Annotated in this window: 43 protein-coding genes and 1 riboswitch; of the genes, 28 read left to right on the top strand and 15 right to left on the bottom strand. The window is 69.2% G+C overall.

Annotated elements, in window-relative coordinates:
- Positions 1 to 391 precede the first annotated feature (391 nt).
- Positions 392 to 2002: a chaperonin GroEL gene (gene groL / locus FN821_RS13295; RefSeq protein WP_131173039.1), complete on the bottom strand. Its 1611-nt coding sequence runs from the start codon at positions 2000 to 2002 to the stop codon at positions 392 to 394.
- Between the two features lie 13 nt (positions 2003 to 2015).
- A complete protein-coding gene (gene groES / locus FN821_RS13290; RefSeq protein ID WP_131173038.1) occupies positions 2016 to 2312 on the bottom strand; it encodes a co-chaperone GroES in 297 nt (98 codons plus the stop codon).
- 254 nt (positions 2313 to 2566) lie between these two features.
- Here groES and FN821_RS13285 point away from each other — a divergent pair, with 254 nt between their 5' ends.
- A complete protein-coding gene (locus FN821_RS13285) occupies positions 2567 to 3637 on the top strand; it encodes an LCP family protein (RefSeq protein WP_131173037.1) in 1071 nt (356 codons plus the stop codon).
- Here the strand turns inward: FN821_RS13285 and FN821_RS13280 are convergent.
- The gene (locus tag FN821_RS13280) at positions 3610 to 4809 is read right to left on the bottom strand and encodes a THUMP-like domain-containing protein (RefSeq protein ID WP_131173036.1); all 1200 of its coding nucleotides are present in this window, start codon (positions 4807 to 4809) and stop codon (positions 3610 to 3612) included. The genes FN821_RS13285 and FN821_RS13280 overlap by 28 nt on opposite strands.
- An 83-nt stretch (positions 4810 to 4892) precedes the next feature.
- Here FN821_RS13280 and FN821_RS13275 point away from each other — a divergent pair, with 83 nt between their 5' ends.
- The 13 genes from FN821_RS13275 to FN821_RS13215 all read left to right on the top strand — a co-directional run bounded on the left by FN821_RS13275 (position 4893) and on the right by FN821_RS13215 (position 18556).
- Positions 4893 to 5162 carry a hypothetical protein gene (locus tag FN821_RS13275; RefSeq protein WP_131173035.1) on the top strand — a complete coding sequence of 90 codons (270 nt, stop codon included), beginning with the start codon at positions 4893 to 4895 and terminating at the stop codon, positions 5160 to 5162.
- A gap of 204 nt (positions 5163 to 5366) precedes the next feature.
- On the top strand, positions 5367 to 6362 hold the full coding sequence (locus tag FN821_RS13270; RefSeq protein ID WP_131173034.1) for a glycosyltransferase family 2 protein: 996 nt from the start codon (positions 5367 to 5369) through the stop codon (positions 6360 to 6362).
- Between the two features lie 55 nt (positions 6363 to 6417).
- Positions 6418 to 7662: a lipopolysaccharide biosynthesis protein gene (locus FN821_RS13265; protein WP_131173033.1), complete on the top strand. Its 1245-nt coding sequence runs from the start codon at positions 6418 to 6420 to the stop codon at positions 7660 to 7662.
- Positions 7602 to 9614, top strand: coding sequence for a YveK family protein (locus tag FN821_RS13260; protein ID WP_221929124.1), 2013 nt, complete (start codon positions 7602 to 7604; stop codon positions 9612 to 9614). Before FN821_RS13265 ends, FN821_RS13260 begins: the two co-directional genes overlap by 61 nt.
- A gap of 38 nt (positions 9615 to 9652) precedes the next feature.
- Complete coding sequence (locus FN821_RS13255; RefSeq protein ID WP_131173031.1) at positions 9653 to 10930, top strand: glycosyltransferase family 4 protein; 1278 nt, start codon at positions 9653 to 9655, stop codon at positions 10928 to 10930.
- Positions 10927 to 11967 carry a polysaccharide biosynthesis protein gene (locus FN821_RS13250; protein WP_131173030.1) on the top strand — a complete coding sequence of 347 codons (1041 nt, stop codon included), beginning with the start codon at positions 10927 to 10929 and terminating at the stop codon, positions 11965 to 11967. The genes FN821_RS13255 and FN821_RS13250 overlap by 4 nt, the downstream gene beginning before the upstream one ends.
- Positions 11964 to 13091, top strand: coding sequence for a polysaccharide biosynthesis C-terminal domain-containing protein (locus FN821_RS13245; RefSeq protein ID WP_131173029.1), 1128 nt, complete (start codon positions 11964 to 11966; stop codon positions 13089 to 13091). Before FN821_RS13250 ends, FN821_RS13245 begins: the two co-directional genes overlap by 4 nt.
- The gene (gene wecB, locus FN821_RS13240) at positions 13088 to 14215 is read left to right on the top strand and encodes a non-hydrolyzing UDP-N-acetylglucosamine 2-epimerase (protein WP_206662126.1); all 1128 of its coding nucleotides are present in this window, start codon (positions 13088 to 13090) and stop codon (positions 14213 to 14215) included. The genes FN821_RS13245 and wecB overlap by 4 nt, the downstream gene beginning before the upstream one ends.
- A 4-nt stretch (positions 14216 to 14219) precedes the next feature.
- Positions 14220 to 15374, top strand: coding sequence for a DegT/DnrJ/EryC1/StrS family aminotransferase (locus FN821_RS13235; RefSeq protein ID WP_131173028.1), 1155 nt, complete (start codon positions 14220 to 14222; stop codon positions 15372 to 15374).
- Complete coding sequence (locus FN821_RS13230; protein WP_131173027.1) at positions 15371 to 15979, top strand: sugar transferase; 609 nt, start codon at positions 15371 to 15373, stop codon at positions 15977 to 15979. Before FN821_RS13235 ends, FN821_RS13230 begins: the two co-directional genes overlap by 4 nt.
- Positions 15976 to 16938, top strand: a complete 963-nt coding sequence (locus FN821_RS13225; RefSeq protein ID WP_131173026.1) for an ATP-grasp domain-containing protein — start codon at positions 15976 to 15978, stop codon at positions 16936 to 16938. The genes FN821_RS13230 and FN821_RS13225 overlap by 4 nt, the downstream gene beginning before the upstream one ends.
- The gene (locus FN821_RS13220; protein ID WP_165489375.1) at positions 16935 to 17609 is read left to right on the top strand and encodes an HAD family hydrolase; all 675 of its coding nucleotides are present in this window, start codon (positions 16935 to 16937) and stop codon (positions 17607 to 17609) included. The genes FN821_RS13225 and FN821_RS13220 overlap by 4 nt, the downstream gene beginning before the upstream one ends.
- Before the next feature lie 59 nt (positions 17610 to 17668).
- Complete coding sequence (locus FN821_RS13215; RefSeq protein ID WP_131173024.1) at positions 17669 to 18556, top strand: aminodeoxychorismate lyase; 888 nt, start codon at positions 17669 to 17671, stop codon at positions 18554 to 18556.
- A 13-nt stretch (positions 18557 to 18569) separates the two neighbouring features.
- Here FN821_RS13215 and FN821_RS13210 read toward each other — a convergent pair whose 3' ends face one another.
- The 7 genes from FN821_RS13210 to FN821_RS13180 all read right to left on the bottom strand — a co-directional run bounded on the left by FN821_RS13210 (position 18570) and on the right by FN821_RS13180 (position 24693).
- Positions 18570 to 19055 carry an NUDIX hydrolase gene (locus FN821_RS13210; RefSeq protein ID WP_131173023.1) on the bottom strand — a complete coding sequence of 162 codons (486 nt, stop codon included), beginning with the start codon at positions 19053 to 19055 and terminating at the stop codon, positions 18570 to 18572.
- Complete coding sequence (locus tag FN821_RS13205) at positions 19055 to 19993, bottom strand: DMT family transporter (RefSeq protein WP_206662125.1); 939 nt, start codon at positions 19991 to 19993, stop codon at positions 19055 to 19057. The genes FN821_RS13210 and FN821_RS13205 overlap by 1 nt, the downstream gene beginning before the upstream one ends.
- Positions 19993 to 21036 (bottom strand): tRNA (adenosine(37)-N6)-threonylcarbamoyltransferase complex transferase subunit TsaD, encoded by a 1044-nt coding sequence (gene tsaD / locus FN821_RS13200; protein ID WP_131173022.1) that lies wholly within the window; start codon positions 21034 to 21036, stop codon positions 19993 to 19995. The genes FN821_RS13205 and tsaD overlap by 1 nt, the downstream gene beginning before the upstream one ends.
- A complete protein-coding gene (locus FN821_RS13195; RefSeq protein ID WP_131173021.1) occupies positions 21033 to 21485 on the bottom strand; it encodes a GNAT family N-acetyltransferase in 453 nt (150 codons plus the stop codon). The genes tsaD and FN821_RS13195 overlap by 4 nt, the downstream gene beginning before the upstream one ends.
- Positions 21482 to 22120: a tRNA (adenosine(37)-N6)-threonylcarbamoyltransferase complex dimerization subunit type 1 TsaB gene (gene tsaB / locus FN821_RS13190; protein WP_131173020.1), complete on the bottom strand. Its 639-nt coding sequence runs from the start codon at positions 22118 to 22120 to the stop codon at positions 21482 to 21484. The genes FN821_RS13195 and tsaB overlap by 4 nt, the downstream gene beginning before the upstream one ends.
- Positions 22117 to 23169: a tRNA (adenosine(37)-N6)-threonylcarbamoyltransferase complex ATPase subunit type 1 TsaE gene (gene tsaE, locus FN821_RS14795; protein ID WP_131173019.1), complete on the bottom strand. Its 1053-nt coding sequence runs from the start codon at positions 23167 to 23169 to the stop codon at positions 22117 to 22119. Before tsaE ends, tsaB begins: the two co-directional genes overlap by 4 nt.
- A 111-nt stretch (positions 23170 to 23280) precedes the next feature.
- The gene (locus FN821_RS13180) at positions 23281 to 24693 is read right to left on the bottom strand and encodes an NAD(P)H-hydrate epimerase (protein WP_131173018.1); all 1413 of its coding nucleotides are present in this window, start codon (positions 24691 to 24693) and stop codon (positions 23281 to 23283) included.
- Positions 24694 to 24756: 63 nt separating this feature from the next.
- On the opposite strand from FN821_RS13180, the gene FN821_RS13175 reads away from it, so the two are divergent.
- Positions 24757 to 25719: an NADPH:quinone reductase gene (locus FN821_RS13175; protein WP_131173017.1), complete on the top strand. Its 963-nt coding sequence runs from the start codon at positions 24757 to 24759 to the stop codon at positions 25717 to 25719.
- Positions 25720 to 25782: 63 nt separating this feature from the next.
- On the opposite strand, the gene FN821_RS13170 is transcribed toward FN821_RS13175, so the two are convergent.
- Positions 25783 to 26139, bottom strand: a complete 357-nt coding sequence (locus FN821_RS13170) for a holo-ACP synthase (protein WP_131173016.1) — start codon at positions 26137 to 26139, stop codon at positions 25783 to 25785.
- Positions 26136 to 27980 carry a glutamine--fructose-6-phosphate transaminase (isomerizing) gene (glmS, locus tag FN821_RS13165; protein WP_131173015.1) on the bottom strand — a complete coding sequence of 615 codons (1845 nt, stop codon included), beginning with the start codon at positions 27978 to 27980 and terminating at the stop codon, positions 26136 to 26138. The genes FN821_RS13170 and glmS overlap by 4 nt, the downstream gene beginning before the upstream one ends.
- An 84-nt stretch (positions 27981 to 28064) precedes the next feature.
- Here glmS and coaA point away from each other — a divergent pair, with 84 nt between their 5' ends.
- On the top strand, positions 28065 to 29024 hold the full coding sequence (gene coaA / locus FN821_RS13160) for a type I pantothenate kinase (protein WP_131173014.1): 960 nt from the start codon (positions 28065 to 28067) through the stop codon (positions 29022 to 29024).
- 686 nt (positions 29025 to 29710) lie between these two features.
- Here the strand turns inward: coaA and rpsI are convergent.
- Both rpsI and rplM read right to left on the bottom strand, forming a co-directional pair.
- The gene (gene rpsI / locus FN821_RS13150) at positions 29711 to 30235 is read right to left on the bottom strand and encodes a 30S ribosomal protein S9 (protein WP_131173013.1); all 525 of its coding nucleotides are present in this window, start codon (positions 30233 to 30235) and stop codon (positions 29711 to 29713) included.
- 12 nt (positions 30236 to 30247) lie between these two features.
- Complete coding sequence (gene rplM, locus FN821_RS13145) at positions 30248 to 30691, bottom strand: 50S ribosomal protein L13 (RefSeq protein ID WP_131173012.1); 444 nt, start codon at positions 30689 to 30691, stop codon at positions 30248 to 30250.
- Between the two features lie 257 nt (positions 30692 to 30948).
- On the opposite strand from rplM, the gene FN821_RS13140 reads away from it, so the two are divergent.
- Entirely contained in the window at positions 30949 to 33048 is a 2100-nt protein-coding gene (locus FN821_RS13140) for an elongation factor G-like protein EF-G2 (RefSeq protein WP_165489374.1), read from the top strand.
- Between the two features lie 210 nt (positions 33049 to 33258).
- Here the strand turns inward: FN821_RS13140 and FN821_RS13135 are convergent, their stop codons facing one another.
- Complete coding sequence (locus FN821_RS13135; protein ID WP_131173011.1) at positions 33259 to 33870, bottom strand: MarC family protein; 612 nt, start codon at positions 33868 to 33870, stop codon at positions 33259 to 33261.
- A 172-nt stretch (positions 33871 to 34042) separates the two neighbouring features.
- Between FN821_RS13135 and trmB the strand changes: the two genes are divergently transcribed.
- The 11 genes from trmB to FN821_RS13080 all read left to right on the top strand — a co-directional run bounded on the left by trmB (position 34043) and on the right by FN821_RS13080 (position 44341).
- Positions 34043 to 34759, top strand: coding sequence for a tRNA (guanosine(46)-N7)-methyltransferase TrmB (gene trmB, locus FN821_RS13130; RefSeq protein WP_180319767.1), 717 nt, complete (start codon positions 34043 to 34045; stop codon positions 34757 to 34759).
- Positions 34756 to 35592: a tRNA pseudouridine(38-40) synthase TruA gene (gene truA / locus FN821_RS13125; protein ID WP_131173010.1), complete on the top strand. Its 837-nt coding sequence runs from the start codon at positions 34756 to 34758 to the stop codon at positions 35590 to 35592. The genes trmB and truA overlap by 4 nt, the downstream gene beginning before the upstream one ends.
- Positions 35589 to 36191 carry a class I SAM-dependent methyltransferase gene (locus FN821_RS13120; RefSeq protein WP_131173009.1) on the top strand — a complete coding sequence of 201 codons (603 nt, stop codon included), beginning with the start codon at positions 35589 to 35591 and terminating at the stop codon, positions 36189 to 36191. Before truA ends, FN821_RS13120 begins: the two co-directional genes overlap by 4 nt.
- 110 nt (positions 36192 to 36301) lie before the next feature.
- On the top strand, positions 36302 to 36652 hold the full coding sequence (locus tag FN821_RS13115; RefSeq protein WP_131173008.1) for a hypothetical protein: 351 nt from the start codon (positions 36302 to 36304) through the stop codon (positions 36650 to 36652).
- Positions 36653 to 36873: 221 nt separating this feature from the next.
- A riboswitch (cobalamin riboswitch) is annotated at positions 36874 to 37004 on the top strand.
- A gap of 78 nt (positions 37005 to 37082) precedes the next feature.
- A complete protein-coding gene (locus FN821_RS13110) occupies positions 37083 to 38132 on the top strand; it encodes a prenyltransferase/squalene oxidase repeat-containing protein (protein WP_131173007.1) in 1050 nt (349 codons plus the stop codon).
- A gap of 2 nt (positions 38133 to 38134) precedes the next feature.
- Positions 38135 to 38998 (top strand): hypothetical protein, encoded by an 864-nt coding sequence (locus FN821_RS13105; protein ID WP_131173006.1) that lies wholly within the window; start codon positions 38135 to 38137, stop codon positions 38996 to 38998.
- Positions 38995 to 40101, top strand: coding sequence for an energy-coupling factor transporter transmembrane component T (locus FN821_RS13100; RefSeq protein WP_165489373.1), 1107 nt, complete (start codon positions 38995 to 38997; stop codon positions 40099 to 40101). The genes FN821_RS13105 and FN821_RS13100 overlap by 4 nt, the downstream gene beginning before the upstream one ends.
- Positions 40098 to 41675, top strand: a complete 1578-nt coding sequence (locus FN821_RS13095; protein WP_131173004.1) for an ABC transporter ATP-binding protein — start codon at positions 40098 to 40100, stop codon at positions 41673 to 41675. The genes FN821_RS13100 and FN821_RS13095 overlap by 4 nt, the downstream gene beginning before the upstream one ends.
- Entirely contained in the window at positions 41672 to 42493 is an 822-nt protein-coding gene (locus FN821_RS13090; RefSeq protein WP_131173003.1) for an ECF transporter S component, read from the top strand. Before FN821_RS13095 ends, FN821_RS13090 begins: the two co-directional genes overlap by 4 nt.
- A 51-nt stretch (positions 42494 to 42544) precedes the next feature.
- Positions 42545 to 43663 (top strand): prenyltransferase/squalene oxidase repeat-containing protein, encoded by a 1119-nt coding sequence (locus FN821_RS13085; RefSeq protein WP_131173002.1) that lies wholly within the window; start codon positions 42545 to 42547, stop codon positions 43661 to 43663.
- Between the two features lie 63 nt (positions 43664 to 43726).
- Positions 43727 to 44341 carry a superoxide dismutase gene (locus FN821_RS13080; RefSeq protein WP_131173001.1) on the top strand — a complete coding sequence of 205 codons (615 nt, stop codon included), beginning with the start codon at positions 43727 to 43729 and terminating at the stop codon, positions 44339 to 44341.
- Positions 44342 to 44641: the final 300 nt, after the last annotated feature.

Below are 44641 nucleotides of genomic sequence, written 5' to 3'. Positions count from 1 at the left end.
CTGCGGGTGTTGCCATGGCGCTGGTCATGGGATCCGATTCTCCTGTCCCCGCCCCAGCCAAGTTCCGATCAACTCGGGCGTCTCACACGAGTCTGTCGGATAGGGCGGTGCCGACCAAGGCCAGCACGGCCGCGATCAACGTGGCCATCCCGGGATCGATCCCGAGGATCTGGCGCCGGGGCTCCTTGGGGGTGCTGCTTTCGGTCAGTGCTCCTCCGTCGGGAGAGATGACTGTCAGCGTAACCAAACAGCATCGGCCTCGGAAGGCCCGGGTTGACTCAGCTCGACCCCCTTGACCCCACCTGGCGCGGTGACAGGCTCGGTTCCGACAGGCTGGACAACGAAGGACGGGGCCCCCGTGGGGACCCCGTCCTGGTGTGTTGCCCTCCGGTCAGTGGCTGTGGCCGTGACCGTGGTCGTCGCCGGACTCCTCCGGCTTCTCCACCACCAGGGTCTCGGTGGTGAGCAGCAGAGCGGCGATGGACGCCGCGTTCGCCAGCGCCGAGCGCGTGACCTTGACCGGGTCGATGACGCCGGCCTGGACCAGGTCCTCGTAGACACCGGTGGCGGCGTTGTAGCCCAGGCCCACCGGCAGCTCCTTGACCTTGGACACGATCACGTAGCCCGGCTCGCCGCCGTTCTCCGCGATCCAGCGCAGCGGCTCGGCCACAGCCTTCGCCACGATCTGGACGCCCGCCTTCTCGTCACCCGTCTTGCCGAGGTGATCGGCCAGCACGGACGCCGCGTGGACGAGAGCCGAGCCGCCACCGGCGACGATGCCCTCCTCGATCGCGGCGCGCGTCGCGGAGACGGCGTCCTCGATGCGGTGCTTCTTCTCCTTGAGCTCGACCTCGGTGGCGGCGCCGACCTTGATGACGCAGACGCCACCGGCCAGCTTCGCGACCCGCTCCTGGAGCTTCTCGCGATCCCAGTCGGAGTCGGTGCGGGAGATCTCGGCAGCCAGCTGGGCAACGCGATCCTTGACAGCCTGGGCGTCGCCCGCGCCGTCCACGATCGTGGTGTTGTCCTTGGTGACGACGACGCGCTTGGCGCGGCCGAGCACGTCCAGGCCGACCTGGTCGAGCTTGAGGCCGACGTCCGAGCTGACGACGGTGCCGCCGGTGAGGATCGCCATGTCCTCGAGCATCGCCTTGCGGCGGTCGCCGAAGGCCGGGGCCTTGATGGCGACCGAGCCGAACGTGCCGCGGATCTTGTTGACGACCAGGGTCGACAGGGCCTCGCCGTCCACGTCCTCGGCGATGATGACGAGCTGACCCGACACCCCGATGACCTTCTCGAGCAGCGGAAGCAGCTCGTTCATCGAGGAGATCTTGCCCGAGTTGAGCAGGATGTACGGGTTCTCGAGGATTGCCTCCTGACGATCGGCGTCCGTCACGAAGTAACCGGAGATGTAGCCCTTGTCGAACTGCATGCCCTCGGTGAACTCGAGCTCGGTGCCCATCGTGTTGGACTCGTCAACGGTGATGACGCCGTCCTTGCCGACCTTGTCGAACGCGTCGGCGATGAGGGCGCCGATCTCGGCGTCGCGCGAGGAAATGGTCGCAACGGACGCCATGTCGGACGTCGTCTCGACCGGCTTCGCGTTCTCCTTGAGGCGCGCCTCGACGGCGGCCACGGCCGCCTCGATGCCGCGCTTCAGGCCGACCGGGTTCGCCCCGGACGCCACCGCGCGCAGGCCCTCGTGGACCAGCGCCTGAGCCAAGACCGTTGCCGTCGTGGTGCCGTCGCCGGCCACGTCGTTGGTCTTGGTGGCGACCTCCTTGGCCAGCTGGGCGCCGAGGTTCTCGTACGGATCGGAGAGCTCGACCTCCTTGGCGACGGTCACGCCGTCGTTGGTGATGGTCGGAGCGCCCCACTTCTTGTCGAGGACGACGTAGCGACCCTTGGGGCCGAGCGTCACCTTCACGGTGTTGGCGAGGGCGTCGACGCCGCGCTCGAGAGAGCGACGTGCCTCCTCGTCAAACTGAAGGATCTTTGCCATGTGTCTTGGTTCCTTACTTGACGACGACGGCGAGGATGTCGCGGGCGTTCAGGAGCAGGTACTCCTCGCCGCCGTACTTGACCTCGGTGCCGCCGTACTTGGAGAAGATGACGATGTCGCCCTCGTGGACGTCCATCGGGACGCGGGCGCCCTTGTCGTCGATGCGGCCGGGGCCGGCTGCGACGACCTTGCCCTCCTGGGGCTTCTCCTTGGCGGTGTCGGGGATGACCAGACCGGAGGCGGTGGTCTGCTCAGCCTCGAGGGGCTGGACGAGGACGCGGTCCTCAAGCGGCTTGATGGTGACGGCCACTGATGTGCCCTTCCTATTCGGGTGCGGACGCCGACGGCGTCCAGGTGGACTACGAAGATGCGTCGCCCAGGCGTCGTCGCGGGTGCCGCCATGGGTTGGCACACTCGTTGGTTGAGTGCTAACTGCGAGGTTATACCCGGGCTAGCACTCGGGCAACTCGAGTGCTAAGGCGTGTCCGGACGCCTCGGGCGGTCGCCGGCGTCCCCTCTTCGGATGGCTTGGGGGCACGGACGCCGACGGCTAGCCTGACGGTCATGGAGACCGGACCCGGACCATCCCCCACGGCCCCCCGCAGGACCGCCAAGCGCGAGGAGCGGCGCCGCGCTCGCCGGGCCCTCGCGGTGCTCGGCCTGCTGCTCGGCCTCATCTTCGCCGGCGTGATCGCGTCGGTCGGCTTCGTGGTCTATAGCGCCCAGAAGGCCCTGGACAAGGCGACCGACGGCAAGGGCGGGTCGGTCATTCAGGTGATGTTCCCCGGACCGGCGCAGCCGGCCCAGTCCTCACGCACGAGCATCCTCATCGCTGGCAACTCCTACGACGACCCCGGGCACCCCGGCGGCGACCTCACCGACGGCATCCTGATCGCCACCTTCGACTCGGTCACGAACAAGACGGGCCTCGTGAGCGTCCCGCGTGACCTCTGGGTCACGCACAACGGCAAAAACATGAAGATCAACGCCGTGTACGTGTCCGCGGGCCGCGGCCAGGCCGGCCTGAACGCGCTCGGCCAGGTCGTCGAGACGGTCACCGGGCTGCACATCGACCAGCACGTCTTGGTCGGCGTGACCGCCTTCAAGGGCATGGTGGACGCCGTTGGCGGAATCGACATCACCATCAACAGCCCCGACCCTCGCGGCATCCGCGACCCGAACGGACTCTTCCTCCCGAACGGGCTCCAGCACCTGGACGGCAAGACGGCGCTGACGCTGGCCCGGGCGCGTAACGACCCGATCCCCGGCAAGGAGGCCTACGGGCTGCCCGACTCCGACTACAGCCGTCAGCAGAGCCAGCGGCTGATCCTGTTGGGCATCATCGCCAAGATCAAGTCGACGCCGACCCTGGCCAACCCCCTAACGGTCACAACGCTGTTCGAGAAGCTCTCCGACAGCATGAAGACCGACCTGACGGCGAGTCAGATCAGGCCGCTCTACGACCAGCTGGTCAAGTCGGGCAACCCGGTGACGTTCACCATTCGGGGCCCGCGCAACGCCAGCCTGCTCACCGACTACAACTCCAACGGCGCCGGCGATGCGCTGGTGCCGAAGGCGGGGATCTTCGACTACACGGCCATCCAGAGCTACGTGACCACGATGCTGGCCGGCTGATCGGCGTCCGGACGACACCTGCTGACGACGAGCGCGACCGCACCGGACGCCGTCGGCGTCAGCACCAGGGTGGCGGCGTTCGGGCCTTGGGGGCGTAGGCGCTTCCGGAGCTCTGCCGGGTCGGCGTCCACCCCCCGCTTCTTGATCTCGAGGACGCCGACGCGCCGCTCCCGGACCCAGGCGCGCAACCGCTTCTCGGAGTAGGGCAGCACCTCGTCGACCCGGAATGCCTCCGCCCACGGCGTCCGAACCAGCCGGGACGCCGACAGGTACGCCACCCCGTCGTGGATGCGCCAGCCGCCGATCAGCTCGGCGACCGCCGGCACCAGGCCGGCCCTGATGACCGCCCCGTTCGGCTCGTACAGGTACTCGCCCAGTTCGCCGACCTCCGGGGCGATGAGGGCCTCCTCGCGGCTCAGTTCGAGACCATCCACGACGGCGCGCCGCCGTCCGGCGACCGTGCCCGGTCCCGCCCAGAGGGCGACCTCCACGACCGTCCCGTGATCGGAGATCCACTCCGCTTCGACCCCGTCGGGGATGAGCGCGTGCGGCAGGCCGGGTCCGAGCTTGAGGCAGGCGACGCGCGACCCGTCCAGGAGCGACTCCACGAAGCCCCAACTGGGCGTGAAGTCGTCCACCCGCCACGTCCGCCCGGACGCCGTGCGGCGTGCGGGGTCGCAGAAGACCGCGGTTCCGGGAGTCAGCAGGCTCGGCGCCAGTTGTTCTGCGTCCCCGCAGTGAATCCGGACGCCGTCGCCCACGTTGGCTTGGGCGAAGATCGCGGTCACCTCGTCCAGTTCGACGCCGCTGACCTGAAGCCCGGCCCGCGACAACGCCACGGCGTCCGCGCCGCAGCCGCAGCCCAAGTCGACGACCGCCGTCGCGCCCAAGGCGACAAATCGGTCCGCGCGACGCCGGGAGACAGCGGGCCGAGTGGCCTGTTCCAGGCCCTGTGGCGTCCAAAACCACCCCGACAACTCCGCGCCGAACTTGCGAGCAGCGCGGCGCCGCAACGTCTCGTGCTCGAGGACTGCGGCGGCCCTGTCGGGGCTGACGTATGCGCGCATCCGGGTGGCAGCAGCCAGCGAGCCCGGATCCGCCTCTGAGCTGGCCAGGCGTCTGGCCGGGGACGCCTCCTCAGAGACGAGCCAGGATGCGACAGTGAGCTCCACTCCTGCCTCCTTCCTCCCGTACTCTGCGCGCCCGGGACCCCTGCCTACGAGGAGTTCATCGGGTGATCCCTATGCTGAGACCCATGCGCATCGTCTCCCGCGTCGGAACCATCATCGGCCTCCTCGTCCTGATCGTCGGCATCGGCGTCCTCGGCTACGGCACGTTCCAGATCTGGCAGCAGTACTTGGCCATCTCGGCCGACCGCAGCAAGGAGTTCGTGAACCCCCTGCCCACCTCTCTACTGGGCACGCTCGTCATCGCGGTCGGCGCCTTCCTCTTCGGCCTCAGCCTGCACCGGGGCGTCCCCAAGCCGGACGTCAAGAAGCCTGACGGAACCACGATCATCCGCTAGGTCCACCTTCTGCCGAAGGACGGTCCGTGGGAGGAGGCGGCGGTGCTGGCGAACACCCCGCCGCCCAGCCAATGGGACGATCCGCTCGGACGCAAACCTCCTTGCGGGACGCCCAACGCGTAGCCGCCACCGTCGCGAACCGTGGTCGCTCTCCGCGACGGTAGACTCGGCCAACGCATCCCTCGGAGCAACAAGGAATCGAACATGCCCTCTGCCAGCGTCATCATTCCCACTCACAACAGGCGACCTGGGCTGACCAAGATGCTCGACGACCTACTCCACCAGGAAGGGTTACCAGCGCCGATTGAAGTGTTCGTGGTTGACTCGCCTGTTGCCGAGGACGTCTCTGACGTGGTCGAAGACTTCCGCAAGTTGGGCCTTGACGTAACGTACTTGCTGACGGAGAACAATCTGGCGGGCAAGCGGAATCGTGGCGCCGAGGCCTCAACGGCCGATGTGCTGATATTCGCTGACGACGATATGCGGCTACCGAACGACTGGGTGGCCAACCACCTCTCTGCGCAGCGGGAGTATGCGGACACGTGGGTCTCCGGGGCAGTGGCGTTTCCCGCCGATTGGATCGCGAGCAGCAACTACTACCGCTACAAGAACACCCGGCACCTCAATCCTGACACCGCCCCGCACGACTGCGATGTCACTGGCAATCACGTGGTGGTCATGAACATGTCCATGCCCAAGAGCCTCTACCTCGCCACGGGCGGGTCGTGCGAGGACTTCACCCGCTACGGCGGGGAGGATGTCGAGTTCGGGTTCCGATTCAAGAGGAGTGGTGGGCGACTGCGGTACGTCGCACGAGCGTTGGCCTACCACCATGAGGACCGATTGGATGTCGTGGTCTTCGCCCGCAAGCTGTACGTGGCCGCCTACACCGCCGGACGAAGCGTCCTGGACAAGGCTCCCGAGGCGGCGACCGTCCCGACCCTCCGCTGGACCGAGCCTGGGTACGCGCAGACCTGGACGGATCGCGGGATGCATTCCCTGCTCGTCTTGCTCTCGCATCCGGCACTCGTCGGCCGCCTCGCGCAGTGGCTCAGAAAGCACGATGAGAATCCCCGTCTGTACCTGCCCTTGGCCTACAAGGCCCTGACGCTCCTCGCCACTCATCTCGGAGTCCGCGACCGGGTCGCTGGACGATCCGACCGAGCGAGGGATGTCTTCCCCAGCTATGTCGGCAGCTAACACGCCTGGGCGTCTCCTGGCGCTGAGGGGGATCGGTGCCCGGGTCATCGCTTTGATGGCGAGCGTTCTGCTGATGTGGATCGCGTCAAGGCTGCTCACGCGTGTTGACTCGAAATCCGATATCGGGGCTTGGAGTGTCATCTTCACGGCTCTGTACGCCATCGCAACCGTGGCCCGGCTGGGCGCAGAGAACCTTGCTCTCAAGCTGACCTCTGCTGACGCGCGGCTCGGCAGGCCGTTGGCGCGACCGAGCATCCTGGTCACGATTGGTGCTGGGCTTCTTGGTGCGATCGTCTTGTTCTGGGTCACCTACACCAGGGACGCCTTGAGCCTCCTCCCGATTCGGGCGGGGTTATCGGTGGCCGTCGGCCTGTCTGTCGTTCCGCTCAACCTGGCCATCCTGGGCGGTGCGTGGCTGAGGTCCTTGGGTCACATTGCGATGGGGGCTCTCCTCGAGTTGGGCACGACCCCGATGGCAACGATCGCTGGCGTGGCGCTGCTGAGCCTGCGCGGGGAAGTCTCGCTGACCGCCTTCCTCGCGATCTTCTGCACAGCACTGTGGCTCAATGCAGCCGCGACTCTGGGCTGGGGTCTGCTGGAGTTGCACCGAGCCTCCGGTCGGCTCACACCCACCCCGATCCGACGGTATCTCGCGGACCATGGCCGAAGCCTCACGGCGTACATGCTCACAGCTCTGGGCTTCTATCTCTTCAACTACCTACCGGTGCTCGTTTTCGGCTTCGTCCATGACGACTCCGGCGCAGCGGACTTCCGCAACTCCCTGACCCTCGCCACGTTCGTCGGGCTCCTGCCTGCCATGCAAACCAGCTATCTCACGCCGACGTTCGCGAAGCTGTTTCAGCTCGGTCTGCTGGTGGATCTGAATGCCACCGTGCGCACTGCGACACGAAACGCGACACTCCTCGGTGCTCTCGTGGCCTTGCCTTTACTCATCATTCCCGGCCAGATCCTGCTTCTAGTCTTCGGCCCCTCTTATGTGCACGCAGCGACGATTCTGCGCATCCTCGCGAGTGCCATGCTTGTTCAGGCCGCTCTCGGACCGATCTATGCGCTCATGACGACGACTGGCCTAGAGAAGGAGGCGAGCCGGGCGATTCTCGTCCTGCTTCCCGCGGGTGCCGTGCTGATGATGGTCGCCACACGAGTAAGCGCAGACCTGGTCACTCTCGCTGCGACGGTGGCCCCCACCGGTTTCGCAGTGGTTGGTTGCCTGGCTCTGTGGCGGCATGGGATATCATCGAGTGTCTTCCCCACCCCCCGGCCCAAGGATGCAGCATGACCTCAGCGCGTGTCGCTGCTGCCCCGACCGTGTCGGGTGACTCTTGGAGAAACGCTGTTGGCTTTGCGATCGTCTTTGTCGTCGTCAACCTCCACACCCTTCGCAACTGGAACCAGCCCATCTACTTGGGAATCTATGGGCTGGTCGCTTTGTGGGTGGGGTGGCTGTATTTGCGCGCACCCAAGGCCCCCCGCCTCGCAGACAGAGGAGCCTTCTTCTGGATTTGGGTTGGGGTTGCGTTACTGGGGACTGCCTCCTCTCTAGCCACAATCTCCGCTAGCGGGGCTGCCTACGGAACGCTGCGCTTCCTGTTCGCCCTGCCCGTGTGGTGCGCCCTGGTGGTCTTCACCGACAGCCTCAACGACCTACGCCGCCATCTCGTGACGGTGGTGACCTTCTTCCTCGTAGCGTCGTGGACCCTGCCCCTCCAGTTCGTCATCGGACCGGTGTCCTGGTTCCCGGCCGCCTCTATCCGGGGTGACGAGGTGCGCTATGCCTCGCTCGTTGGGAGCCTCACGTCCATCGGCGTCGTCGTGGGCTGCTACCTGCTCCTCACCCTGCTCGTCCGCTCGCACTGGAAATGGGCCCTGATCGGACTCATCGCGGTCCCTGCCGCGCTCTCACTGTCCAAGGCAGCCATCGCGAACATTGCGATCGCCTCCTTGATCATCTTGTGGTTCCACCGCCGGCATCGCGCGGCCGTTCTAGGCACCCTGGTCGGCTTGCCCCTGGTCGGAGGCGTCGTCTACATGGCGGTTCCAGCCCTGGCGAGACGAGTCGAGACTGTTCTCGGCAGCTTCGGGGTGCAGACCGAAGTCGGCTCGCAGAACTACGACGTCTCGCTGGGTCAGTCCGTGTTGGATCGCCTGACCGAACTCCCGGGAAACACGTGGGCAGCCATGCAGAACTTCGGCAACCCATTAGTATACCTTACCGGCGGCGGGTACGGAATGGGCGACACCGCGCTCGTGACCGAGTCGGACGCGATCACCATCATGGCCCACAACCAGTTGATCGAGTCCATGGCCGTGTTCGGGTTGTTCGGTGGGACGGTTCAGTGGGCCATTCTTCTGCTCGCGGCGCTGCTGCTCTACCTCGCCTGGCGGTCAACGCAACACCCGCTCTTCGCCGTTGTGGGTGCGTCTTTCGTGCTGTTGCTCGGCAACGGCCTCCAGGCCAACGGGATGCTCTACCAGCCTTCCGGCGCATCGCTGGTCTATCTGTCTCTCTTCGTGGCGCTGTCCACGAAAGTCCGCGAGTCGCTTCCGGCGCCGGACGCCTCGCTCTTGAAACCCAGAAAGGGATTCGCCGTGGAACTCAAGTCATTCGTTGACGTCATCCTGCGCCGTTGGGTCACCGTCTTGTTGACCGGCCTGGTCGCCTTCGGAGCCGCCTTCGGGCTTGGCTCCATGGGCGCCAACCAGAACACGACGGCCGTGCCCGTCAAGGCATACAGCCGCGTCGTGTTCCTCCCGCACGGCGCCGACTCGGTTGCCCTGTCCGCCTCGGCGGACTTCATCAAGGGGCAGATGGGCTACTGGACTCAGTTGGCACAGACTCAAGAGGTGGTGGCTCAGGCACTGAAGTCGTCCGGCACCACGTGGGACAAAGACCGGACCGACAAGGCGAAGAAGCTCGAGATCGTTGCCGACTCGGTGTTGGAGTTGTCGGCAACGGACATCGATCGGCAGGGCGCGGAGAGCTTCGTCAACGCGTGGGTCAAGGCCACGACCGACGCCATCAAGGCCAAGGGACTTCAGTCCAACGCGGCCAACCTGGTCACCATCGAGCCGATCTTTCCAGCTACCTCTGACACTCCCACTCCCACTGCCAAGGCGGGGCGCTCGCTGACGTTGCCTCTAGCCGTCATCGTCGGCCTCGTCACAGCGGTAATCGGCGGCCTCGTTCACGAGGCGTTCTCGAGGCGACGCATCAAGCGCTCCGCCGCGTAGCCCGCCGGGCAGCTGCCCAGCGACGTTAGGATTCAACAGTGAACCACAAGCCGGTGGCCGTGTGCTACATCACCCAGTGGTACCCGCCGGAACCTGTTGGGCCCTCCCACTGGATTCCAGAAAAGTTGGCGACCGCAGGTCTCGAGGTCCGGGTGCTGACCGGCATCCCTAACTGGCCGACCGGCGAGGTCGCGGCTGGCTACCAGGCATGGAAGCCGATGAGGGAACTGGTCAACGGGCTCCGTGTCCGTCGAACGCCTCTCTACCCCAGCCATGACTCGTCCGCCGTCCGTCGCTTTCTGAACTACGCCTCGTGGGCGCTGTCCGCAACTTTCTTCGGACTCAACGACCTGAGGCGATCGGACATCGCGATCGTGCACTCGTCCCCCGCGACGGCAGCCTTGCCCGCGATGGCCGCACGTCTCCTGTTCAAGCGCCCCTATGTGCTGATGATCCAGGACCTGTGGCCCGATTCGATCTACTCGTCCGGCTTCCTGGCGTCGAAGCGGGCACGACGGGTCCTGGACGCCACGGTGGGGCGCTTCGTCGCTCGGTCCTATGCGTGGGCCGCCCACATCACGGTGCTGTCCCCGTCGATGAAGGCCCTGCTGATCACGAGGGGCGTCCCTGCGGACAAGATCACGCTCGTATACAACTGGATCGATGAGAACGCCCTGGCGCCCGCCCCTGCCGACCCCGAACTCCGGGAATCCCTGGGAATCTCACCCGACGACTTCGTCGCGATGTACGCCGGGGCTCACGGCCCTGCTCAAGGGCTCGACGTGCTCTTGGACGCCATGGCTCTGGTACCGACGGACAGCAGAATCCACCTCGTGATGGTAGGCGACGGGATCGACGCTCCGCGCCTGAAGGCGCGCGCGACGGCCCTGGGACTGGACAACAAGGTGCACTTCGTCGGACGGGTGCCCCAGGACAGAATGCCGTCGATGATGGCGGCCGCGGACATCCAAGTCGCCTGCCTGAAGGACACGGAGCTATTCAGGGTCAACATGCCGAGCAAGATCCAGACCGTCCTGGCTCTCGGTCAGCCCTTGCTCGCCGTCATGGCGGGCGACCCGGCCCACGTCGTGGACGCGGCTGGCGCTGGCTGGAGCGCTGATCCCAACGACGCAGCCTCTGTCAGCGCCGCACTGCAAAGCGCGTCCAAGCAGGACTCGGCTACGATGGCCGCGATGGGCGACGCTGGCCGGCAGGCTTATTTTGACCAGATGGCGAGCCGCGTTGGAGCCAAACTTCTCAGCGACGTGATCACACGATCGCTCTCCGAAGAAGCGCACGAGGGAGAGACTCAATGAATCCGAGCGATCGCGCCAGCGTCGTCGCCGGCAAGACCATCGCGATCACGGGCGGGACGGGCTCGTTCGGCTCGACCATGGCGCGCCACCTCCTTGCCAACGGCGCAGCTCAGGTGAACATCTTCAGCCGAGACGAGGCCAAGCAGGACGCCATGCGTCGCACGTTGAACGACGAGCGGCTCCGGTTCTACCTCGGCGACGTCCGTGACCCCCACAGCATCGAGGCGCCCCTGACGGGAGCCGACTACGTCTTCCATGCTGCGGCGCTCAAGCAGGTGCCGTCGTGCGAGTTCTTCCCACGGCAGGCGGTCCTCACGAACGTTGACGGCTCAAACAACGTCATCCAGGCTGCGGCTCGCGCCGGCGTCCAGTCGCTGGTGGTGCTGTCCACCGACAAGGCCGTGTACCCCGTGAATGCGATGGGCATGTCCAAGGGACTGATGGAGAAGACCGCCCAGGCCTTCGCCCGCAACAATCCCGACTCGGGGCTGACAGTCTCCATCACGCGGTACGGCAACGTGATGTACTCGCGCGGCTCGGTCATCCCCCTGTTCCTTCAGCAGATCGACTCCGGACGCCCGCTCACCGTCACAGAGCCGCTCATGACGCGGTTCCTGATGAGCCTGGACGAGTCCGTGGACCTGGTGTGGCACGCGTTCACCCACGCCCAGCCCGGCGATCTCTTCGTAAAGAAGGCCCCGGCCTGCACCGTCGAGACTCTGGCGCGCGCCGTGGCGAAGCTGTGCGACATCGAGGATCCGACGATCCAGCGCATCGGCATGCGCCACGGCGAGAAGATGCACGAGACATTGCTGAGCGCCGAAGAGATGGTCAAGGCCGTCGACCAGGGCGATTACTTCCGGGTTCCGCTGGACGCGCGCGGCCTGCAGTACGAGGTCTACGTCGAAGAGGGTGACGCCGGCATTCCGCGCGACACGGACTACAACTCGGCCAACACCCACCAGCTGGACCTGCAGGAGACGGTGGCCACGCTCATGCGGCTTCCCGAGATCCGCGCACGGGTGGGGGCCGCATGAGGCTCGCCATCACCGGTGCGGACGGCTTCCTGGGCTGGCACCTCCGCATCCGTTTAGCCGCGTTGCGCCCGGACGACTCTGTTGCGGCGATCGGCCTGGACGACTGGCCCCGCCTCGCCGAACTGGTCGCGGGCGCTGACGTCGTCCTGCACCTGGCCGGCATCAACCGGGCGGCGGACGCCGAACTGGAAGACGGCAACGTCTCTCTCGCTCGCGAGGTGGCAACTGCGGCTGCGGCGTCCGGCTCGGTCAAACGCGTCGTCTACGCGAACTCAGTCCAGGCCGGCAACGGCACCCCGTACGGGACCGGCAAGCTGGCGGCGGCCGAGCTGCTGACCTCGACCCTCGCCGAGCACGGCATTTCTGTCGTGGATGTGCGTCTGCCGAATCTCTTCGGCGAGCACGGACGCCCGAACTACAACTCCTTCGTCGCGACCTTCGTCGACAAGGTGATTGCGGGCGAATCACCCGAGATCCAGGATCGGCCGATCTCGCTCCTGCATGCGCAGGGGGCGGCGCAGGCCATTCTGGACGCGGCAGCCGGTGACCCCGGCGTCGTGTTCCCCGAGGGGCATCAGACCTCCGTCGTGGAGGTCTGGAACCTGCTGCAGGGGTTCCACCGCCTCTACGTGCCGTCCGGCGACCTCCCCGATTTGGCGGAGCCCTTCACGCGCGACCTGTTCAACACGTACCGCGCGGCCCTGTTCCCGGCTCACTACCCGGTTCGTCTCCAGCCCCGCTCCGACGATCGCGGACGCCTCGTCGAGACGGTCCGCTGCCACGGCTCCGGCGGTCAGACGTTCGTTTCCACGACCCATCCCGGCATCACCCGCGGCGAGCACTACCACCTGCACAAGGTGGAGCGCTTCGTCGTCCTCGACGGCTCGGCCGAGATCGCGCTGCGGAAGATGTTCACCGACGAGGTCGTGGCCTTCAACGTCACGGGCGATGAGCCGGTGGCCGTCGACATGCCCGTCGGCTGGACCCACAACATCACTGCGACCGGGGACCGCACGATCACGACCCAGTTCTGGACCGACAGCCTCTTCGACCCCGAAGCTCCGGATACCTATTGGACGAAGGTGCGTCCCGCCAACGAAGCTGCCTCGGAGGGCCAGAAGTGACCAAAGTCATGACCGTCGTGGGCACCAGGCCCGAGATCATCCGCCTGGCCTGCGTCATCCAGCGTTTGGACGACAGCGTCGACCACGTGCTCGTGCACACCGGACAGAACTACGACTACACGTTGAACGAGGTGTTCTTCAGTGACCTCGGGCTGCGGGCGCCCGATCACTACCTCGGCGTGGACACCTCGAGCCTCGGAGCCGTGCTCGGAGGCGTCCTGATCGGCACCGAGCGTGTGCTCCGCGAGGTCAAGCCGGACGCCCTCCTGGTGCTGGGCGACACCAACTCGTGCATCGCCGCCGTCATGGCGAAGCGCATGCGGATCCCGGTGTACCACATGGAGGCGGGCAACCGTTGTTTCGACGAGAACGTCCCCGAGGAGACGAACCGTCGCCTGGTGGACCACGTTGCCGACTTCAATCTCGTCTACACCGAGCACGCACGGCGGAACCTCCTCGGAGAGGGCCTGCACCCGCGGCGCATCCTCAAGACGGGCTCGCCCATGCGCGAAGTCCTGATGCAGTACCTCCCCCAGATCGAGGCCTCGGATGTTCTGGACCGACTGGAACTCTCGCCGCGCGGCTACTTTCTCGTGTCCGCGCACCGCGAGGAGAACGTCGACTCGCCCGAGCGACTGGGCGCGCTCCTCGATTGCCTGGAGGCCGTCCAGACAACCTTCAATCTGCCCGTGATCGTGTCGACGCACCCGCGCACCCGCAAGCGCCTCGACGCCCTCGGTCGTTCCGTCGAAGGCGTGTCCTTCCACGAGCCACTCGGCTTCCATGACTACAACAAGCTGCAGATGAACGCCGCGTGTTGCCTCTCGGACTCCGGGACCATCTCCGAGGAGTCGACGATCCTCAACTTCCCGGCCATCACGCTCCGCGATTCGATCGAGAGGCCCGAGGCGTTGGACACGGGCGGCATCGTCATGACCGGACTCGATCCGGCCAACGTGGTGGAGGCGGTCCGGCTCGCGATGTCCCAGTTCACCGAGGGCCCGAAGGAGATCCCGGCGGACTACCTCATCGACAACTGCTCGCAGCGCGCGGTCAACTTCATCGTGTCGACGGCAAAGCGGCACGCTCAGTGGTCCGGGCTGCGTATCCCTAGCGAAGGATGAACGAATGACCCACGATCGCATCCACATGTCCCTGGCGGACATCACCGAGATCGAAGAGAACGCGGTTCTGGACGCCATGCGCTCCGGCTGGGTCGCCCCCCTCGGCCCCAACGTGGATCGGTTCGAGGCCGAGCTGGCCGCCCGCAACGACCGCGCCCACTGTGTGGTGCTGTCGTCCGGAACGGCCGCTCTACACCTCGGCCTGCTCTGCCTGGGGATCGGTGCCGGTCAGCGTGTCGTGACGTCGTCGTTGACCTTCGCCGCGACGGCGAACGCCGTGAACTACACGGGTGCCCAGCCGGTCTTCGTGGACAGCGACGAGTCCGGATCGATCAATCCAGACCTGGTCGCCGAGGCCATCGCCTCCGAGAAGCGCGCTGGCCACGACGTGTCCTGCCTTCTTCCGGTCGACCTGCTCGGGAAGGTGGTCGATCAGGAGGCGCTGGCACACATCGCTGAGGAGCAGGGCATCCCCGTCCTCGCGGACGCCGCCGAGTCCCTCGGCGCCCGGCGCCATGGTCTGCCCTCGGGCAAGTTCGGAGTCGCGGCGGCCATCTCGTTCAACGGGAACAAGATCATGACCACCTCGGGTGGTGGTGCGCTCCTGACCGATGACAAGGCCCTGGCCGACCGCGCCCGCTATCTCGCGACCCAGGCGCGCCAGCCGGTCATCTGGTACGAGCACGTGGACATCGGCTACAACTACCGGCTTTCGAACGTCCTCGCTGGCCTCGGCCTTGCCCAGCTGTCCAGGCTCGACGCGATGATCGAGCGGCGCCGCATGATTCGCGGCCTGTACCGCGAGCTCTTCGCCGACGTGCCCGGAGTGAAGCTGTTCGGTCAACCGGACGAGAGCGCGGACGCGACGACCCGCGACAACTTCTGGCTCACGTCGATCCTGGTCGATCCCGCCGAAGCCGGGTGGGCGTCCGCGGATCTGATGAATCACCTCGCCGGTCAGAGCATCGAGTCGCGGCCGATCTGGAAGCCCATGCACCTGCAGCCGGTCTTCGCGGACGCCCCCCGCTATGTGGACGGCACCTCGGAGCGACTGTTCAACACGGGACTGTCGCTGCCCAGTGGCTCGAGCCTGACCGAGTCCCAGCTCGATCGCGTCATGGAGTCCATCCGGACCTTCATCCAGGAGCGCGTCCGGTGAACCAGAGGAGGTCGGACGCCGTCAAGCGGTGCCTTGACGTCGCCGTCGCTGGCGTCGGACTGGTCGTGAGCCTCCCGCTGCAGGTGGGGGTGGCCGCCGTGGTGCGGAGCAAGCTCGGCTCCCCCGTCTTGTTCAAGCAGCAGCGACCCGGCCTGCATGGCGAGCCGTTCACGCTGTTGAAGTTCCGCACGATGCGGGAGCCGGACGCCACGCACGTCACCGACGAGGAACGGCTGGGACGCGTCGGCAAGATCCTGCGTGCGACGTCCCTTGATGAGCTGCCGAGCCTGATCAACGTCCTGCGCGGCGATATGTCCCTGGTGGGTCCGAGGCCGTTGCTGATGTCCTACCTGCCCCTGTACTCCCCCGAGCAGGCGCGCCGCCACGAGGTTCGCCCGGGCATCACCGGCCTGGCCCAAGTGAGTGGCCGCAATGCCATCAGCTGGGAGGAGAAGTTCGCCCGCGACGTGGAGTACGTGGACAGCCGCTCCCTCGCCCTCGACCTGCGGATCCTGGCCGCGACGCTGGCCAAAGTGATCAAGCGGGACGGGATCAGTGCACAAGGCTCGGCCACCATGCCGGCCTTTGAGGGAACGCCTTCGTGAACGTACTGCTGACGAGCGCGGGGCGGCGTGTATCGCTGCTTCGCCTCTTCCAGCTGGCCGCCGAGGCGTCCGGTGGACGCGTGTTCGTCTCCGACATCGACCCGGGAGCTCCAACGCTCCAGTTCGCTCCTATCCTGCGGCTTCCACCGGTGACCGCCGACGGCTACGGTCCGGCCCTGCTCGCCGCGGCGTCCGAACACCGCATCGACCTGGTCGTCCCGACGATCGATCCGGAGTTGCCGGTCCTGGCACTCCTGGCGGACGATCTCGCGGCGGTCGGCACCCGGGCGGTGATCTCGACGCCGGACTTCGTCGCGACCTGCTCCGACAAGTGGCTGTTCCACGCCGCGTTCGCGGCCGAAGGCGTCCGGACGCCTCGCTCCTGGCTGCCGGCCGAGCTGCCGGACGACCTGCCGCGGAGACTCTTCGTGAAGCCACGACGCGGGAGCGCCAGCAAGGGGATCAGCGCCTTGACGGTCGAGGACGCGAGGGCCGGAAACCTGCCCCCCAATGCTGAAGATCCCATCATTCAGGAGTTCGTCGGAGGCACCGAGCTGACCATCGACGCTTTCCTGAGTCGGGACGGTCGACCGCTGCACGCCGTGCCGCGCGAACGTCGCTACACGATCGGTGGCGAGTCCGTTCAGGGGGTCACGGTCGCGTACGAGCCGCTCAGGGGCTGGCTGGAGTCGGTGCTCGCCACCTGTGGCCGACTGGGCGCTCGGGGCCCGATCACGCTCCAGGCATTCCTGACCCCCGACGGACCGGTCTTGTTCGAGGTCAACCCGCGTCTCGGCGGTGGTTTCCCCCTCGCGGACGCCGCCGGCGGACACTACCCGGCGTGGCTGGTGGACGAGGCGTCCGGGGTGGACCTGCCGAGCAGACTCGGCGACTACCAGGTCGGCCTCTACATGACCCGCTACCACTCAGAACTCTTCGTCACCGAACTTCCGTGGTGAGCTTCCGCTGGCCGGTCGTCGTCTGGGATCTGGACGACACGCTGATCCTGGAGCGTGACTACGTCCGCAGCGGGTTCGAAGCGGTGGCTGGACGTCTCGAAGCGTATGGCGCCGACCCACAGGTGGCGTTCTCTACCCTCTGGGACGGCTTCCTGGCCGGCACGCGGGGAGACGCCTTCGACAGGCTGCTCACCAGCCTTGGGCTGGCGGGGGCGGTGCCCATCGAGACGCTCGTCGAGTGGTATCGCTCACACCAGCCCAAGATCCGCATCGAAGACGGCCTGCTGCGACTCCTGGGCGAACTCAGGCGCGCGGGGATCAGCCAGGCCGTCATCACAGATGGCGCCTTGACCGGACAACGGGCCAAGGCCGCGGCCGTGGGCCTGGCCGACCTGGTCGACCACATCGTCTTCACCGACGTCTGGGGGCGCGGCTTCTGGAAGCCCCACCCGAGGGCGTTCGCGGAAGTCGAAGAGAGGTTTGGCGTCCAACCAGAGGACTGCATCTACATCGGAGACAACCCAGCCAAGGACTTCCTGGCCCCACTGGCGCGCGGCTGGGACGCGGTCAGGCTCGTCCGGGACGGTCAGCTGCACGCCGCCGTTGCTTCGCCCGGGGTGCAGAGCGTCAAAGACGCGGGGGCGTTGGCGCGGTTCCTCCAACTGCCTTAACTCGTCCGCGGCCGGTCGGCTGTGCCGGCGGCCCGCGACCGTGCATAACAATGGTCGGCATGTCCGACCTCACGCTGTGCCTGATCGACCGTCCGACTGCCCCGCCGGGTGAGTCGGTGAGCATCGTGGACGCCGATCCGCTGCAGGCCACGGTGCTCGCCACAGACTTCGGGGTGAACCGGGGCGACGGCATCTTCGAGGTCGCCGGCTGCGTCGACGGCCGAGTGCACGCACTGGACGCCCACCTGCGCCGCTTCGCGCGATCGGCGTCCATGCTCGATCTGCCGAAGCCGAACTCGGACGCCTACGCCGAGGCCGTCCGGCGCGCGATCGCACCCCTGTGCGCACAGCGCCCGGGCCAGGAGGTTCTCGTCAAGTTCGTCCTGACCCGCGGCCAGGAGATGGGCGGGACGGGTGGTCCTGCGGGCTGGGCGATCGCCTACCCGTGCCCGGACTTCGCCCACGATCGTTCGGGCATCGACGTCGTGACCCTGGACCGCGGCGTCCGCTCAGACATCATGCGCACCACGCCGTGGCTGCTCGGCGGCGCGAAGACCCTGTCGTACGCCGCCAACAAGGCGGCGCTGCGCGAGGCCAAGCGGCGCGGCGCCGACGATGTGCTGTTCGTCAGCACGGACGGTCACGCGCTGGAAGGACCGTCCTCCTCCCTGATCGCGCGGATCAACGGCGTCCTGGTGACGCCGCATCCCGACGAGGGCGTCCTGGCTGGTACCACTCAGGCCGACGTGTTCGCCTACGCCGAGGAAGTGGGTTTCCGGACCGAGACCCGCCCCGTGCTCACCGACGAACTAGCTGCGGCCGATGCGCTGTGGCTCACCTCGTCCGGACGCCTCTGCGCTCCGGTCAAGTCGCTCGACGGGCGTCCCATGGCGGTCGACGCCGCCCTCACCGCCGAGTGGAACGACCACCTGCTCGCGCGGAGCTGAGCCGGCGGCGTCCCTACGGAAGGATCGTCACCGACCAACCGCACGGACGGCCGTCCGCGTAGGGCATGACCCCGTGGAACTGACCCACCGACTCGTCGAAGACGAGCGGGAGCCAGGTGTAATCGCCCTCCCACAAGGGCAAACTCATCACGTCAGAGCGGGGCACCCAGTGCAGGGTGCCCTCGGCGTTGGCGTCCGGGACAATGCCGGTGAAGGCGTCCACGACGAAGATGAAGCCGAGCCAGTCCTCGCCGCCCGGTCCGAAGCCGGGCCAGTTGATCGTGCCGCGCAGGCGCAGCGACGTGGCCTCGATGGACGCCTCCTCGCGCAGTTCGCGGCGCATGCCGGCGACGATGTCTTCGCCCGGTTCCAGCTTGCCGCCGAGGCCGTTGAACTTGCCGAGGTGCTGATCGTCGGCACGCGCGGACCGGTGCACCATCAACACGTCGTCGCCGCGGAGGACGTACGCCAGGGTGCCGAGGATGGGCTGGTACGGCATCACAGCTCCAGCGCGGTCGACGGTGGCTCGGGAACGGGGATCGCGGGTCCGTGTGGCTGCCCGCGGCGCGGCAGCTGTGACACAACGATCCCGACCAGCATCAGCGCAGCACCGACGTAGCCAACCCCTGACATGCGCTCGCCCAGCAAGAGCGCGCCACCGATCGCGCCGAACACGGACTCGAGGCTCATGATCAGCGCGGCGTGCGACTCGAGGGCGTCCCGCTGCGCGAGCACCTGCAGGGTGTAGCCGAGCCCGACGCTCGCGACACCGGCGTACAGGATCGGGATGATCGCGGTGCCGAGGTCGGCGAAAGGACGCGCCTCGGTCGCGAACGCGAACGGCACTCCGTACAGGCTCATCGCGACGAACTGGGCGACGGCCAGCCGCAGCGGATCGATCCGCCGGGCGAAGTACCCGATGCTGAGGATGTGCGCCGTCCAGAACAGCGTGCTGACGAGGCACAGCAGGTCGCCAGGGTTCATCTGAGCGATGCCGCCGGTCATGGTCAGGAGGTAGAGGCCGGCGACCGCGACGAGTGCCCCGATCCAGATGTTGAGGGTGGCTCGGTGGCCCAGCAGGATGCCGACGAGGGGCACCAGCACCACGTAAAGGCCGGTCACGAATGCCGCGTTCCCGGCGGTCGTGTCGGCCAGGGCGATCTGCTGGAAGGACGCTCCCCCGAACAGGAAGACCCCACACAGTGCGCCCGGACCCAGGACCGACCGCCAGCGGCGGCGTCCCACGGCCCGATCGACGCCTGAGCGACGATCCACCCAGGCGATCAGCGGCAGCAGCGACACCGCGCCCAACAGGAAGCGGCTCGAGTTGAACGAGAAGGCACCCACGTGCGCCCCCATGACCTGGAACGCGAACGCAAAGCCCCAAATCGCCGAGCCACACAGCAGCATCACATTGGCTCGGGCGCGACGGGTCACTAGGCCAGGACCTTCGAGATCGGCATGCCGGAGTCCGCGCCGATATCGGACGCCGACGGCGGCAGCCCGGCCGTCACGACCTCCGAGCCGAGGATGGCGATCATGGCGCCGTTGTCGGTGCACAGTCCGGGCCTGGGACGCCTCAGCGCGACTCCCCGCGCGGCGAGTCGCTCCTCGAGCAGGGTGCGCAGGCGCGAGTTCGCCGCGACGCCCCCGCCGATGACGAACTGCTTCAAGCCGTAGTGGTCGCACATGTCGACGGCCTTGGCGGTCAGGACGTCGGCGACGGCCTCCTGGAAGGACGCGCAGACGTCGTCGATCGGTACCTCGCGTCCCTCCAGCCGCGCCGTCTCGACCCAGCGGGCCACGGCGGTCTTCAGCCCCGAGAACGAGAAGTCGAAGCGGTGCTTGGCCAGGTCGTGTCGTGCGGTGAGCCCGCGCGGGAAGGCGATCGCCTTCGGGTCGCCGGATGCCGCCGCCTTGTCGACGATCGGACCGCCCGGGTAGCCGAGCCCGAGCAGCCGCGCGACCTTGTCGTACGCCTCCCCAGCCGCGTCGTCGATGGTCGTGCCGACCTCGGTGATCGAGGAGGTGAGGTCGTCGACCTTGAGTAGGTTGGTGTGTCCGCCGGACACGAGCAAGGCGCCGCAGGGCATGTCCAAGGGGCCGTGTTCCAAGATGTCGACAGCCACGTGGCCCACCAGGTGATTGACCCCGTACAGCGGCTTGTTGAGGGACGCGGCTAGGGCTTTCGCGGACGCGAGCCCGATCACCAACGCCCCCATCAGGCCCGGCCCGGCGGTCACGGCGATGGCGTCGATCTCGGTGAGGTCGACGTCGGCCTTGGCCAGCGCGCGCTCCAGCGCGGGGACCATCGCCTGCAGGTGCGCCCTCGACGCCACCTCCGGCACGACGCCGCCCCAACGCGCATGCTGGTCGACCGACGAGGCGACCTCGTTGGCCAACAGCTCTCGTCCGCGAACGATGCCCACGCCCGTCTCGTCGCAGGACGACTCGATCCCCAAGATCAGCGGACCCGTCATGCCCCACTCCTTGTCTTAGCCAGCTCGAGCGCCATCACCAGCGCGTGCAGCCCTGTTCCGTAGTAGTCGTCGCGCCTTGCCAGCGTCCGGAAACCCAGCCCCTCGTAGGCATGCAGCGCAGGCGCGTTGGTCTCGTCGACCTCCAGGACCATCTCGGTGGCGCCGTGCCCGCTCGCCCACTCGATGCCCCCCTGCACCAACTGGCGTCCGACCCCCTGCCGGCGGCGCTCGGCGGCCACGATCACGCGGTGCAGGTCGGCCGTGTCTGCGACGAGTTGGAAGGTCGCGACGCCGATGACGGACGCGTCGCGGGCCACCAGGACGCACCGATCCGCCCCCAGCAGTTCGCTGCGCCAGGCGTCCGCGCTCCAGTGGCCGTGGTCGAAGCCCTCGGCTTCCAGGGCCATGATCGCGTCCAGGTCGTCGAGCGTGGCCGCGTCGATGATCATGGCCGCTTCCGGATCGAGACCCGTGGCTGCGGGATCGTCGTCTTCTTCGCGGTCGGCAGTTCGGCGTCCGGACGCCTCAGGTACAGCGGCTCCAGCCCCGCGTCCGGCATCTCGGACGCCGTCGCCGCGAAGACGCCGGCGTCCAGGATCGTCGGCCCGCTGGTGGGCCGGACCAGCTCGGCGCCTGGGCCGGCCAACGGCAGGTCGGGCACCTCGGACGGGGCCGTCACGAACGGACCTTCCACCCGGACGCCTCCCGCGTACACCGCCCAGTACACCTCGCGGCGGCGGGCGTCCGAGACGGCGACGAAGCGCTCGGGCGCGTCCGACCAGGCCGCGGCGACGGCGTCCAGGCTGCAAACGCCCTTGACCGGACGCCGCAGCACCAGCCCCAGCGTGGTCGCGGTGACGACGCCGACGCGCAGTCCGGTGAAGGGACCGGGACCGACGCCGGCGACGATCGCGTCCACATCGCCGAGCGCCAGGCCGACCGAGGCAAGCGTCGACTCGACCAGCGGCATGAGCTGTTCGGCGTGCGCGCGGGGGTTCTCGACCGACCCGGACGCCAGCACGACGCCGTCGCGCGCGATGCCCACCCGGACGTCGGTCGAGGTGTCGACGGCGAGCGTGATCACGACGCCTCCACGGGGGTCAAGGCGGCCGCGAGCGGGGCGTCCTGCCAGCGTTCTCCGACGGGCGTGAAGAAGACCCACCGGGTCTCGTCGGACGGGTCGAGCCCACGGACGATCTGGATGTCGAGGTGGCCGGGCGAGAGGGCCTCCGAGACACCGGCTCCCCACTCGATGAGCGTGACCGAGTCCGCCAGCGATTCTTCGAGGTCGAGGTCCTCGAGTTCGGCGAAGCCGCCAAGGCGGTACGCGTCCGCGTGGACGAGCGCCGGGCCGTCGACCAGCGACTTGTGGACGCGGGCCAGCACGAACGTGGGCGAGGTGATCGGGCCCTCGACGCCGAGGCCCTCGCCGATGCCCTGGGTGAGGGTGGTCTTGCCGGCACCGAGGTCCCCGGACGCGACGATCAGGTCGCCGGGGGCCAGCACGGACGCCAGCGCGCGGCCGAGCGTGCGCATCGCGTCGGCGTCCGGCGCGACGGCCAGGACGGGTACGGGACGCCGCAGGAACCAGCTGTTCTCGAAGCTGGACGCAAAGACGAACTCGTGCCGCTCCCACCAGTGCCGGATCTCGGGGAACTCGCGCCGCACGAACAGGCACGCCGACGTCACACCGCGCATGGCGAGCAGGTTCATGGTGACGCCGACCATCAACGAGGCGATGCCGAGGCCCTGGGTGGCGGGGTCGGTGGAGACGCGCTCTAGCAGAGCCGCCGCGGGCTCGCCGGGGGGCAACTGCGAGTTCGAGTAGTCGATCATGATCGTGCCGACGATGCGTCCGTCGAGGACCGCGACCACAGCCTCACCCTCGGAGACGGTGGCCGCGATCGTCTCGGCCGATTCGAGCAGCGCGGTGGGCGGAGGCTCCACCGGACGCCGCGCGCGGAAGGCGGCGTGGACCACGTCCACGATGCCGGGGGCGTCCGCCTCGACGGCCAGCCGCAGCGTGAGGACGCGGCCGTCCGACAGCGTGGCCTCGGCCAGCTGTTCGATGGGGGTCTCGTCTTCGAGTCGGTCACGCTGGGCGTGGGACATGCTCACCTCTGCGGTCGACAACCCGCGAAGCCTACCAATCGGCCACGGAGCCCTCGAAATCGAGCGCTGGCCCCTGGACCGCAGTCGCGTCCGTGCGTGGCCTATGACCGTGCTGTCATGCGCGGGTGACCCCTATCGATCCAGGCCCGGGGAACGCAGCATGGGGATGACGTCCGCGACGTGCCGGACCAGGTCCTGCGGCGGACGCGGACCCGGGAAGTTCCGCGCCGCGATCGCCTGCAGGGACGCCCCCAACAGCGCCGCCTCGCCCGCGGGGCGTCCGGCCGCGAGCATCGCCGCGCAGAGCCCCGCCAAGGTGTCCCCCGACCCGGCCTGGGCGGTCCAGGCGGGGCCACCGACGGCCAGGGTGACCCGTCCGGACGGCTCCGCCACGTACTGGCTCGCCCCCTTCAACAGCACCACCGCCCCCGTCTCGGACGCCGCCCGCCGCGCATGCCCGGCGGGGTCAGCCTCGACCGCCGACCGCTCCACGCTGAGCAGCCGCGCGAGCTCTCCCGCGTGGGGCGTCAGCAGCACGTGGCCGCCGAGCGTCGCGTCCCCCAGCGCGAACAGCGCGTCGGCGTCCACGACCGTCGGCAGCCCCTCGCCCAGGCACCAGGCGACGATCGCGGAGGCGTCCGGCCGCGATCCCCAGCCGCTGCCCACGAGCCACGCCTGGACCCGTCCGGCCGCGGTCACCACATTGGGCAGCGCGGCGACCACGGCATCGCGGGCGGCACCGAGGTAGCGCACCATGCCCGCTCCCCCGTAGACGGCACCCATCGTCGCAAGCACCGCCGCGCCGGGGTAGGTCGCCGAGCCGGTGTCGACGCCGACGACGCCGCGGGCGTACTTGTCGGAATCCGGCCCCGGCCAGGGGTAATGCGCCGCCACATCGGCCGCAGACCAGGTCCAGAGCTCCGGCTCGCCGAGGTCGAGGCCGATGTCGACCACGACGACGCGTCCGCAGCGCGACGCCGCCGGCTGCAACACCTGGCACGCCTTGCGTCCGCCGAAGGTCACGGTGACGTCCGCAGCGAAACTGGGGAGCGCGACGCACGAGTCGCCCTCGAGACCGGACGGCAGGTCGACGGCGATCACGGGGGTCTGAGTGTCCGCGCACGCCTGGGCGAACACGGCCGCTGCGCCGCGGAGCCCGCCCCGGCCCCCGATGCCGAGGACGCCGTCCACGACCAGGTCGGCGTCCACCAGCGCCTCCAGCGCGCTCATCGCGTCCACTTCACGGCCGCCAGCGGCGACGAACGCCGCCCAGCCCTCCTCGTGAACCGCGTCGGCCGTCCGCCAGGCGTCCACCCGGACGCCCCTGCGCAGCAGCCGCACGCCGGCCCAGAGTGCGTCTCCGCCGTTGTTCCCGGACCCGACGGCCAGCAGCACCCGGCGTCCGCGCGGACGATCGCCCAGCTCATCGAGCACCACCGAAGCCAGCGCGGACGCCGCCCGCTGCATCAACTCGCCGGACGCCAGCAGGTCGCCCGTGGCCTCTTCGGCCCGTCGAATCTCGGCCACCGTGAACACCGAATCCATGGGCTCACTCTAAGGTGGGAGGTAACCGTGACAGGGCCCGCGTCACGATCGAAGGAGACCACCATGAAGGCTGTTCAGGCGAGCGCGTTCGGCGATTCGAGCGTGCTGTCCCTGGTCGAGCTCCCGTCGTCCGAGCCCGGCCCGGGCGAGATCCGCGTCCGCGTCCACGCCGCAGGGGTGAACCCGGTCGAGGTCTACATCCGCAACGGCGGCTACGCGGCCTACGATCCGGGCCTGCCCTACGTGCCCGGCTTCGACGCCGCGGGCGTCGTGGACGCCGTCGGCGCCGGCGTCGACTGCGCGGTCGGCGACCGGGTCTTCGTCGCCTCCCGCGACACGGGCACCTACGCCGAGTACGTCGTGGCGGACGCCTCGTCGGTCTGGCCGCTGCCGGCCGGCGTCTCGTTCGCCCAGGGCGCCTCCCTCGGCATCCCCGGACTGGCGGCGCACCGCGCCCTGTTCGAGCGCGGCGGGCTCAAGGCGGGCGAGCAGGTGCTGGTGCACGGGGCGTCCGGCGCGGTCGGCTACCTGGCGGTCCAGCTGGCGCGCGCGGCGGGGGCGTCCGTCATCGGAACGGCCGGCAGCGACGAGGGCCTGGCGGCCGTTCGTGACCTCGGGGTCCCGGTCGTCGACCACCGCGCACCCGACCAGTACGACCAGATCAAGGCCCTCACCGGCGGGCACGGCGTCGACCTGATCGTCGAGATGCTCGCCAACGAGAACCTCGTCGACGACTTCACCTGCCTGGCGACGTTCGGACGCATCGTCGTCGTCGGCAACCGCGGCGCCCTCGAGTTCAACCCCCGCCTGGTCATGGGCAAGGACGCCGACATCCGCGGCGTCGCGAACTGGAACGCCTCACCGGCCGCGCGGGCGACCGCGCTGGGTGACCTGGCCGCCAAGCTGGCGGACGGCTCGCTGGTCCCCCGCGTCGGACGCGAGTTCCCGCTCGCCGAGGCCGCCGCGGCCCAGGACTACGTCATGACGTCCAAGGCGCTCGGCAAGGTCGTGCTGACCATCGGCTGACGCGCGCTCGCGGCGTCCGGTCGACCGTCGAAGACCCAGACCGGACGCCTCGGCCGGTCGTCCTCATCGCTCGCCGGCCTCGCAGATCACCATGGCCACGGCGACCCCAGCGTCGTGGCTGATCGAGACGTGCGTCCGCGTGACACCCAGTTCGGACGCTCGCGCCGCGACCGTTCCGCTGAGCACGAGCGCGGGGCGACCGTCGGCGTCCGAGGTGACGACGCAGTCGGTCCAGACCAGGCCGGACGGCGCTCCGAGGGCCTTGGCGAGGGCTTCCTTCGCGGCGAAGCGTCCTGCGAGTGTCTCCGGACGCCCATCCTGCTCGGCCGGCGTCAGCAGGCGATCCAGGACGCCGGGGCGTCCGGACGCCGCCGCGAACCGCTCCAGGGAGCAGACGTCGACGCCGATGCCGACGATCACTCGACCGTGACCGACTTGGCCAGGTTGCGCGGCTGATCGACGTCGTGGCCCAGCCGGGTCGCGACCTCGCAGGCGAAGATCTGCAGCGGCACGATGGCCAGCAGGGGCTGCAGCAGCGTGGACGCCTTCGGCAGCCAGATCACCTCGTCGGCGTACGGCTCGACCTCGGTGTCGCCCTCTTCGACCAGGACGATCGTCTGCGCGCCACGGGCCCGCACCTCCTGGATGTTGGAGATCACCTTGTCGTGCAGCTGATCGCGCCCGTGGGGCGGGACGACGACGAAGATCGGGATGCCCGGCTCGACCAGCGCGATCGGGCCGTGCTTGAGCTCGCCCGCCGGGAAGCCCTCCGCGTGCAGGTACGCGATCTCCTTCAGCTTGAGCGCACCCTCGAGGGCGATCGGGTAGCCGACGTGGCGACCGAGGAACAGCACGGACCGCTTGTCCGACAGCCGCGTCGCCAACGCGTGGAACTGATCGGTGTTGTCGAGCACCCGCTGAATCTTCTCCGGCATCGACTCCAACTCGGTCATCACGGCGGCGATCTCGTCGCCGAACTTCGTGCCCCGGACCTGCGCCAGGTAGAGCCCCAGCAGGTACGCGGCTGCGATCTGGGTCGTGAAGCCCTTCGTGGACGCCACCCCGATCTCGGGTCCGGCGTGGGTGTAGATGACGGCGTCCGACTCGCGCGGGATCGTCGCGCCGTTGGTGTTGCAGATCGCGATGACCTTGGCACCCTGCTCGCGGGCGTGCCGGACGGCCATCAGCGTGTCGGCCGTCTCGCCTGACTGCGAGATCGTCACCAGCAGCGTCTCAGAGGTGATGATCGGGTCGCGGTAGCGGAACTCGGACGCGATCTCGACCTCGCACGGGATGCGGCACCAGTGCTCGATCGCGTACTTGGCGACCAGGCCCGAGTAGAACGCCGTGCCACAAGCCACGATGATGATCTTGTTGATGCGCTTGAGCTCGGAGTCGGCGATGCGCACCTCGTCCAGGGTCAGCTCACGAGCCTCGTTGTAGCGGCCCAGCAGCGTGTCGAGCACGGCCTTGGGCTGCTCGTAGATCTCCTTGCGCATGAACCAGTCGTAGCCGGCCTTCTCGGCGGCCGAGAGGTCCCAGTCGACGTGGAACGGCTTGCCGGCGACGACCGTGCCGGCGAAGTCCGTGACCGTGTAGCCGTCGCTGGTGACCTCGACGACCTCGTCCTGGCCCATCTCCACGGCGTCCCGGGTGAACTCGATGAAGGCGGCCACGTCGGACGCCACGAACATTTCGCCGTCGCCGACGCCCACCACGAGCGGCGAGTTGCGGCGCGCGGCGACGATCCGGTCGGGGCTGGCGGTATCGATGGCGACCAGGGTGAACGCGCCCTCAAGGCGTCGGCAGATCGTCCGCATGGCGTCGGCCAGGCCGGCGCCCGCGGCAACTTCGAGGCCCAGCAACTGGGCCGCAGCCTCGCTGTCGGTCTCGGAGGCAAACACCGCACCCTTGGCGATCGCCTCGGCGCGCAGAGACGCGAAGTTCTCGATGATGCCGTTGTGGACCAGCGCGACGCGTCCGTTGGTGGACACGTGCGGGTGAGCGTTGGCGTCGTTCGGGGCGCCGTGGGTTGCCCAACGCGTGTGCCCGATTCCGACGTGGGACTCGGGGATCGGATCGATCTCCAACTCGGTCTCGAGGTTGACGAGCTTGCCCGCCTTCTTCCGCAGGGCGATCCCCCCAGCCTCCAACACGGCGATGCCCGCCGAGTCGTAGCCTCGATACTCCATCCGCCGCAGGCCGTCGATAACGACTGACTCTGCGCTCCGGGGTCCGACGTAGCCGATGATTCCGCACATGCCGGTCAGCCTATCGGTCGAGGCCGACAGCCCGTGATGTGGCTCGGCCGCGCGGCGATCCTCGGCGCGGCTAGGATCGCCGCCATGGCAGAACCGCTCCGGGCGAGCGACCCGTACGGTCCCTACGTCAGCCGGACGCGCGGCGAGTGGGCGCGCCTGTCCCAGTCGCTGCCGGTTCAGGTCACCGAGGAGATGGTCCGCGCGGCCAGGTCCAGCCAGGACACCATCGATGTCGACCAGGTGCTGCAGGTCTACGCGCCGCTGACCGAGTTGATCAGCCTGTACGTCCGCCACACCGGCGACCTCTACTCGACCACCCACGACTTCCTCGACCTTCAGGAACAGCGGACGCCGTTCGTCATCGGCGTCGCCGGCTCGGTTTCGGTGGGCAAGTCCACGACATCGCGGCTGCTGAAGGAGCTGCTGGCCCAGACGCCGGGCCATCCGCACGTCGACCTGGTGACCACCGACGGCTTCCTCTACCCGAACGCCGTCCTCGAGGAGCGCGGGCTGATGTCCCGCAAGGGCTTCCCTGAGTCGTACGACCGGGCCGCTCTGCTGCGGTTCGTCATGGACGTCAAGTCGGGGGCGGCCGAGGTCACCGCGCCTGTCTACAGCCACCTGATCTACGACATCGTCCCGGACGAGCACGTGGTGGTCCGGCGTCCCCAGATCCTCATTGTCGAGGGACTGAACGTCCTGCAGCCACCGCGGCGCCGCCGCGACGGCGTCCTGCCGCTGGCCGTCTCGGACTTCTTCGACTTCTCCGTCTACGTGGACGCCTCCGTCGCGAACCTGCGCACCTGGTACATCGAGCGCTTCATGACCCTGCGCCGGACGGCCTTCGCGGACCCGGACTCCTTTTTCCGCCGGTTTGCCGAGCTCGACGACGCCGAAGCGGTCGCCACCGCCGGCAACATCTGGGACATGATCAACGGCCCCAACCTCGAGTCGAACATCGCGCCCACCCGGGGTCGCGCGACGGTCATCCTCCGCAAGGACGCCAACCACGACATCGAATGGATCCGCATCCGCAAGGTGTGAAGACGCCGAACCGAGCCCTACGCTCCCAGTCATGCCGTCCCAGCGGTCGAGGACCGAGTCCCTGATCGTGCGCCCCTACCGGAACGAGGACCTTGACGTCTGCCTGAGCGTGATCCGGCAGTCGTTCTGGGACGTTCACCGGCCCGGATGCATCGAGCACGCGATCTGGCGGCGAGCACACGCCGACCATCCCGACCTGCTGCCAGGGCAGTCCTTCGTCTGTGACGAGCTGGTCGGCTGCATGATGAGCACCGCGGACACGTTGTCGACGGCGAGCGACTGTCCCCGGTTGCAGTCTTGGGACCGCTCGGGGTCCTGCCGCGGGCGCAACGTCGCGGCGTGGGTAGCGCTCTCATGGACGCCGCAGACGGGTCGCACCATCTCTGTGCGCAATCCGGCGCCAGAGCACCCGGTTGCGCACAGAGATCCCCCGTGGGTCACCGGTGCCAGCACCAGCACCGGGAGCGACCACCACCCCCTCACAGGGAGATTCGGGTCGAACAGCCACCACGTCGGGTACGCGCCCGCTCGGTCGCGAGGGGCATGCCGGTCGCCAGGGGCATGCCGGTCGCCAGGGGCATGCCGCGCACCCACCCCCCGCCGAGCGTGCAGCGAACCGCTCATCCACCCAGGACAGACCACGAGGGCCGCCCGCACCAGCGGACGGCCCTCGTAGGAGCTGAGAATCAGCGCTTGCTGTACTGCGGCGCCTTGCGGGCCTTCTTGAGACCAGCCTTCTTGCGCTCCTTGACGCGAGCGTCGCGGGTGAGCAGGCCAGCCTTCTTCAGGGCCGGACGGGACGCCTCGGCGTCCACGGCGTTGAGCGCACGGGCGATGGCCAACCGCAGCGCGCCGGCCTGGCCGGTGACGCCGCCACCGATGATCTTGGCGATGACGTCGTACGAGCCGACGACCGCGGCCGTCTCGAAGGGCTCGTTGATCGTCTGCTGGTGCAGCTTGTTCGGGAAGTACTCCTCGAGCGAGCGGCCGTTGATGCTGAACTTGCCGGAGCCGGGAGCGAGGCGCACGCGAGCGATGGCCTCCTTGCGGCGTCCGGTCGCGGCGCCGGGGGCGACGACCGCCGGACGAGCGCCCGGGGTGGCCGAGGACGGAACCGCCTCGGAGCGGTAGGCGATCTCGCGATCCTGCTCGTCGACGAAGGAGGTCACCGCGTCGTCAGCGAGGTCGGTCGTATCAGGAGTCTCAGTCACGTTCATTCCTACTTACTGGGCGATCTGGGTGATCTCGTACGCCTGCGGCGTCTGCGCGGCGTGGGGATGCTCGGGGCCGGCGTACACCTTGAGCTTGCCGATCAGCTGACGGCTGAGGCGGTTCTTGGGCAGCATGCCCCAGACCGCGCGCTCGACGGCCTTGCGGGGATCCTTGGCGAGCAGCTCGCCGTACGGAACGGCGCGGAGGCCGCCCGGCGTGCCGGAGTGGCGGTAGGCCATCTTGGTGGTGGCCTTGTTGCCCGTCAGGGCGATCTTGGAGGCATTCACGACGATCACGAAGTCGCCCCCGTCGACATGCGGGGCGAACGTCGCCTTGTGCTTGCCGCGCAGGAGCGTGGCGCAAGCCACCGCGAGCTTGCCGAGGACGAGACCCTCGGCGTCGATGACATGCCAGTTCCTGGTGATCTCGCCAGGCTTGGGGCTGTACGTAGACACGGTCGTGGACCATCTTCCATAGATTGAGCTGACTTCGGGCGTGCGCGGCGGCCCGGTGACGGGCGTGCCCAAGCGCAACAGCGAGTTAGATTACCGGTCGCGTCGGGACGGGTCAAAACGCCCGGAACCCGGCGCTGAGGACATCCGACCACCCAACGCTATGCCCGTTCGGACGCCCCGGCGAGTGGTCCACCGCCTCGCGGGCGAATCTTTCGATTCCGTTGCAGGCCCCTAATGCGGGGTGCAGGGTGTACCCCATGAGTTCGAAGGTGAACAACGCACAGATTCAGGTGAACAGCCCAGACGATGTGCGCAACGTGGTGCTGATCGGCAACGCCGGGTCTGGCAAGACCTCGTTGTTCGAGCAGTTGCTGCGCGCGCGCGTCGCTGGCTATAGAGGCGAGAAGGACGATCCCGAGCGCCTTTCCCAGCTCTACCTGGCCTCGCTGGTGACGGGCAACGTGAAGGTGAACCTCCTGGACGCCCCGGGCCACCCCGATTTCGTGGGAGAGCTTCGCGCGGGCATCCGGGCAGCGGACGCCGCCATCTTCGTGGTCGCCGCCGACGGCGTGGACGGCATGGCCCAGGCCCTATGGGAGGAGTGCCGCGAGGCCAACCTGCCCCGCGTCATCGCCGTGACCAAGTTGGACGCCGGCCACATCGACTTCGACACCGTGGTCGAGCAGTTGAAGGACTCGTTCGGCGAGGGCGTCCTGCCCACCCACGTTCCTGTGGGGTCCGGCACCGGCATGAACGGCACGGTCAGCGTGCTCACCCGCCGCTTCCGCGACTACACCGGTGGCGGCGAGCCTTCGGTCGTCGACGACGACACCTCGCACGACGATCTGATCGAACTGCACCGTGGACCGCTCATCGAGGGGCTCATCCAGGAGGCCGACGACGCCGACCTGATGGACTCCTACCTCGAGGGCGTGGACCCGGGTCGCGACTACCTGCTCAACGACCTGATGAAGGCCACGGCGAACGCCAACCTGTTCCCGGTGATCCCGGTCGTGGCGTCCAACGGTCTTGGCACCGAGGAACTGCTCTCCCTCATGGAGCAGGGCTTCCCGACGCCGAGCCTGCACCCGAACCCCGAGTTCACCCGCCTCAACGGCGAGTCGACCGGCCCGGCGCCCACCGATCCTTCGGCGCCGCTGATCGCGCAGGTGATCCGGACGACGACCGACCCGTTCGCCGGACGCCTCTCCATGGTCCGGATCTTCTCGGGCACCGTGAAGACCGACGACATGGTGCACGTCTCCGGTCATCGGTCGCACTTCGGCAAGGCCGACGAGGCCCACCCGGACCACGACCACGACGAGCGTGTCGGCCTCATCCAGCAGGCTGTCGGCACCGAGCTGAAGCCGAAGACGGCCGCCATCGCCGGCGAGATCGTCATGCTGCCCAAGTTGGCCACCGCGGAAACCGGCGACACCATCTCGTCGCGCGAGGCGTCCGGCGTCGTGCCCAACTGGCAGATGCCCGAGCCGCTGCTCCCGCTGGCCATCAAGGCCGCGACGCGCAACGACGAGGACAAGCTGTCGGGCGCCCTGCAACGGCTGGCCGTCGAGGACACCACCGTGCGTCTCGCTCACGGTGCGGAAGACCAGCTCGTCCTGTGGACGACCGGCCAGGCCCACGCCGACCTGCTGCTCAACCGCCTCAAGGACCGCTACGGCGTGAACGTCGCCCAAGAGGACGTCAAGATCGCCCTACGGGAGACCTTCATCGGCAAGGCCACCGCGCAGGGCCGCCACGTCAAGCAGTCGGGCGGTCACGGCCAGTACGCGGTCTGCAACGTCGAGGTCGAGCCGCTGGAGCGCGGCGCCGGCTTCGAGTTCGTCGACAAGGTGGTGGGCGGTGCGGTCCCGCGCCAGTTCATTCCGTCGGTCGAGAAGGGCGTCAAGTCCCAGATGGAGCGCGGCGTCATCGCCGGGTTCCCGATGGTCGACGTCAGGGTCACGCTCTTCGACGGCAAGGCCCACTCGGTGGACTCCTCCGACATGGCCTTCCAGCTCGCGGGCGCCAACGCGCTCAAGGAGGCGGCCACGAACAAGGCGATTGTCGCCCTGCTCGAGCCGATCGATCTCGTCACGATCGTTGTCGGCGAGGAGTACATGGGCGCGGTGATGACCGATATTTCGGGACGCCGCGGCCAGATGCTCGGCACGGACTCGGACAACCATAAGGTGACCATCCGGGCGAACATCCCGCAGGTTGAACTGGCGCGGTACGCCATCGACCTGCGCGGCCTGGCGCACGGCACCGGCACCTTCAGCCGCGAGTTCCACGGCTACGAACTGCTGCCGGCCAACCTGGTCGACAAGTTCAAGAAGCCGGACAAGGAGAAGTAAGAGCACCACGCGTGGCCCCGGGCGAACTCGTCCGGGGCCACGCGTGGTGCTGGCCGCCTCGGGCTCTGGACGCCGCGAGCTGGCTCAGGTCTGTCCCGCCTGTTCGTCAGCGGACCTTTCCCGGGGGCGTCCGTCATCTCTCGACGCCGGGGCGCGCGTCCGCTCGGACGCCGACGCTCACGTCCGCTGGGACGCCGGCACCCGAAGGCGTCAGCCGAGGGGCTGGGTGCGCAGGAAGCCGAACACACCGTCGGCCGCCATCTGAACCGAGATTCCGGCCAGCAACAGTCCCGCGACCCGGGACGCCAGCGTGGTGCCAGACCTGCGCAGCACGCGGCTGATCTGCCCGGCGAAGCGCAGCGAGACGTACACCAGCACCATCGCGGCCGCCAGCGCGGACCCGACGGCCACGACATCGGCCAGGCCGTCGGCGTGCCGCACCGCCAGCATGATCGCCACGATCGACCCCGGACCGGCCAGCAGCGGAATGCCCAGCGGCACGATGGCGACGTTGGTGCCCTCCTCCGACACATCCCCGTTGGACTTGCCCTGCAGCAGCTCCAGCGAGATGAGCAGCAGGAGCAGCCCACCGGCGACCTGCAGTGCCGGGATCGACACGTGGAGGTAGTCCAGGATCTGCTGCCCGAACAGCGCGAAGCCTGCGATCACCCCGAACGCGACCAAGCAGGCGCTGGCCGCCGACCGATGGCGCTCGGCGACGTCCATCCTCCGGGTCAGCCCCAGGAACACCGGCAGCAGCCCTGGCGGGTCGAGGATGACCAGCAGGGTGAGCAGCGTCGAGGTGAACAGGTACAGATCCACGCGTGAAATCTTAGATCAACGCCTGAAGTTATCGCCAATCGCTGTCGATGCGACCAGATTTTGCGCAGAGGGCCAAAGAGACGCCAGATCTGGCAGCCACCGCCAGTGCGTCACAAGGTGCATGGACTCTCCCGAGCCCGGGACGGACGCCCCAACTCGCTAGCCTTCTGCCGTGCCCAAGCCCGACCGTGTCCAGCGCGAGGTGGTCAGCTACGTCCGCCGCTCGGCCCGCATGAACGCCAGCCAGACCAAGGCGTGGGACACCTACGCCCAGCGCTGGGTCGTCGAGGTGCCCGCCCGCGAGACGTCCACCTCCATCGCGGCCGAGGCGTCCGTCGATTGGACGTCGACCTTCGGACGCGAGGCGCCCCTGATCGTCGAGATCGGACCCGGCCGCGGGGAATCACTGGTGGCCCTCGCCGAGCGGCGTCCCGACTGCAACATCGTCGCCTTCGAGGTCTTCGTGCCGGCTGTCGCGTCCACGCTGTCGCGGATCGCCCGGCACGGCGTCGACAACGTCCGCATCGTCGTGGCGAACGGGGAAGAGGGACTCGCCCTCTTGGTGCCGCCCGCGGGCCTGCACGAGCTGTGGACCTTCTTCCCGGACCCCTGGCACAAGGCCCGGCACCACAAGCGCCGCCTGGTTTCCACCGAACTGGCCGACCTGGCGGCGTCCAGGCTCGAACCCGGCGGACTCTGGCGCTTGGCGACGGACTGGTCCGACTACGCCGACTGGATGCGCGAGACCCTCGACGCCCATCCGGCCTTCGAGAACCTGCACGGCGGCTGGGCGCCGCGCTGGGACGAGCGTCCGGTCACGAAGTACGAGGCGCGGGGCGTCGCCGCCGGACGCGAGATCCACGACCTGACGTACCGGCGGCGTCCGTGACGCGACTGCGCCTCGACATCGGCTACGACGGCTCCGCGTTCCACGGCTGGGCCGCCCAGAGCGGCCTGCGGACCGTCCAGGGCGAGCTCGAGCTGTGGCTCGAGCGCTTCCTCGGATGCCCGACGCCGCTGACCTGCGCCGGCCGCACGGACGCCGGCGTCCACGCCCGCGGCCAGGTGGCGCACCTCGACGTCGAGTCCGACGACCCGGACGCGTCCGCCGCCGAACTCCAGCGGCGACTCGCCCGGGCCCTGCCCGACGACCTGGCCGTGCGCCGCGTCAGCCTCGCTCCAGACGGCTTCGACGCCCGCTTCGCCGCCGTCTGGCGCCGCTACGTCTACCGCCTCTCGGACGCCTCCGCCCCGGACCCCCTGCTGCGAGGCTGGGTGCTGCCCGTCCAGGGCGAGCTCGATGTCGACGCGATGGACGCCGCGGGCGCGGCCCTGCTCGGACTGCACGACTTCGCCGCGTTCTGCAAGCGGCGCGAGGGCGCGTCCACGATTCGCACGCTGCTGGGCTGCGGCGTCCGGAGGGTCCCCGAAGGCCTGCTCTCCGGCGTCGTCGAGGTCGAGGTCCGCGCCGACGCGTTCTGCCATTCGATGGTGCGCTCGCTGACGGGCGCGCTGCTGCGGGTGGGCCAGGGCCGCCAGGGCGTCGACTGGCCGGCCTCCCTGCTCGGCTCGAGCGGACGCGTCGGCAGCGTCCCGGTGCTGCCGCCCGACGGCTTGGTGCTCGAAGAAGTCGGCTACCCGCCCGACGATCAGCTGGCCGCGCGGGCGATCGAGGCCCGAGCCCGCCGCGACGACTGCCCGGACTGCCAGGAGGACGCATGAGCCACTACTTCGAGACACCGACCGGCCCTGAGCAACGCCGCAGCGTCGGCGTCCGCTTCTGGGAAACGGACTGGACCTTCACGACGGCCAACGGAGTCTTCTCCGGCGACGGCCTGGATCTCGGGACGGGCGTGCTGCTACGCACCCACTCCCCCGCCCCCGGCGCCCGACGACTGCTGGACCTCGGCTGCGGGTACGGGCCCATCGCCGTCGGACTCGCCGTCGCGTGTCCCGAGGCCCAGGTGGACGCCGTCGACGTCAACACGCGCGCGCTCGACCTGACGCGCACCAACGCGGACGCCCACGGCGTTGGCGGACGCGTCAACGCGCTGCTCCCGGACGAGGTCGATCCGGGCGTCCGCTACGACGAGATCTGGTCAAATCCGCCGATCCGAATCGGCAAGGAGGCGCTGCACGACCTCTTGCTGGCCTGGCTGGCCAGGCTCACCCCGACCGGCGTCGCGCGGCTCGTCGTCGGCCGCAACCTCGGCGCGGACTCCTTGCAACGCTGGCTCATCGACCAGGGCTGGTCCTGCGAGCGCACCGCCAGCGCCAAGGGCTTCCGCGTCTTCGAGGTCACCCGGCCAACGCCCAGCTGAGCGGCACACCCGGCCGGGGACGGCTCGTCTGGTGACCCCGTGGCAAGGGCCCTAGACTTGAGGACGCACGGGCGCGCAGAGTGCGCCCCCAAGCAGCAAGGGAGCTCTCCATGGGCATTGATGATTTCATCGACAACGCGGTCAGCGCGGTCAAGAAGGTCGTCGGCGACGTGACCGGCAACGAGCACGCTGCTGACTTCCTCGACGGCGTGGCCGAGAAGGCCAAGGGCATCGACGACGCGGTGATCGACGCGGCCGGCAAGGCCAAGGACTTCGCTGAGGGCGCGCAGGAGAAGGCCGCTGGCTTCATCGGCGACGCTCAGGAGAAGGCTGCTGGCTTCATCGGTCAGGTCACGGGCGATGCGCAGGCCGCCGCCGACGACGCCGCCGCCAAGGTCGAAGACGTCAAGGACGCCGCGGCCGAGAAGGTCGAGGAAGTCAAGGACGACCTCGAGGCCTGAGCCTTTCGACACATCCCAACAGGGGACGCCGCACCTGCGGCGTCCCCTGTTGTTTGTCCGGAAGGTGACGCGACGGTCGGGGTGCGCGGTCCGAACGCAGGGTGAAGGACGCCGACGCGCCGGGTCGCACCTGCGGCGTCCCGGGTGTTGGATTCGTCAGCGGATGAGCCCGTCCTGATCCCAGCAGGGACCGGGAGCGAGGTTCGTGGACGCCGACGAGTTGATGCCGCGTCCGGCCTGATAGGTTCGACCCCGGACCCTGTGGGGGAACTCGGTGAGAGACCGAGGCTGACCCGCAGCCGTGATGCCCGTGAGGCAGAGCCGGAATGCCCGCCGGGACCGACCACCCAACCCGTCGAGGTTTGCGGGGGTGGAGCCGGCGCCTCATCGCTTCCGGACCCATTCGTCGTGAGCCGGAAAAAGGAACGTCATGACGATCATGCGCCGGCTTTTCGCCGCTCTCTCCCTGTCCGCCCTGGTCAGCGTCGCCGCGGTCTCGCCCGCCCACGCTGCCGATACCGCCGCTGCCAACGCGGCTGCCACCTGGCTCACCACCCAGGTCTCCCCCGCCCCCACGACCGGCATGGCGGGCGAAATTCTGATCGGTCTGGCATCGGCCACCGACCCCGCCCTCCAGCCGACGATTGACGCCCTGCTGGCGCAGGTGAAATCCGGCGCGCCCACGTACGCCGCTGCCGGCGGCGGGGCCCCCGGCAAGCTCGCCATCATCGCGGACGCCTACGGCCTGAGTCCCACCAGCTTCGGCGGGGTGAACCTCGTCACATCCATGACGGCGGATACCGCGGCCGACGGCTCCGTCGGTAGCTGGCCGTCCGCCTTCAGCTCGGGGCTCACCATGGCGGGCTTCAAGCGTGCCGGCGCGACCGGCCCTGCCGCCCTGTCCACCTGGCTGCTCTCGCAGCAGAACGCCGACGGCGGCTTCGGGTATGCGGTGGGGGCGCCGTCGGACGCCGACAACACCGCCCTCGCCATCATCGGACTCCTCACGGACACGACCCCGGCCGGGCAGGCCGCCCTCGCAAAGGCCGTCGCGTGGGCCCAGGGCGCTCAGCAGGCGAACGGATCTTGGACCGGCTACGTGCCGGTCAACTCGACGTGCGTCCTGGCATCGGCACTGGAGAGCGCCGGGGTCGCACCGACGAAGGCTCTGGCCTGGGTCAAGACCCAGCAACTGGCCAACGGGGCCATCGGGGTCGACGGATCCGGCGACGTGTTCGCCACCGCGCAGTGCCTGCCCCTCCTCGGAGGCGTGTCGTACCTGAATGTGGTGTGGACGCCGACCAAGACCGTCACCTCTTCGCCCTCGCCGACGACGGCGACCACGCCCACCACCACTCCCGCGCCGAGCCGCGGAGTTCCGGCCAAGACCTCGGCCGATCCGGAGCCGTCCGCCGCTCCGTTCGCCGTCCTCGTGGCGCTCGTGGTCGCGTCCGCGATCGTGGTTCGTCGGACAGCCTGACCATGCTTCGCTCACTGAGAGCCACGCTGCTGGGGCTGGCCCTCGGCATCGTGGGGGTGCTCGGAGCCGTCCCCGCCCCGGCCGCGCAGGCGGCGTCCTGCTCGGGGGTCTGGGTCGTGGTGGAGTCATCCGTCCGGTGCTCGACCAGCTACGGCAGCGGCCTGGCGGCCCTGCGGGGGGCCGGCTTCGACGTCCAACTCACCGGAGGCTCCTTCGTCTGCCAGATCGGCGGCAAGCCGGACACCTGCTCGATGGCGACGCCGTACTGGTCCTACTGGCACGCCAAGCGCAACGCGGACGGCTCCTACGGCGCGTGGGGCTATTCATCGAAGGGCGCTGGCAGCTACGTGCCCGCGCAGGGGGACGCGGAGGGCTGGGCCTTCGGTAACGGGGCGCCGCCCTCGGGCCGCCCTCCGGTCACCCCGGTCGCGACCACTGCCCCGCCGACCACCACGCCTCCGGCCACGACGGCGCCCGCGACCACGGTCCCGGCGACGACGCAGCCGACGCAGAAGGCGTCCAGCCCGGCCACGTCCAAGGCGTCCAGCGCGGCGTCCACGACGAAGGCGAGCGCGACGGCGTCCACCCGACCCGCGTCGACGACCACGCCGGCCACGCCTGCCCCGACGTCCGAGGCACCTTCGACGCCCACCGCCTCGGCCGCTCCGGTCCCCGCAGGCGCGGCGCCAACGGCGTCCGAGACCGCCACCGCCATGCCGACCGTCCCGGCCGAGCCGACGGCGGCGTCCGCACCGAGCAGCCAGGGGGCACCCACGGCGACGATCGCGACGGCAGGCGCCGTGGTGCTCGGGGGCGCGGGCCTCGGCGCCTGGGTTCTCGGCACGAGGAGGCGCCGCCGCACGTGAGCGCCAGACCGCCCCGTCCCCGCCAGGCCCACCCGTGGGCGTGGTGGGGCTGGGCGCTGGCCGTGGCCGGTGCGTCGTCGTTCGGGACCAATCCGCTGCTCAGCGTCCTGCTCGGACTGGCGGTCACGGCCGTGGTCGTCGCCCGCCGCACGGACGACCCCTGGGCGCGCTCGGTGGGGGCGTACTTCGCGCTGGCCGGCATCGTGCTGGCGATCAGGGTGGTCTTCGCCGCCGTGGCCGGCGCCGGGGTCGGATCAACCGTCCTGTTCACCCTGCCGCACCTAGAGTTCCCCGAGTGGGCCGCGGGTATCAGGCTGGGCGGTCCGGTGACGGCCGAGCCCCTCGCCTACACCGCCTACGACTCGCTGCGCCTCGGGCTCATGCTCCTGTGCCTCGGTGCGGCCAATGCCCTGGCCAACCCGAAGCGGGCCCTCAAGTCAGTGCCCGGCGCGCTGTACGAGGCGTCCGTTGCGGTCGTCATCGCGCTGTCGGTGGCCCCGCAGCTGGTGGAGAGCACGCAGCGCATCAGACGAGCGCAGCGGCTGCGCGGCGGCGCGCCGCGGGGCTGGCGCGCGGTGTCCGCCGTCGTCCTGCCGGTCCTCGCGGACGCGGTCGATCGCTCGCTCGGCCTCGCGGCCGGCATGGAGGCCCGCGGCTTTGCCCGGACGCGCGTCGCCACGCGTCCGTCCTCGGCAGCGACGATCGCGCTGCTCGGGGCGATGCTGCTGGCGACGTTCGGCGGCTTCCTGCTGCTGGCGGCGTCCGGGACGCAAGAGCGGGCCGCGGCCGCGGCGTGCCTCGTCGTCGGCGCTGCCGGCGTCGCGGTGGGGCTGCGCGCTGCCGGACGCCGCCTGCGGGTCACCCGCTATCGCCCGGATCCCTGGACGCCCCGCGACACGGCGCTCGTCGGCGGCGGCGTCCTGGCGTTCGGCACGGCCGCCCTGCTCGGCAGCACGCTGTGGCCGGCGGCCTACGCCACGATGCACCCGTCCACCGACCCCCTGGTGTGGCCGCAGTTGCACCCCGCGATGGCGCTGATCCTCGTCGGCGCGCTCGTGCCGCTCGCCGTCACGTCCGCGCCCACTGCGGCTGGCCGCCCATGATCGAGTTCGATGACGTCACCTTCGCCTATTCCGGCGCCGAGCCGACCCTGCGCGACGTGTCCTTCACCGTGGCCGACGGCGACCTCTGCGTGGTCGTGGGCCTCACCGGCACCGGTAAGTCGACGCTGCTGGGCCTCGTCAACGGCCTCGTCCCGCACTTCACCGGCGGACGCCTCACCGGACGCGTCCGCGTCGCCGGACGCTCGACCCACCACGAGCGGCCCCGCGATCTCGCCGACCTCGTCGGCTACGTCGGCCAGAACCCCCTGCACGGCTTCGTCACCGATCGCGTCGAGGACGAGATCGCCTACGGCATGGAGCAGCTCGGCCTGCCGCCCGCCACCATGCGCAAGCGGGTCGAGGAGACGCTCGACCTGATGAACATCGTCGCCCTGCGGGATCGCCCCCTGGCCGATCTCTCGGGCGGCCAACAGCAGCGCGTCGCGATCGCGTCCGTGCTGGCCGCCCAGCCGCGCATCCTGGTCCTCGACGAGCCGACGTCTGCCCTCGACCCGAACGCCGCCGCGGACGTGCTGGCGGCGATCACCACCCTGGTCCACGAGGTCGGCCTGACGGTCGTCCTCGCCGAGCACCGGCTCGAGCGCGTCCTGCATTACGCCGACACCGTCGCCTGGGTCCGCACGGACGGCACCGTCGAGTACGGACGCCCCGGCGACGTCCTGGCCGGCTGCGACGTGGTCCCCCCGCTGGCCGAGTTGGCGCGAGCGCTGCGTTGGCCCGGCGTCCCGACCTCGGTCCGGGACGCCCGACGCCTCGTCCAGTGCGACGCCATCACGGTGTCGGCGCCGCCCCCGAAGGCCCTGCCGACGGCACCGGTCGGACTGTCGGTGCGGGGGCTTACCGTCGATTACGGACGCCTTCGGGCCGTCGACGGCGTCAGCCTCGACTTCGCCGCCGGGACCACCACCGGGCTCATGGGCCGCAACGGGGCGGGCAAGTCGAGCCTGCTGTGGGCTGTTCAGGGCGGTGTCCCCAGCACGGGCGAGGTGGACGCCGCGGGCGTCGATCCCCGGCGGCTGCGCCCCGCGGACGCCCGGCGCGCGGTAGCCCTCGTGCCGCAGACGGCGTCCGACCTGCTCTACCTGCCTACCGTCAGCGCGGAGCTGGCCCGGGCGGACGCCGAGTCCTCGGCCGCCCCCGGCACGGCCCTCGGACAGCTCCGACTCTTGGGCGCTGACCTGCCACTGGACGCCGATCCCCACGACCTGTCCGAGGGCCAGAGGCTGGCACTGGTGCTGGCGATCCAGCTCACGGCGTCCCCGAGTGTCGTCTGCCTGGACGAGCCGACCCGCGGTCTCGACTACGACATGAAGCACCGGCTGCGCGACATCGTCGCCCAGTTGGTCGCCGCCGGCCAGACCGTGATCATCAGCACCCACGACGTCGAGTTCGCGGCCGCCGCGACCGACCGGCTCGTGGTGATGGCCGACGGCGAGATCATCGCGGACGGCCCGACCCGCCAGGTGGCGACCTCGTCGCCGTCGTTCGCCCCCCAGGTCTCCAAGGTGTTCGCCCCGGTCCCGGTGTTGACCGCGGCGGAGGCGTCCAGATGACGCCCACAGCGGACGCCGCACCGCTCGCCCCAAGGTCGGTCGCCATGCTGGCCGTGGCCGCCGTGGCGGGCCTGACCGCGTTCGCCTGGCCGCTGTTCGCCCGCCTGGACGCAAGCTCGGCCACGACGGCAACGTTCGTCTTCGCGCTCGTCCTGCCCCTGGTGCTGGCGGTCGTCGTGGCCGAGCTGACCTCCGACTCCCTCGACGTCAAAGGCCTGGCGATGCTCGGTGTCCTCGCGGCGGTTGGGGCGATCCTGCGGCCGCTCGGGGCCGGCAGCGCCGGCATGGAGCCGATCTTCTTCCTGATGATCCTCGGCGGACGCGTCTTCGGCCCCGGCTTCGGCTTCGCGCAGGGGGCGATCACGCTGGGGGCATCCGCGCTGCTGACGGGCGGCGTCGGGGCCTGGCTGCCCTACCAGATGATCGCCGCCGGACTCCTGGGACTCGGCGCCGGCCTGCTGCCCCGGCGCCCGACCGGAGGCGCCGAGATCGCCATGCTGTGCGGCTACGGGCTGGTGTCGGCCTTCGCCTTCGGCTGGCTCATGGACTTCGCCTTCTGGCCGTTCGGCATCGGTCCGGGCACCCAGTTCTCCTTCGACCCGGACGCCGGACCGCTCGCAAACCTGCACCGGTTCGCCCTCTACAACCTGGTCACGTCCATGGGCTGGAACCTCGGCCGAGCCCTGACGTCGATCGTTCTCATCGTCCTGCTCGGACCGGGCTTGCTCCACATCCTGCGCCGGGCCTCGCGCCGGGCCGCGTGGGCGTCCGCGTCGCGTGGCAGGGTGGTCGGGCCGGACGCGTCCGGACTAGGCTGAACGCAGTCCCTCCGGACGGTCGCAGCGGCTGCGTTGCGGGAAGGATCCACCATGCGTCGCATGACACGCCTGCCAGCGGCACTGTTGGCCTGCCTCGTCATGCTGCTGGGGTGGACGCTCCCGGCGCACGCGGTGGGCAATGCCGAGGCGGCCCGCAAGTCGGCGTCCTATCTCGCCAGCCAGTCGGCGACCGTCACCGAGGTCGGCCTGGCCGCGGACGTCCTCCTCGGCCTGCTGGCCACCGGAGACGCGACGATGACCACCCAGACCTCCGCCTTGACGTCGACCGTGAAGGGTGGCGCCCAGGCGTACGCCGCCAAGGGCCCCGAGGCTGCCGCCAAACTGGCCATCCTGGCGTCCGCGCTGGGTGAGGACCCTCGCAACTTCGCCGGCCTCGACCTCGTCGGCTCCGTCAAGGCCGGCCTACGTCCGGACGGCTCGTTCGGCTCGGTGCCGGGCGCGGGGGCGTCCGCGCTGGGCATGATCGCGCTCGCCAGGGCCAACGAACAGGTGCCGACGTCGATGCTGCGCTACGTCGTCCGGCTCGCGGGCAGCGACGGCGGCTTCGGCTCAGCGCCGGCTGCCTCTGCGGACGCCGAAAGCACGGCCTGGGCGCTGCTGGCGCTCGGCACCCAGACCGACTCGATCTCGGCGAGGGCCGCCCTCCTCAACGGGGCGGCGTGGGCGTCCGCCCAGCAGCACGCGGACGGGTCCTGGCGGGGCGGCAGCACGATCAGGACGACCGCGTTGATGGCGTCCGCCCTGCAGGCCGCGGGGCTGGCCCAGCCGCGCGCAGTCTCGTACCTCGCCAGCCAGCAGCTGGCCGACGGGTCCCTCGCCGAGCAGGGCAAGGGCGACCTGACCGCCACCGCGGTCGGCGCCCTGGCGCTGGCTGACACCTCCTACGCCGGCGTCTCGTCGGCCCCGACCAACGCGACCTCGGGACCGTCCACGACGGCGTCCCCGGGCGCCATCGTGACCGCGGCGCCGGAGCCGGCGCCCAACCCGATGCGGCCCCTGGTCGGCGACAGCTGGCTGTGGATCCTGCAGCCCGTCGTCCTGCTTGGCCTGCTGGCCGCCACGGGCTACTACCTGTTCATCAGGCCCACCCGAAAGAAGAAGCCGAAGCCGGACGCCGTGCCGGATCCGCCGACGACGAACACCCCTTGAGCTCGGAGCTCAGTAGTGATGGGGTGGCATCATTCCCCTGAAGAACACGCAAGAGAGGACACCATGGCGACCTACAGCCTTCCGGATCTGCCCTACGACTACGCGGCGCTCGAGCCCTACATCTCCGCGGAGATCATGGCGCTGCACCATGACAAGCACCACGCGGCCTACGTGGCCGGCGCCAACACCGCGCTGGACAAGCTCGCCGCGGCCCGCGAGGCCGGCGACTTCGCGAACATCAACAAGCTGGAGAAAGACCTGGCCTTCCACCTCGGTGGCCACCTGAACCACACGATGTTCTGGAAGAACATGTCCCCCAACGGCGGCGGCGAGCCGGACGGCGAGCTGGGCGCGGCGATCGACGAGTTCTTCGGCGGCTTCGGCAACTTCGCGAAGCAGTTCAACGAGGTGGCCATGGGCATCCAGGGCTCCGGCTGGTCCGTCCTGGTCTGGGACACCCTGGGCAAGCGGCTCAACATCAACCAGGTGTACGACCACCAGAGCAACCTGCCGGCCGGCCAGCTCGCCCTGCTGCAGCTCGACATGTGGGAGCACGCCTTCTACCTGCAGTACAAGAACGTCAAGGGCGACTTCGTGAAGTCCTGGTGGAACATCGTCAACTGGGCCGACGTGATCGAGCGCTTCACCGCCGCCAAGGCCGCGAACATCGCGTACTGATCGGGTCTCTTCCCACGCTCTCGGGCGCGGCACCTTCGGGTGCCGCGCCCGTGTCGTTGTCGGCGTAGCTGCCGGGTGCGGAACCGGTCACGATCACTGAGGACGCGACATCCTGAGGCTTTTCAGGTTAGAGTTGAGAAACTCTCAGGATTCACGTACATTTGAGTCAGCAAGACCAATATCCATCACCAGGCAGGAGATTCCCGGCTCTTCACAATCCAGGGTGTAGGTGGGGTCTGAAGCCGCCGGTTTCGAGTAGTGATCTGGCGATGTAGTGGGTGAGGTTCCGGAAGCCGAGGG

It is taken from the genome of Propioniciclava tarda (assembly GCF_900182665.1).
Classification (GTDB): domain Bacteria; phylum Actinomycetota; class Actinomycetes; order Propionibacteriales; family Propionibacteriaceae; genus Propioniciclava; species Propioniciclava tarda.
The sequence above is the reverse complement of the archived record's forward strand: the minus strand, read 5'-3'. Positions and strand labels throughout refer to the sequence as shown.

Bases quoted from the DNA above. Each gene is read 5' to 3' on its own strand.
- tsaD (WP_131173022.1), bottom strand. From the start codon at position 21,036: ATGACGGGTCCGCTGATCTTGGGGATCGAGTCGTCCTGCGACGAGACG.
- FN821_RS13120 (WP_131173009.1), top strand. From the start codon at position 35,589: ATGAGCCACTACTTCGAGACACCGACCGGCCCTGAGCAACGCCGCAGC.
- FN821_RS13250 (WP_131173030.1), top strand. From the start codon at position 10,927: ATGAATCCGAGCGATCGCGCCAGCGTCGTCGCCGGCAAGACCATCGCG.
- FN821_RS13285 (WP_131173037.1), top strand. From the start codon at position 2,567: ATGGAGACCGGACCCGGACCATCCCCCACGGCCCCCCGCAGGACCGCC.
- FN821_RS13265 (WP_131173033.1), top strand. From the start codon at position 6,418: ATGGCGAGCGTTCTGCTGATGTGGATCGCGTCAAGGCTGCTCACGCGT.
- FN821_RS13195 (WP_131173021.1), bottom strand. From the start codon at position 21,485: ATGATCATCGACGCGGCCACGCTCGACGACCTGGACGCGATCATGGCC.
- FN821_RS13245 (WP_131173029.1), top strand. From the start codon at position 11,964: ATGAGGCTCGCCATCACCGGTGCGGACGGCTTCCTGGGCTGGCACCTC.
- glmS (WP_131173015.1), bottom strand. From the start codon at position 27,980: ATGTGCGGAATCATCGGCTACGTCGGACCCCGGAGCGCAGAGTCAGTC.
- FN821_RS13175 (WP_131173017.1), top strand. From the start codon at position 24,757: ATGAAGGCTGTTCAGGCGAGCGCGTTCGGCGATTCGAGCGTGCTGTCC.
- FN821_RS13095 (WP_131173004.1), top strand. From the start codon at position 40,098: ATGATCGAGTTCGATGACGTCACCTTCGCCTATTCCGGCGCCGAGCCG.
- FN821_RS13110 (WP_131173007.1), top strand. From the start codon at position 37,083: ATGACGATCATGCGCCGGCTTTTCGCCGCTCTCTCCCTGTCCGCCCTG.
- FN821_RS13180 (WP_131173018.1), bottom strand. From the start codon at position 24,693: ATGGATTCGGTGTTCACGGTGGCCGAGATTCGACGGGCCGAAGAGGCC.
- FN821_RS13235 (WP_131173028.1), top strand. From the start codon at position 14,220: ATGACCCACGATCGCATCCACATGTCCCTGGCGGACATCACCGAGATC.
- FN821_RS13115 (WP_131173008.1), top strand. From the start codon at position 36,302: ATGGGCATTGATGATTTCATCGACAACGCGGTCAGCGCGGTCAAGAAG.
- FN821_RS13270 (WP_131173034.1), top strand. From the start codon at position 5,367: ATGCCCTCTGCCAGCGTCATCATTCCCACTCACAACAGGCGACCTGGG.
- FN821_RS13105 (WP_131173006.1), top strand. From the start codon at position 38,135: ATGCTTCGCTCACTGAGAGCCACGCTGCTGGGGCTGGCCCTCGGCATC.
- FN821_RS13090 (WP_131173003.1), top strand. From the start codon at position 41,672: ATGACGCCCACAGCGGACGCCGCACCGCTCGCCCCAAGGTCGGTCGCC.
- coaA (WP_131173014.1), top strand. From the start codon at position 28,065: ATGGCAGAACCGCTCCGGGCGAGCGACCCGTACGGTCCCTACGTCAGC.
- FN821_RS13210 (WP_131173023.1), bottom strand. From the start codon at position 19,055: ATGCCGTACCAGCCCATCCTCGGCACCCTGGCGTACGTCCTCCGCGGC.
- FN821_RS13085 (WP_131173002.1), top strand. From the start codon at position 42,545: ATGCGTCGCATGACACGCCTGCCAGCGGCACTGTTGGCCTGCCTCGTC.
- FN821_RS13215 (WP_131173024.1), top strand. From the start codon at position 17,669: ATGTCCGACCTCACGCTGTGCCTGATCGACCGTCCGACTGCCCCGCCG.
- FN821_RS13140 (WP_165489374.1), top strand. From the start codon at position 30,949: ATGAGTTCGAAGGTGAACAACGCACAGATTCAGGTGAACAGCCCAGAC.
- FN821_RS13080 (WP_131173001.1), top strand. From the start codon at position 43,727: ATGGCGACCTACAGCCTTCCGGATCTGCCCTACGACTACGCGGCGCTC.
- groL (WP_131173039.1), bottom strand. From the start codon at position 2,002: ATGGCAAAGATCCTTCAGTTTGACGAGGAGGCACGTCGCTCTCTCGAG.
- FN821_RS13275 (WP_131173035.1), top strand. From the start codon at position 4,893: ATGCGCATCGTCTCCCGCGTCGGAACCATCATCGGCCTCCTCGTCCTG.